51 protein-coding genes (2 of these 51 only partly in view) are annotated in these 57,174 nt (G+C 72.8%); 18 read left to right on the top strand and 33 right to left on the bottom strand.

Annotated features, from left to right (window positions below; translation table 11 throughout):
• Both DV701_RS16500 and DV701_RS16495 read right to left on the bottom strand, forming a co-directional pair.
• Positions 1-102, bottom strand: the 5' end (the start) of a protein-coding gene (locus tag DV701_RS16500; RefSeq protein ID WP_114929925.1) for a class I SAM-dependent methyltransferase. The gene continues 1,182 nt to the left of window position 1, outside the view; only the first 102 of its 1,284 coding nucleotides appear in the window; its start codon is at positions 100-102; its stop codon lies beyond the left edge, outside the window.
• Entirely contained in the window at positions 99-1,487 is a 1,389-nt protein-coding gene (locus tag DV701_RS16495; protein ID WP_114929923.1) for an FAD-binding oxidoreductase, read from the bottom strand. The genes DV701_RS16500 and DV701_RS16495 overlap by 4 nt, the downstream gene beginning before the upstream one ends.
• Before the next feature lie 438 nt (positions 1,488-1,925).
• Between DV701_RS16495 and DV701_RS16490 the strand changes: the two genes are divergently transcribed.
• The 4 genes from DV701_RS16490 to DV701_RS16475 all read left to right on the top strand — a co-directional run bounded on the left by DV701_RS16490 (position 1,926) and on the right by DV701_RS16475 (position 5,461).
• Complete coding sequence (locus DV701_RS16490; RefSeq protein WP_228255091.1) at positions 1,926-2,933, top strand: methionine ABC transporter ATP-binding protein; 1,008 nt, start codon at positions 1,926-1,928, stop codon at positions 2,931-2,933.
• On the top strand, positions 2,933-3,592 hold the full coding sequence (locus DV701_RS16485) for a methionine ABC transporter permease (protein ID WP_114929921.1): 660 nt from the start codon (positions 2,933-2,935) through the stop codon (positions 3,590-3,592). Before DV701_RS16490 ends, DV701_RS16485 begins: the two co-directional genes overlap by 1 nt.
• 69 nt (positions 3,593-3,661) lie before the next feature.
• On the top strand, positions 3,662-4,525 hold the full coding sequence (locus tag DV701_RS16480; RefSeq protein WP_202863569.1) for a MetQ/NlpA family ABC transporter substrate-binding protein: 864 nt from the start codon (positions 3,662-3,664) through the stop codon (positions 4,523-4,525).
• Between the two features lie 99 nt (positions 4,526-4,624).
• Positions 4,625-5,461: a MetQ/NlpA family ABC transporter substrate-binding protein gene (locus DV701_RS16475; RefSeq protein WP_114929919.1), complete on the top strand. Its 837-nt coding sequence runs from the start codon at positions 4,625-4,627 to the stop codon at positions 5,459-5,461.
• Between the two features lie 139 nt (positions 5,462-5,600).
• Here the strand turns inward: DV701_RS16475 and DV701_RS16470 are convergent, their stop codons facing one another.
• Positions 5,601-6,512 carry an amidohydrolase family protein gene (locus DV701_RS16470; RefSeq protein WP_114929917.1) on the bottom strand — a complete coding sequence of 304 codons (912 nt, stop codon included), beginning with the start codon at positions 6,510-6,512 and terminating at the stop codon, positions 5,601-5,603.
• A complete protein-coding gene (locus DV701_RS16465) occupies positions 6,509-7,306 on the bottom strand; it encodes a fructosamine kinase family protein (RefSeq protein ID WP_114929916.1) in 798 nt (265 codons plus the stop codon). Before DV701_RS16465 ends, DV701_RS16470 begins: the two co-directional genes overlap by 4 nt.
• Positions 7,307-7,390: 84 nt before the next feature.
• Between DV701_RS16465 and DV701_RS16460 the strand changes: the two genes are divergently transcribed.
• The 8 genes from DV701_RS16460 (at position 7,391) to DV701_RS16425 (ending at position 17,962) form a co-directional block, all read left to right on the top strand.
• Positions 7,391-7,897, top strand: coding sequence for a low molecular weight protein-tyrosine-phosphatase (locus DV701_RS16460; protein WP_114931293.1), 507 nt, complete (start codon positions 7,391-7,393; stop codon positions 7,895-7,897).
• Positions 7,898-7,949: 52 nt separating this feature from the next.
• Positions 7,950-8,273 (top strand): TraR/DksA family transcriptional regulator, encoded by a 324-nt coding sequence (locus DV701_RS16455; RefSeq protein ID WP_114929913.1) that lies wholly within the window; start codon positions 7,950-7,952, stop codon positions 8,271-8,273.
• 83 nt (positions 8,274-8,356) lie between these two features.
• Positions 8,357-10,255 carry a 2-oxoacid:acceptor oxidoreductase subunit alpha gene (locus DV701_RS16450; RefSeq protein ID WP_114929911.1) on the top strand — a complete coding sequence of 633 codons (1,899 nt, stop codon included), beginning with the start codon at positions 8,357-8,359 and terminating at the stop codon, positions 10,253-10,255.
• Positions 10,252-11,469: a 2-oxoacid:ferredoxin oxidoreductase subunit beta gene (locus DV701_RS16445; protein ID WP_114929908.1), complete on the top strand. Its 1,218-nt coding sequence runs from the start codon at positions 10,252-10,254 to the stop codon at positions 11,467-11,469. The genes DV701_RS16450 and DV701_RS16445 overlap by 4 nt, the downstream gene beginning before the upstream one ends.
• Entirely contained in the window at positions 11,466-12,395 is a 930-nt protein-coding gene (gene rarD / locus DV701_RS16440) for an EamA family transporter RarD (RefSeq protein ID WP_114929906.1), read from the top strand. Before DV701_RS16445 ends, rarD begins: the two co-directional genes overlap by 4 nt.
• A gap of 59 nt (positions 12,396-12,454) precedes the next feature.
• Positions 12,455-14,398, top strand: coding sequence for a BCCT family transporter (locus DV701_RS16435; protein ID WP_114929904.1), 1,944 nt, complete (start codon positions 12,455-12,457; stop codon positions 14,396-14,398).
• 71 nt (positions 14,399-14,469) lie between these two features.
• Positions 14,470-15,099 carry a TetR/AcrR family transcriptional regulator gene (locus DV701_RS16430; protein ID WP_114929902.1) on the top strand — a complete coding sequence of 210 codons (630 nt, stop codon included), beginning with the start codon at positions 14,470-14,472 and terminating at the stop codon, positions 15,097-15,099.
• Positions 15,100-15,181: 82 nt separating this feature from the next.
• Positions 15,182-17,962, top strand: coding sequence for an MMPL family transporter (locus DV701_RS16425; protein WP_114929900.1), 2,781 nt, complete (start codon positions 15,182-15,184; stop codon positions 17,960-17,962).
• Here DV701_RS16425 and DV701_RS16420 read toward each other — a convergent pair.
• Complete coding sequence (locus tag DV701_RS16420) at positions 17,929-18,930, bottom strand: hypothetical protein (protein WP_162803102.1); 1,002 nt, start codon at positions 18,928-18,930, stop codon at positions 17,929-17,931. The genes DV701_RS16425 and DV701_RS16420 overlap by 34 nt on opposite strands.
• 91 nt (positions 18,931-19,021) lie before the next feature.
• Between DV701_RS16420 and DV701_RS16415 the strand changes: the two genes are divergently transcribed.
• Positions 19,022-20,530, top strand: coding sequence for a sensor histidine kinase (locus DV701_RS16415; protein WP_162803101.1), 1,509 nt, complete (start codon positions 19,022-19,024; stop codon positions 20,528-20,530).
• A 6-nt stretch (positions 20,531-20,536) separates the two neighbouring features.
• On the opposite strand, the gene DV701_RS16410 is transcribed toward DV701_RS16415, so the two are convergent.
• The 20 genes from DV701_RS16410 to DV701_RS16315 form a co-directional block, all read right to left on the bottom strand.
• Entirely contained in the window at positions 20,537-21,178 is a 642-nt protein-coding gene (locus DV701_RS16410; protein WP_114929894.1) for a response regulator, read from the bottom strand.
• A gap of 21 nt (positions 21,179-21,199) precedes the next feature.
• Positions 21,200-22,264, bottom strand: coding sequence for a polyprenyl synthetase family protein (locus tag DV701_RS16405; RefSeq protein WP_407669327.1), 1,065 nt, complete (start codon positions 22,262-22,264; stop codon positions 21,200-21,202).
• Positions 22,261-23,802 carry an NADH-quinone oxidoreductase subunit NuoN gene (nuoN, locus tag DV701_RS16400; RefSeq protein ID WP_114929892.1) on the bottom strand — a complete coding sequence of 514 codons (1,542 nt, stop codon included), beginning with the start codon at positions 23,800-23,802 and terminating at the stop codon, positions 22,261-22,263. Before nuoN ends, DV701_RS16405 begins: the two co-directional genes overlap by 4 nt.
• Positions 23,802-25,331 (bottom strand): NADH-quinone oxidoreductase subunit M, encoded by a 1,530-nt coding sequence (locus DV701_RS16395; protein WP_114929890.1) that lies wholly within the window; start codon positions 25,329-25,331, stop codon positions 23,802-23,804. Before DV701_RS16395 ends, nuoN begins: the two co-directional genes overlap by 1 nt.
• On the bottom strand, positions 25,331-27,190 hold the full coding sequence (nuoL, locus tag DV701_RS16390) for an NADH-quinone oxidoreductase subunit L (RefSeq protein WP_114931289.1): 1,860 nt from the start codon (positions 27,188-27,190) through the stop codon (positions 25,331-25,333). Before nuoL ends, DV701_RS16395 begins: the two co-directional genes overlap by 1 nt.
• A 121-nt stretch (positions 27,191-27,311) precedes the next feature.
• Complete coding sequence (nuoK, locus tag DV701_RS16385) at positions 27,312-27,611, bottom strand: NADH-quinone oxidoreductase subunit NuoK (RefSeq protein ID WP_114929888.1); 300 nt, start codon at positions 27,609-27,611, stop codon at positions 27,312-27,314.
• A complete protein-coding gene (locus tag DV701_RS16380) occupies positions 27,611-28,456 on the bottom strand; it encodes an NADH-quinone oxidoreductase subunit J (protein WP_114929886.1) in 846 nt (281 codons plus the stop codon). The genes nuoK and DV701_RS16380 overlap by 1 nt, the downstream gene beginning before the upstream one ends.
• On the bottom strand, positions 28,453-29,136 hold the full coding sequence (gene nuoI, locus DV701_RS16375) for an NADH-quinone oxidoreductase subunit NuoI (protein WP_407669326.1): 684 nt from the start codon (positions 29,134-29,136) through the stop codon (positions 28,453-28,455). Before nuoI ends, DV701_RS16380 begins: the two co-directional genes overlap by 4 nt.
• Entirely contained in the window at positions 29,129-30,565 is a 1,437-nt protein-coding gene (gene nuoH, locus DV701_RS16370) for an NADH-quinone oxidoreductase subunit NuoH (RefSeq protein WP_114929884.1), read from the bottom strand. The genes nuoI and nuoH overlap by 8 nt, the downstream gene beginning before the upstream one ends.
• A complete protein-coding gene (locus DV701_RS16365; RefSeq protein WP_324616630.1) occupies positions 30,562-32,901 on the bottom strand; it encodes an NADH-quinone oxidoreductase subunit G in 2,340 nt (779 codons plus the stop codon). The genes nuoH and DV701_RS16365 overlap by 4 nt, the downstream gene beginning before the upstream one ends.
• A gap of 184 nt (positions 32,902-33,085) precedes the next feature.
• On the bottom strand, positions 33,086-34,399 hold the full coding sequence (nuoF, locus tag DV701_RS16360; protein WP_114929883.1) for an NADH-quinone oxidoreductase subunit NuoF: 1,314 nt from the start codon (positions 34,397-34,399) through the stop codon (positions 33,086-33,088).
• Positions 34,396-35,241 (bottom strand): NADH-quinone oxidoreductase subunit NuoE, encoded by an 846-nt coding sequence (gene nuoE, locus DV701_RS16355; RefSeq protein WP_114931285.1) that lies wholly within the window; start codon positions 35,239-35,241, stop codon positions 34,396-34,398. The genes nuoF and nuoE overlap by 4 nt, the downstream gene beginning before the upstream one ends.
• A 143-nt stretch (positions 35,242-35,384) precedes the next feature.
• The gene (locus tag DV701_RS16350) at positions 35,385-36,758 is read right to left on the bottom strand and encodes an NADH-quinone oxidoreductase subunit D (RefSeq protein WP_114931283.1); all 1,374 of its coding nucleotides are present in this window, start codon (positions 36,756-36,758) and stop codon (positions 35,385-35,387) included.
• A gap of 29 nt (positions 36,759-36,787) precedes the next feature.
• On the bottom strand, positions 36,788-37,609 hold the full coding sequence (locus tag DV701_RS16345) for an NADH-quinone oxidoreductase subunit C (RefSeq protein WP_114929881.1): 822 nt from the start codon (positions 37,607-37,609) through the stop codon (positions 36,788-36,790).
• The gene (locus tag DV701_RS16340) at positions 37,606-38,163 is read right to left on the bottom strand and encodes an NADH-quinone oxidoreductase subunit B (protein ID WP_114929879.1); all 558 of its coding nucleotides are present in this window, start codon (positions 38,161-38,163) and stop codon (positions 37,606-37,608) included. Before DV701_RS16340 ends, DV701_RS16345 begins: the two co-directional genes overlap by 4 nt.
• A 70-nt stretch (positions 38,164-38,233) precedes the next feature.
• The gene (locus DV701_RS16335; RefSeq protein ID WP_114929877.1) at positions 38,234-38,599 is read right to left on the bottom strand and encodes an NADH-quinone oxidoreductase subunit A; all 366 of its coding nucleotides are present in this window, start codon (positions 38,597-38,599) and stop codon (positions 38,234-38,236) included.
• A gap of 91 nt (positions 38,600-38,690) precedes the next feature.
• Positions 38,691-40,016: a geranylgeranyl reductase family protein gene (locus DV701_RS16330; protein WP_228255089.1), complete on the bottom strand. Its 1,326-nt coding sequence runs from the start codon at positions 40,014-40,016 to the stop codon at positions 38,691-38,693.
• Between the two features lie 109 nt (positions 40,017-40,125).
• Positions 40,126-40,797, bottom strand: a complete 672-nt coding sequence (locus DV701_RS16325) for an exonuclease domain-containing protein (RefSeq protein ID WP_114929873.1) — start codon at positions 40,795-40,797, stop codon at positions 40,126-40,128.
• Position 40,798: 1 nt separating this feature from the next.
• Complete coding sequence (locus tag DV701_RS16320) at positions 40,799-42,649, bottom strand: DUF294 nucleotidyltransferase-like domain-containing protein (RefSeq protein ID WP_114929871.1); 1,851 nt, start codon at positions 42,647-42,649, stop codon at positions 40,799-40,801.
• Between the two features lie 43 nt (positions 42,650-42,692).
• Positions 42,693-43,412, bottom strand: coding sequence for a demethylmenaquinone methyltransferase (locus tag DV701_RS16315; protein ID WP_114929869.1), 720 nt, complete (start codon positions 43,410-43,412; stop codon positions 42,693-42,695).
• 38 nt (positions 43,413-43,450) lie between these two features.
• Between DV701_RS16315 and DV701_RS16310 the strand changes: the two genes are divergently transcribed.
• Positions 43,451-44,791 carry an isochorismate synthase gene (locus DV701_RS16310; protein WP_114929867.1) on the top strand — a complete coding sequence of 447 codons (1,341 nt, stop codon included), beginning with the start codon at positions 43,451-43,453 and terminating at the stop codon, positions 44,789-44,791.
• A gap of 135 nt (positions 44,792-44,926) precedes the next feature.
• On the opposite strand, the gene DV701_RS16305 is transcribed toward DV701_RS16310, so the two are convergent.
• Positions 44,927-45,340: a transferase gene (locus DV701_RS16305; RefSeq protein ID WP_114929865.1), complete on the bottom strand. Its 414-nt coding sequence runs from the start codon at positions 45,338-45,340 to the stop codon at positions 44,927-44,929.
• 186 nt (positions 45,341-45,526) lie between these two features.
• A complete protein-coding gene (gene menD, locus DV701_RS16300) occupies positions 45,527-47,299 on the bottom strand; it encodes a 2-succinyl-5-enolpyruvyl-6-hydroxy-3-cyclohexene-1-carboxylic-acid synthase (protein ID WP_114929863.1) in 1,773 nt (590 codons plus the stop codon).
• 68 nt (positions 47,300-47,367) lie between these two features.
• Here menD and DV701_RS18565 point away from each other — a divergent pair, with 68 nt between their 5' ends.
• Genes DV701_RS18565 through DV701_RS16290 form a run of 3 tightly spaced genes read left to right on the top strand, consistent with a single transcriptional unit; the run spans position 47,368 to position 51,144 of the window.
• Complete coding sequence (locus DV701_RS18565) at positions 47,368-48,339, top strand: FGGY family carbohydrate kinase (protein ID WP_202863568.1); 972 nt, start codon at positions 47,368-47,370, stop codon at positions 48,337-48,339.
• A complete protein-coding gene (locus DV701_RS18560; RefSeq protein WP_202863567.1) occupies positions 48,228-48,866 on the top strand; it encodes an FGGY-family carbohydrate kinase in 639 nt (212 codons plus the stop codon). Before DV701_RS18565 ends, DV701_RS18560 begins: the two co-directional genes overlap by 112 nt.
• Positions 48,867-48,891: 25 nt before the next feature.
• Positions 48,892-51,144, top strand: coding sequence for a helicase-associated domain-containing protein (locus DV701_RS16290; RefSeq protein WP_114929861.1), 2,253 nt, complete (start codon positions 48,892-48,894; stop codon positions 51,142-51,144).
• Between the two features lie 141 nt (positions 51,145-51,285).
• Here the strand turns inward: DV701_RS16290 and DV701_RS16285 are convergent, their stop codons facing one another.
• From DV701_RS16285 to DV701_RS16260, 6 genes are read right to left on the bottom strand one after another with little or no spacing between them, the layout of a single operon-like run.
• Entirely contained in the window at positions 51,286-52,158 is an 873-nt protein-coding gene (locus DV701_RS16285; protein WP_114929859.1) for a methylenetetrahydrofolate reductase, read from the bottom strand.
• Entirely contained in the window at positions 52,155-52,814 is a 660-nt protein-coding gene (locus DV701_RS16280) for a DUF1638 domain-containing protein (protein WP_114929857.1), read from the bottom strand. Before DV701_RS16280 ends, DV701_RS16285 begins: the two co-directional genes overlap by 4 nt.
• Positions 52,780-54,663 carry an ASKHA domain-containing protein gene (locus DV701_RS16275; protein ID WP_114929855.1) on the bottom strand — a complete coding sequence of 628 codons (1,884 nt, stop codon included), beginning with the start codon at positions 54,661-54,663 and terminating at the stop codon, positions 52,780-52,782. Before DV701_RS16275 ends, DV701_RS16280 begins: the two co-directional genes overlap by 35 nt.
• Entirely contained in the window at positions 54,664-55,596 is a 933-nt protein-coding gene (locus DV701_RS16270; protein ID WP_114929853.1) for a dihydropteroate synthase, read from the bottom strand.
• Positions 55,593-56,258, bottom strand: coding sequence for a corrinoid protein (locus tag DV701_RS16265; protein ID WP_114929851.1), 666 nt, complete (start codon positions 56,256-56,258; stop codon positions 55,593-55,595). The genes DV701_RS16270 and DV701_RS16265 overlap by 4 nt, the downstream gene beginning before the upstream one ends.
• Positions 56,245-57,054: an IclR family transcriptional regulator gene (locus DV701_RS16260; RefSeq protein ID WP_114929849.1), complete on the bottom strand. Its 810-nt coding sequence runs from the start codon at positions 57,052-57,054 to the stop codon at positions 56,245-56,247. The genes DV701_RS16265 and DV701_RS16260 overlap by 14 nt, the downstream gene beginning before the upstream one ends.
• 25 nt (positions 57,055-57,079) lie before the next feature.
• Here DV701_RS16260 and DV701_RS16255 point away from each other — a divergent pair, with 25 nt between their 5' ends.
• Positions 57,080-57,174 carry the 5' end (the start) of a trimethylamine methyltransferase family protein gene (locus DV701_RS16255; protein ID WP_114929847.1) on the top strand. The gene runs 1,390 nt beyond the window's last position, so the window shows 95 of its 1,485 coding nt (coding positions 1-95); its start codon is at positions 57,080-57,082; the stop codon falls past the right edge of the window.

Below are 57,174 nucleotides of genomic sequence, written 5' to 3'. Positions count from 1 at the left end.
GCTCGTGTCACCGGCGCTCGAGCCGTCCCAGGCGACCACCCCGAGCTCGGCCGGTTCGCCGAGGACGTGGTGGATGGCCTGCGCCACCGTCCGTGCCGTCATCCTGATCGCACCGCCTTGTCGTAGAGGGTGGGCAGGCGCCTCCCCGGGTCGTACCTGCCCTTGACCACGTCGAGGTGGTCGCCGCCGTAGAGCTCGCGGAAGGTCGCCTCGTCGTAGAACGCGTCGGAGTAGAGCCCCTTGTGCCCGCCCAGCGCGGTGACCTGGTCCTCGATCGCCCGGTTGGTGTCGCCGTGGCTCCCGCCGGGGGGGATGTCGACGGCCGACCAGAAGCCGACGTTGACGTAGTCCTCGCCGGCGCGCATCGGGTAGAGCGGCCACGGCGAGCCCGCCCCGCCCCCGGCGCGCAGCCGCACCGGGCACAGCCAGACGGGCTCGATCGGGACCTCGCGGCCGAACCAGCGCAGGAAGTCCGCGGTCCGGTCCAGCGGGATCTCCACGTCCTGGATCACCCGCTCCTGGGGCGGACGCCCACGGCGCTGCTGGTAGGCCGCGTACCACCCGTGCCGTTGCTCGAAAGCCATGATCTTCCAGTAGGTCTCGCTGCGCCGAAGGCGCCGCGGCCAGAGGCGTCGCACCGCCGGCACCTGCGCGGCGAAGGCGCGGGAGCACCAGAACCAGTCGGTGTCCCAGCGCCACAGGTAGTCCTCGGCGGTGAGCACGTCGCGCCGCTTGTGCTGGATCGAGCGGTAGTAGGGCTCCATCCCCGTGTAGTCGCTGGGCCGCAGCCCCCCGGTCGCCGGCGACCAGCGTCCGAGGGTGAGGTAGGACTCCTGCGCCGAGAAGACGACGCCGTCGAGGAAGTCGACGCCTCGCCCGTCGTGCTCCTGCGTCGCCATGATCCGCCCGACCGCCGCCATGACCTCGTCGAGGTCGGTGAACCGGTGGTGCTCGAGCAGCACGTAGGGGCTGGTGCGCTCCAGCTCGATCACCAGGCCCAGCGCGTAGCCCAGCGAGCCGTAGGAGTTGGCCATCGAGGCGAAGAGGTCGGCGTGCTCGCCGTCCGGCGTGGCCGTGACGACCTCGCCGGTGCCGGTGAGGACGTCCATCTCGACGACCGACTCGTGCGGCAGTCCGTTGCGGAAGGAGGTCGACTCGATGCCCAGGCCGACCACGGCTCCCCCGATCGTGATCGTGCGCAGCTGCGGCACCACGAGCGGCATGACGCCGTGCGGGAGCAGCTCGTCGACCAGCTGCTCGTAGGTGGTCAGCCCGCCGACCCGCGCCAGCCCCGCCTCCAGGTCGACGTCGAAGACGCCCCGGCAGGCGGACAGGTCCAGCCGGGGCGCACCGGTGTCGGCGCGCCTGCGGAAGAGGTTGGAGGTCTTCTTCGCCAGCCGCACCGGCGCACCCGGCGGAAGCGCGGCGTACGACTCCCTCGCGGAGCGCACCGCGACCTCGTAGGCGGACGTGCGTGCCGGACCCATACCAGCATCATGACCGATCAGGCACCGGCTCCGCATGCGCCTGGCTCGATGTGACGTGCGTCACGCGCTCGGGACGAGTCGCCTGGACGAGCCGCGACGGCGGGCAGCGACGCCCGAAGATCGACCTGGACAGCCTGTCGTTCACCGCAGAATCAACACTACGTTGCGGCTGTTCGGCGCCGGACATGACAGATCGTTCGTCGTCTGGTTTGGTCGGCGTCCTCTTTCAGGCCTACCGTTGCCTCCACCACCACCCAGGAGAGGACCTCATGACCGGCCGACGAATGTGCACGACGCCCGGACCCGCGACGCCGACGTCGCGCGGCACGGGTCGCTGAGAGCACCCCTCGTCGCAGCCGTCCAGGTCCGCCCGAGCGTCCACCGCCCGCGGCGCGCCATCCGCTGACGCACCGCCCGCCCCCCTGCCCGGAGGAACTCGTGATCACCCTGCGCCACATCGGCAAGACCTTCCCGGCCACGCGCCGGCAGGCCGCCGTGACCGCCCTGGAGGACGTCAGCCTGACCGTGGACCGCGGCCAGGTCATGGGCGTCGTCGGGCCGTCCGGCTCCGGCAAGTCCACCCTGGCCCGCGTCGTCAACCTGCTCGAGCGCCCCACGACCGGCACGGTCACCGTCGACGGCACCGAGCTGACGGCGCTGCCCGCCCGCGAGCTCAACCGCGCGCGGCGCGGCATCGGCATGATCTTCCAGCAGTTCAACCTGCTCGACTCGCGCACCGCGCTGGCCAACGTCGAGCTCCCCCTGGAGCTGGCCGGCGTAGGCCGGTCCGAGCGCCGCGCCCGCGCGGGCGAGCTGCTCGAGCGGGTCGGCCTGGGGGACAAGCTGGGCTCGCACCCCGCGCAGCTCTCCGGCGGCCAGCGACAGCGCGTCGCGATCGCCCGTGCCCTCGCTCCCCGGCCGAGGGTCCTGCTGTGCGACGAGGCCACCTCCGCGCTCGACCCGGTCTCGACCGCGTCGGTGCTCGACCTGCTGCGCACGCTCACCGACGAGCTCGACCTCACCACCGTGCTCATCACCCACGAGATGGACGTCGTCAAGCGCGCCTGCGACCACGTCACCCTGCTGGAGTCCGGCCGGGTCGTCGACGCGGGCGCCCTCGGCGACGTCGCGGCCCGCCCGCACTCGCCGTTGGCCACCCGCCTCCTGCCGCACCCCGCGCCCCCCACCGGCGACGGGGTGGTCGAGCTCACCGTCTCCGGCGACGGCCACGACGCGGTGCTCACCGAGCTCATCCGCAGGTATGCCGTGCAGGTCGCCGTGGTCGCCGGCTCGGTCGAGACCCTCGGCGACCAGCGCTTCGGCCGGCTCCAGCTCCGCCTCGACGGCGCGCCGCGGGACGTGCGGGCCGCTCTCGACTACCTGGCCCAGTCCGGCGCCACCGGGGGCGACGGCGCCGACCGCCTGCTCGCCGGGGCGGTGGCGTGATGATCGACTGGGACCGCATCGGCCCTGCCCTGTGGCAGTCCACCGTCGAGACCTCCTACATGGTCTCGGTGTCGATGGGTCTGTCCGTGCTGCTCGGCGTGCCGCTGGGCGTGCTGCTGCTGCTCACCGCCCCGGACGGGCTGCTCCCCCGGCGCGCGGTCAGCACCGTCGTCGGCGGCATCGTCAACGCCGGCCGCTCGGTGCCCTTCATCGTGCTGCTCGTGCTCGTCGCGCCGGTCACCCGGCTCTTCACCGGCACCACGATCGGCTCGACCGCCACGATCGTGCCGCTCACCATCGCGGCCGTGCCGTTCTTCGCCCGGCTGGTCGAGGCGGCGCTGCGCGAGGTGGCCCCCGGCAAGGTCGAGGCCGCCCGCGCCATGGGCGCGAGCACCGGCCAGGTCGTCCGGTCCGTGCTGCTGCCCGAGGCCCGGCCCGGCCTGATCGCCGCCGGGACCGTCACCCTCATCGCGCTCATCTCCTACTCGGCGATGGCCGGCGCCATCGGCGGCGGCGGGCTGGGCGACTTCGCGATCCGCTACGGCTACCAACGCTTCGACACCGCGGTCACCCTGGCCTGCGTCGTCGTGCTCCTCGTCATGGTCCAGGTGCTCCAGTCGGCCGGCGACCGCCTCGCCCGCCGCCTGGCACACCGCTGACCGCCCGGCGCCCGCGCCAGCCACCGTCTCCACACCCACATCCCGAACAACCCCTTCCCAGGAGGACCCGTGTCCCGTCGTGCCCAGAACCGTCCCGCCCGCCCCCTGACCGCTCGCCTGGCGCTGCCCGCCGCCGGCCTGGTCGCCGCCCTCGTCCTCACCGCCTGCGGAGACGGTGCGGGCGCCGGGGACACCTCGGCCGCCGGCGACGGCAGGATCAAGGTCGCCGTCACGCCCGTGCCGCACGCCGACATCCTGGGCTACGTCGCCCAGGAGCTCGCTCCCTCCGCCGGGCTGGAGATCGAGATCGTCGAGTTCACCGACTACGTCCAGCCCAACGCCGCCCTCGACCAGGGCGAGGTCGACGCCAACTACTACCAGCACGGCGTCTACCTGGCCGACCAGGAGAAGGCCGCCGGCTACGACTTCACCGGCCTGGGCACGATCAGCTTCCAGCCGATGGGGCTCTACTCCGACACCGTGACCGACCTGGCCGACCTGCCGCAGGGCGCGGAGATCGCCCTGCCCAACGACCCGGTCAACGGCTCTCGCGGGCTCAAGCTGCTCGCGGCCGAGGGGGTCATCACGCTCGCCGATCCCGACGCCGCGGTGCCCACCCTGCTCGACGTCACCGACAACCCCAAGGACCTGAAGTTCACCGAGGTCGAGGCCGCCCAGCTGCCCCGCAGCCTCACGGACGTCGACGTGGCCGCGGTCCCCGGCAACTACGCGCTGGAGGCCGAGCTCAGGCCCGCCGAGGACGCGCTGGTCACCGAGGACACCAGTAACACGACCTACGCCAACCAGCTCGTCGTGCGCGCCGGCGACGAGGACGACCCCGACGTGCGCACGCTCCTGGAGCTGCTGACCTCCGAGGAGGTCCGGGCGTTCATCGACGAGACCTACCAGGGCGCGGTCGTCGCCGCGTTCTGACGGCGGCCGCACCCCGACCCGGCACACCCGGCCGGCGCGACCCACCCGCGCGGGCACACCCCATACCTCACGCAGAAGACACCGAAGGAACCACGAACGATGCGCACCGCACTCCCTCTCACCACCCTCCTGGCCGCCGGCGCGCTGGCGCTGTCCGCGTGCGGCACCGACGCGGGCGCCGGCACCGGGGAGGAGACGGCCGACCTGGCCACGCCGCTGAAGGTCGGCGTCTCCCCCGTCCCGCACGCCGAGATCCTGGCGTTCGTCGACGACGAGCTCGCCGCCGACGCCGGGATCGACCTGGAGCTGGTCGAGTTCACCGACTACGTCCAGCCCAACGCGGCGCTCGACGACGGCTCGCTGGACGCCAACTACTTCCAGCACGAGCCGTACCTGGCCGAGCAGGAGGCCGCCGCCGGCTACGACTTCACGGCCGTGACGCCGGTGCACCTGGAACCGCTCGGCATCTACTCCGAGCGGGTCGGCTCGGTGCAGCAGATCCCCCAGGGCGGGCAGGTCGCGATCCCCAACGACCCGAGCAACGGCGCCCGCGCGCTGCAGCTGCTCGCCGACCAGGGCCTGGTCACGCTGGCCGACACCGGCCAGGCGTCTCCGACCGTGCTGGACGTGAAGGACAACCCCAAGGACCTGGAGCTCGTCGAGATCGAGGCCGCCCAGCTGCCGCGCAGCCTGGCCGACGTGGACGCCGCCGTCATCAACGGCAACTACGCGATCCAGGCCGACCTGTCGCCGGCGGAGGACGCGCTGGCGGCGGAGTCGCCCGAGGGCAACCCCTACGCCAACCTGCTCGTCGTCCGCACCGGCGAGCAGGACGACCCGCGCGTGGTCAGGCTCGCCGAGCTGCTCGCCTCGGACGAGGTGGCGCAGTTCATCGAGCAGACCTACGACGGTGCTGTGATCCCGGCCGCCGGCTGACGGTGCGGGCCTGCGGCACGTTGACCTGGACCGTCCTGGGGGCATGATGCCCAGGGCTGGCTGGACCTGGCTAGACCGTGGCTAGACCATGGCTAGACCATGCCTTGGTCGGCCACGCCTGCGTCGCCACGACGACCCGTCAGAGGCGAGCGTCCTGCGGCAGCCCGAGCAGCCGCCGCCCGTTGTGCCACAGCACGTCGCGCAGCCACTCCTGCCCCAGGCCCCACCGGTCGAGAGCCTGGAGCTGGTGGGCGTACGGATAGGGGATGTTCGGGAAGTCCGAGCCGAGCACGACCTTGGGCCGCAGCTCGGCGAGCCGCCCGAGGAAGTGCCGGGGCACGGGGGCCACCCGCTCCATGTAGTCCGTCCCCACCATCGTCGTGTCCAGGTGCACCCGTTCGTAGGCCTCGGCCAGGTCGGCGAACGCGTCGTAGTCCGGCATCCCCAGGTGCGCGACGACCAGCGTCAGCCCGGGGTGGTCGGCCAGCAGCCGCGCGACGCCCTCCGGCCCGGTGAAGCGTCCCTGCCTCGGCCCGTGCCCGGCGTGCATCACCACCGGCACGCCGGCCTGCGCGAGCAGCTCCCACGCCGGCCCCAGCCGGTCGTCGTCGGGCGCCATGTCGCTCACGGTGAGGTGCACCTTGACCAGCTCGAGCCCGTCCTCGACCGCCTCGCGCACGTAGTCGGTCACGCCCTCCTCGGGATAGAGCGTGGCGCAGCGCAGCACCTGCGGGTGGGCGTCGGCGAACTCCCGGCACCACTGGTTGAGGCCCGCCGCCATCCCCGGCCGGTGCGCGTAGGTCAGCGCCGGCACGTCCCGCACCCCCAGCCGTGCGAGCGTCTCGAGCCGCTCCGGCACGCCGGTGCGGTAGTGGATCGGCCAGGCCAGCCCGTAGTGCCGCTCACCCTGGTCGAAGTAGGCCCAGATCTTCTCCATCAGCCGGTCGGGGTGGAAGTGGACGTGCACGTCCGCCAGGCCGGGGATCCCCAACCGCTGCAGGTATGCCGTCACCTCGCCGTCCGTACGCGGCGCACCGAGGTCCGCGGTCACCGCGTCGCCTCGCGGAGCGCCTCGCCGGCCTGCACCCCGTAGCCCCCGCCGAACAGGATCGCGTGGACCAGCAGCGGCACCGTCTGGTAGACCGCGACCCGCTCCCGCCAGCCGTCGGCCAACGGGTGGACCTCCGCGTAGGCGGCGAAGACACGGCCGCTGAACCCGCCGAAGAGCTGCATCATCGCCAGGTCGACCTCGCGGTGGCCGAGGTGCGCGCACGGGTCGACCATCCAGTTGCGGCCACGGGTGTCGACCATCCGGTTGCCTCCCCACAGGTCGCCGTGGACCAGGGTCGGCGGCTCGGCGGGGCCCAGCCGATCCGGGGTGATCTGCTCGGCGAGCGCCGCGGTCGCCCGGTCCAGCTGGCCCTCGTCGACGGCCCGGCGGGCCAGCGGCACCACCCGCCGCTCCACCCAGGACTCCTGCCAGGTGGCCGTGGGCGTCAGGTCGACCGGACAGGCGCCGAGGTAGCCGGTGGCCTCGCCGTCGACGGAGCCGTAGGGGGCGCCCCGGCTCTCCTGCGCTGTCGAGCGGTGCAGCTCGGCGAGCTCCTGGCCGAACCTCTCCTCCGTCTGCGCGGTGCGGCCGTGGCCGGTCTCGACCCACGCGAGGGTCAGGTGGTCCGCGGCGACGTCGAGCACCTCGGGCACCCGCGCCCCCGCCGCCGCGAGCGCCCGCAGGCCGACCGCCTCGCGCTCGAAGAACAGCGGCGGCGCCCCGGCCAACGTCTTGGTGAAGACGTCCCGACCGTCGGCGTCCGTCGTGCGGGCTGTGGTGCCTGTCCCGGGCATGCCGCCCATCCTCTCAGCGTCCGGCGCGCGAGGGGCGGACGGGCAGGTTCGACGGGCCGCCGTCGTGCTGACAGACTCGTGAGCATGCACATCATGACCGTCTGCCTGGGCAACATCTGCCGCTCCCCCGCCGCCGAGGCGGTCCTCACCCGCAAGCTGGACGAGGCCGGCCTCGACGGCGTGACGGTGTCCTCGGCGGGCACGTCCGACTACAACATCGGGTCGGCTCCGCACCAGCTGTCGGTCGAGGAGGGCGAGGGGCGGGGCTACTCCTTCGGCTCGGTAGCCACCCAGTTCGCCGCCGAGGACTTCGACGAGGCAGACCTGATCCTGGTGATGGACGGCTCCAACGAGGACGACGTCCTGGCGCTGGCGCGCACGCCGCAGGACCGCGCCAAGGTCGTCCGGCTCGGCGCGTTCGCCGGCGACACGACCCAGGGTGTGCTCGACGTCCCGGACCCGTGGGGGCTCCCCCGCGAGGCCTACGTGCGGATGTACGACCAGGTCGAGGACGCCGTCGGCGGTCTGGTCCGCGCGATCCAGGACGGGTCGGTGAAGGACGTCGTCGCCGCCCAGCACGCCCGGCGGTGAGGACCTGGCCGCCCGCCTGGCCACCTCCCCGGCCACCTGGCATGCTGGCCCGATGGACGAGCAGGTGAGAGCGACCCTGCTGGCCAAGGAGGCCGAGCTGGTCGCGCAGATGGAGCAGCTCAGCGAGCCGGCCCAGGACCAGGGCAGCATCTCCTTCGGCAAGCGGGTCGGCGACGGCACCGCGATGGCCGTGGACCGGCTCACCGCGGTCAGCGCGCACGAGAACCTGCGCGGCACCCTGGGCCAGGTGCGGCACGCCCTCGACCGGCTCGACGCGGGCGGCTACGGCGTGTGCGAGGTCTGCGGGGAGAGCATCCCGGAGGGACGTCTGGAGGCGCGGCCGTGGGCCACCCGGTGCCTGCGGCACACCGCCTAGCCCGAGTGAGGGCAGCCTCACCGGAAATATCTCCCACCCTGGTTAGGGAAACCAAAGTTCGGGGGCGTACGCTGGTGAGTGATATGTCCAGCACCACTCCCCTGACCCAGCTCGACCGCGTCGTCATCCGCTTCGCGGGCGACTCCGGCGACGGCATGCAGCTCACCGGCGACCGCTTCACGTCCGACACCGCGGCGCTGGGCAACGACCTGTCGACGCTGCCGAACTTCCCCGCCGAGATCCGGGCACCGCAGGGCACGCTCCCGGGCGTCTCGAGCTTCCAGCTCCACTTCGCCGACCACGCGATCGCCACCCCCGGCGACGCCCCCGACGTCCTCGTCGCGATGAACCCGGCCGCGCTGCGGGCCAACCTGGGCGACCTTCCCCGCGGCGCCACGGTCATCGCGGACAAGGACGAGTTCTCCCGGCGCAACCTCGCCAAGGTCGGCTACGAGGCCAGCCCGCTGGACGACGGCTCGCTGGTCGACGCCGGCTACCACGTGCACGCCCTGCCGCTGACCAGCATGACCGTCGAGGCGCTGGCCGACCTCGACCTGACCCGCAAGGACAAGCAGCGCGCCAAGAACATGCTCGCCCTGGGGCTGCTGTCCTGGCTCTACTCGCGGGACATCGCCGGCACCGAGGCCTTCCTCAACGCCAAGTTCTCCTCCGCCCCGCAGATCCTGCGCGCCAACCTGATCGCGCTGCGCGCCGGGCACGCCTACGGCGAGACGACCGAGGACTTCGCGGTCCGCTACGAGGTCGCACCGGCACCGACGCCGCCTGGCACCTACCGCACCGTCACCGGGAACCAGGCGATGGCCCTGGGCCTGGTGACCGCCGCCCGCCGCTCGGGCCTCCCGCTCATCCTCGGCTCCTACCCGATCACGCCCGCCTCCGACGTGCTGCACCAGCTGGCGGCGCTCAAGGACCACGGCGTGACGACCCTGCAGGCCGAGGACGAGATCGCCGCGGTCGGGATGGCCCTGGGCGCCTCCTTCGGCGGCGCCCTGGGCGTGACCACGACCTCCGGACCCGGACTGGCGCTGAAGAGCGAGACGATCGGCCTGGCGGTCTCCACCGAGCTGCCGCTCCTGGTCATCGACATCCAGCGGGGCGGCCCCTCGACCGGGCTGCCGACCAAGACCGAGCAGGCGGACCTGCTGCAGGCGATGTACGGCCGCAACGGCGAGTCGCCGGTCGCCGTCCTCGCCTCCTCCACCCCCGGCGACTGCTTCTCCACGGTCCTGGAGGCGGTGCGCATCGCCACCACCTACCGCACGCCGGTGATCCTGCTCTCCGACGGCTACCTGGGCAACGGCTCCGAGCCGTGGGCGGTCCCGGCCGTGGCCGACCTGCCCGACCTCACCGTCGAGCACGCGGACCGGCCCAACGCCACCGACGAGCAGGGCGAGCCGGTCTTCCACCCGTTCCTGCGCGACGAGCAGACCCTCGCCCGCCCGTGGGCCGTCCCCGGCACGCCCGGGCTGGAGCACCGCATCGGCGGCATCGAGAAGGCTGACGTCACCGGCAACATCTCCTACGACCCGGCCAACCACGACACGATGGTGCGCCTGCGCCAGGCGAAGATCGACCGGATCGCGGACTCCATACCTGCCCTGCGGGTGGACGACCCGACCGGGCGCGCCAAGGTCCTCGTCCTGGGCTGGGGCTCGACCTACGGCCCGATCTCTGCGGCCGTGCGCCTGGTCCGCAGCACCGGCGCCGACGTCGCCCAGGCCCACCTGCGCCACCTCAACCCCTTCCCCGCCGACCTCGGCGAGGTCCTGCACCGCTACGAGCGCGTGGTGCTGCCCGAGATGAACCTCGGCCAGCTCGCGCTCCTGCTGCGCGGCCGCTACCTGGCCGACGTGCGCAGCCACACCGCGGTCCGCGGCCTGCCGTTCCCCGCCGCCGAGCTCGCGCAGGTGATCCACGCCCACCTGCTCGAGGTCGAGCAGACCACGGAGGCCACTGCATGAGCACCCCCCTCGGTATGCCGTCACCCGCGGGCTCCGCACCCGCGCCCCGCACCGGCACCGCCGGCGTCCCCAGCCTGCCCGAGGGCAGCACCCTGACGAAGAAGGACTTCACCTCCGACCAGGAGGTCCGCTGGTGCCCGGGCTGCGGCGACTACGCGATCCTCGCCGCGGTCCAGGGGCTGCTGCCCGAGCTCGGGCTGCGACGGGAGAACATCGTCTTCGTCTCCGGCATCGGCTGCTCCAGCCGGTTCCCCTACTACCTGGACACCTACGGGATGCACTCCATCCACGGGCGCGCCCCGGCGATCGCCACCGGCCTGGCCACCGCCCGCGAGGACCTCTCGGTCTGGGTCATCACCGGCGACGGCGACGCGCTGTCGATCGGCGGCAACCACCTGATCCACGCGATGAGGCGCAACGTCAACCTGACGATCCTGCTGTTCAACAACAAGATCTACGGGCTGACCAAGGGCCAGTACTCCCCCACCTCCGAGATCGGCGCCGTGACCAAGTCCACGCCGGCCGGGTCGGTGGACGGACCGTTCAACCCCGTCTCCCTGGCGATCGGCGCCGAGGCCTCGTTCGTGGCCCGCACGATCGACTCCGACCGCGCCCACCTGACCGGGGTGCTGCGCGCCGCCGCCGCGCACCGCGGCACCGCGCTGGTCGAGATCTACCAGAACTGCCCGATCTTCAACGACGGCGCCTTCCAGCTGCTCAAGGACAAGGACGAGGCCAGGGCGCGCATCGCGCACCTGCGCGCCGACGAGCCGGTCCGCGTCGGCGAGGACCACGTCGTGGTCCGCGACCACCAGGGCCGCATGGTCGTCGTGCCCGAGGCCGAGGCTGACCCGACCCGCGTGGTCGTCCACGACCCGGCGCAGACCGACCCCTCGACCGCCTTCGCGCTGTCCCGCCTGGACGACCCGACGATGCAGCACGTGCCGATGGGCATCTTCCGGCAGGTGCAGCGCCCCGTCTACGACGACCTCGTGCGCGACCAGGTCCGCGCGGCCGTGGCCGCGGGGGGCACCCAGGACCGGGACCCGGACGAGGTCCTCGCCGACCTGCTGCGCGGGCGCGACAGCTGGACCGTGGACGGCACCCGCCCCGGGGCGGTCGAGCAGTCGCTCGGGGGCGAGACCACCGACGGGCCCACCGCCGCGGCCGGCGACGCGCTCCAGCACGAGGGTGAACGGGCCCTGGTGGAGTGACGCCCGAGGAACGGGCGCGGCAGGGCACCGTCTACGGCTTCCTCGCCTACCTGCTCTGGGGAGCCTTCCCCCTCTACTTCGCCGTGCTGCGCCCGGCCGGACCGTGGGAGATCGTCGCCCACCGCATCATCTGGACGCTCGTCCTCTGCGGGCTGATCCTGCTCCTGCGCCGCGACGTGAAGTGGCTGCTGGACCTGGCCAGGCACCCGCGCCGGCTGGCCGGCGTCGCGGTGGCCGGCGTGCTCATCGCCCTCAACTGGGGCATCTACACGTATGCCGTGCTCAGCGGGCACGTGACCGAGGCCGCCCTGGGCTACTTCCTCAACCCGCTCGTCACGGTCGCGCTCGGCGTGGTCATCCTGCACGAACGGCTCCGGCGCACCCAGTGGGTCGCCGTGGGCATCGGCGCCGCCGCGGCGGTCTACCTCACCGTCGACTACGGCCGCCCACCGGTGATCTCGCTGGTGCTGGCCTTCAGCTTCGCCAGCTACAGCCTGCTGAAGAACCGCCTCGGTGTCTCGATGTCCGCGCTGCGCTCGCTCGCCGGCGAGTCCCTGACGATCCTGCCCGTCGCGGTCGTCATCCTGCTGTGGCTGGGGCAGCGCGGCGAGACGACGTTCCTGCGCGACGGCCCGGGCCACACCCTGCTGCTGCTCTCCACCGGCGTGGCCACCGCGGTGCCTCTCCTGCTCTTCGCCGCGGCCGCCTCCAGGGTGCCGCTGTCGACGATCGGCCTGCTGCAGTTCCTCACGCCCGTGCTCCAGTTGCTCACCGCCGTGCTGCTGCTCGGGGAGACGGTCCCCACCACCCGCTGGGTCGGGTTCGGGCTGGTCTGGGTGGCGCTCGTGGTGCTCACCACAGACATGGTGAACCACGTCCGGAGCGCGCGCAGGACCCGGCGGGACCTGCTCGACCCCAGCGCATAGGCCCACCTCGCTAGACTGCCCGTCGGAATGCCTGCGGACGGACGACGAACGGAGCAGCCATGACACCGGACGACGACGCCGGGGCCGACCACCCCGACGGGACCGAACAAACCCCCGCGGCCGAGGTGCCGTCGGGCACGGCGCCGGACATCCCCACCGAGGAGGTGCTGGCCGGGCTCCTGGCCGAGCAGGCCGGCAGGACGGTGCACCTCCCCCCGTCCGTCCACATCCACGACGAGGATCCCGACGAGGTGATCCTGCGCAAGCTGGCCAGCCACGGGGTGCACCTGAACAGGGGGATGATCGCCCCGCGGGTGTTCTGGCCCTCGCTCGTCGTCGTCCTCGGCGTCGTCGTCTTCGCCGTGGTCGCCCCCGAGCTCACGAGCCGCACCTTCGGTGGGATGAACAGCTGGATCGTCAACGATCTCGGCTGGTACTACATGCTCGTCGTCAGCGGGCTCGTGTTCGTGGCGATCGGCATCGCGGTCTCCCGCTACGGCAGGATCCCGCTGGGCCGTCCAGGCGACGAGCCCGAGTTCGGGGTCCTGTCCTGGTTCGCGATGCTGTTCGCCGCCGGCATGGGCATCGGCCTGGTGTTCTACTCCGTCGGCGAACCCCTCACCTACGCCTTCACCGACCCCAAGCCCGGGTGGATCGGCGACCAGTCGGAGATGGCCGGCAACGCGATGGCCCAGACCTTCCTGCACTGGGGGCTGCACCCGTGGGCCATCTACGCCGTCGTCGGGCTGGCCCTGTCCTACGCGATCCACCGCCGCGGCCGGCCCGTCTCGATCCGGTGGGCGCTCGAGCCGCTCTTCGGCGACCGGGTCAAGGGCTGGGTCGGGGACGTGATCGACGTGCTCGCCGTGGTCGGGACGCTCTTCGGGATCGCCACCTCGCTGGGGCTGGGCGTCCAGCAGATCTCCACCGGGATGGCAGCCATCGGGATCGTGGACGAGACGGACAACGTCCTGCTCGTCATCCTCATCGTCGTGATCACCCTCCTCGCCACGGTGTCCGTGGTCAGCGGTGTCGGGGCCGGTATCAAGTGGCTCTCCAACGGCAACCTGACCCTCGCCGGGATCCTGCTGATCAGCGTGGCGATCCTGGGTCCGACGGTCTTCCTCTTCGAGAACCTCATCCAGGCCCTGGGGATCTACCTGGGGGACTTCTTCCAGATGTCCTTCGACGTCGGTGCCTACCAGCGCAGCGAGGAGGCGTCGAGCTGGTTCGCCGGATGGACGATCTTCTACTGGGGCTGGTGGATCTCGTGGTCGCCGTTCGTCGGGGTGTTCATCGCCCGGATCTCCCGTGGCCGTACCATCCGCCAGTTCATCGCCGGGGTGCTGCTCGTCCCGACGATCGTCGGTTTCCTGTGGTTCTCCGTGCTCGGCGGCACGGGCCTGTTCCAGCAGATGTACCAGGACATGGACCTCGTGGGCAGCAACCTGGACGCGGACGGGAACCTCGTCGTCGAGGGCCTGATCTTCGCCATGCTGGAGAACCTGCCGCTCGGCGGGATCTTCTCCTTCGTCGCGATCCTGCTGGTGGCGATCTTCTTCATCACCTCCTCCGACTCCGGCTCCCTCGTGGTGGACATGCTCGCCTCGGGCGGGCACCCGGACCCACCGACGTGGTCACGGGTGCTCTTCGCCGCGCTCGAGGGGCTGGTGGCCGCGGTGCTCCTCCTCGCCGGTGGGCTCACGGCGCTCCAGGCCGGGGCGCTGGCGACCGCACTGCCGTTCTCCGTCGTCCTCATCCTCATGGTGTGGGCGACCATCAGGGCGTTGCGGAACGACGTGAGGGTGGCCGAGCAGGAGGAGTTCCGAGCGCGGCTGGCACGCGTCACCGAGGAGGTGGCGAGGTCGTCGACGGTCGGCGACCTGGTCGACGACCGGATCGACTACCGGTTGTCCCGCACCCGCAACCTGCTCTCCCGTGGTGAGCGCCAGGCGCAACGCCGCCGCTTCAGCGCCTTCCGGGGGCGGGACGAGGCTCCGTAGGGCTCGGCACGGCACTTCCAATGCATGCCGTGCAATTTTGCACGGCGTGCATGTTGTCCTACTCTTGAGGAATGTCCGCAGTCCCGCAGCCCGGTCGTCGTGAGCTGAACAAGACCCGCACCCGCGAAGCCGTGACCGAGGCCCTGCTCTCCCTGCTCGTCGAGAATCCCCCGGACGACGTCACCGTCGAGCAGGTCGCCGAGCGTGCCGGCATCTCGCGGCGCACCTTCTTCAACTACTACGCCGGGCTGGCCGCCGTGATCGGCGAGGTGCTGCGCAGCTACACCGACCGGCTGGCGGAGGCCCTGCCGGCCGACGCGCTCCGGCGTCAACCGGTGGCCGCCCTGCGGCGCCTGCTGCGCACCGCCGGGCTGGACCTGGGCTTCCTGACCTGGCTGGCGGCCCTCAACTGCCACGGCCCGGCCAAGGAGCAGGCCGTCCTGCTGGAGCGGGCGGTCTGGACCGATCTGGGCGGATGGTTCCGCGACGAGATCTCCGCGCGCCTGTCCGCGCAGGTCGACCCGCTCTACGTCGCCACCCTGGCCGACGCCGTCATGAGCGCCTTCTCGGCGGCCACCGAGCCGTGGTTGGCCCAGCTCGACGGCCGGGTCGAGGTGACCGAGGCCGACGCGGACGCGTTCCTCGAGCACGTGGACCGGGCGCTGGGCTATCTCGAGACCGGCTGGACCTCGACAGCCTGACCACCGCACGCGAGCGCCACCGGGGTTCGCCCCACCGGCGCTCACCCCATACCCCACCTCCCACCCACCCCGAAGGAACCACGTGGCTACCCTCCTGCACCGACTCGGACGCTGGTGCGCCGACCGCCGGCTCATCGTCGTCGCCGTCTGGGCGGCGCTGCTCGCCCTCACCGTCAGCGGCACCGTCCTGCTGGCCAAGCCGCTGACCAACGAGTTCTCCATCCCCGGAAGCCGCTTCGAGCAGGTGCTCACCACGCTGCAGGAGGAGATCCCCGAGGCGGCGGGCACCACCGGAACGGTGGTCCTCACCAGCGACACACCCTTCACCGACGCGCAGAAGGACGCCGTCGCCGAGGCGGTCCGGGAGTGGGAGTCGATCGAGGGCGTCACGGCGGTGGACCCGTTCGAGGCCCAGGACCAGCTCGACGGGACCGCCGAGGAGCTGGCGGGGGCCCGCACCGAGCTGGAGCAGGGTCGGGGGGAGCTCGAGACCGCCGAGGAGCAGCTGGGCGCGGCGGAGCAGAAGGTCGAGGACGGCCGGGCCCAGCTCGAGGAGGGTCGCAGCCAGCTCGAGACGGGCGAGGCGCAGGTCGCCGAGCAGACCCAGCAGCTGGAGGCCGGACAGGCCGCGCTCGACCAGCAGCTCGCCCAGCTCGAGGCGGGGGTCGCCGCCGGGCAGGTACCGCCGGCGGCCGAGCAGCAGGCCCGCGCCGAGATCGCCGCGGGACAGGCCCAGCTGGACGCCGGTCGCGAGCAGCTGGCCGCGGCCCGGGCCCAGCTGGACGCGGCCCGCGAGCAGGTCGCCCAGGGCGAGCAGGAGCTCAAGGACGGCCAGGCCCAGGTCGAGGAGGGTCGCACCCAGCTCGAGTCCGGCCGCACCCAGCTGGAGGACGGCGAGGCGGCGCTCGCCGCCGGCGAGCGGATGGCCGACCTCACGCAGGGCACGCGCCTGGTCAACGAGGGCAGCACCGTGGCCATGTCGCAGGTCAGCGTGATCGATGCCGAGGGATTCATCCCGCCGCAGACGCGCGAGCAGATCCTCGCCGTCGACGCGGGGCTCGAGGCGGCCGGGGTCCACGCCGACTTCAGCAAGGAGATCACCGACGACCTGTCCAGCATCATGGGCCCGGGCGAGGTGCTCGGTCTGGTCGTCGCCGGGCTGGTCCTGGTCCTCATGCTCGGCGCGCTGCTGGCCGCCGGTCTGCCGCTGCTCATGGCGCTGGTCGGGGTCGGCGTCGGACTGACAGGGGCGCTCGCCCTCACGCAGTGGGTCTCGATGAACTCCGTCACCCCCGCGCTGGCGCTCATGCTCGGGCTGGCGGTCGGCATCGACTACTCCCTCTTCCTCATCAATCGGCACCGCCAGCAGCTGCTCCGGGGCATGGGGGTGCGCGAGTCGATCGCGCTGGCCGTCGGCACGTCCGGCAACGCCGTCACCTTCGCCGGCCTGACGGTGATCATCGCGCTCTCGGCGCTGGTCATCACCAGGATCCCCTTCCTCGGCGTCATGGGCCTGGTCGCCGCAGGGACCGTCCTGGTGTCGGTGCTCGTCGCGCTGACCCTCACCCCCGCGCTGCTCTCGCTCATGGGCCTGCGCGTGCTGCCCCGCAAGGCCCGCCGCGCCCTGGACTCCGCCGGCACCTACTCGACGACCGGCGAGCACGCGCAGCCGGACCACCTGCGCGGCTGGGCCGCGTGGGTCCAGCGCCGACCCTGGCTGACCCTCGCCGGCGTGCTGGTGATCGTCGCGGGCCTCGCCTGGCCCGCTGCGCAGCTGCGCCTCGGCCTTCCCGACGGCTCCGCCGAGCCGGCCGGGTCGACGGCCTACCAGGCCTACGACACCGTGCGCGAGGAGTTCGGCGCAGGCGCCAACGGTCCGATCATCGTGGTCGCGCAGCTCGAGCAGCCGGTCGACGAGGGCGAGACCGCGCTGATGAACACGCAGGCCGACATCGGCGAGGAGCTCGACGCCGTCGACGGGGTGGTGCGGGTCCTGCCCGCCGGGGTGAGCGAGGACCGCTCGACGCTGGCCTTCCAGGTCGTGCCCGAGGGCGGGCCGGCCGAGGAGTCCACCGAGCAGCTCGTGGACCGGCTGACGGGTGCGATCACCGAGATCGGCGCCCATCAGGACGCGACGATGGGCCTGACCGGCCAGACGGTGGCCAACATCGACATCTCCCAGCAGCTGGCCGACGCGCTCCCGCTCTACCTGTCGGTCGTCGTGGGCCTGTCCCTGATCCTGCTGCTGCTGGTCTTCCGCTCGGTCCTGGTCCCGCTGCTGGCCACCGGCGGCTTCCTGCTCAGCGTGGCCGCCGCCTTCGGCGCTGTCGTCGCGGTCTACCAGCTGGGGCACCTGTCGCCGGTCTTCGACGTGCACGAACCCGGCCCGGTGCTCAGCTTCCTGCCGATCCTGCTCATCGGCATCCTCTTCGGGCTGGCCATGGACTACCAGCTCTTCCTCGTCTCGGCGATGCGCGAGTCGCACGTGCACGGCGAGCCGGCCCGCCGTGCCGTGGTCACCGGCTTCAACCACAGCGCCCGGGTCGTCACCGCCGCCGCGATCATCATGATCTCGGTCTTCGGCGGGTTCGTCTGGGCGCACCTGACGATGATCCGGCCCATCGGTCTGGGGCTGGCCGTCGGCGTCCTGGTCGACGCCTTCCTGGTGCGGATGACCCTCACCCCCGCAGTGATGTCGCTGCTCGGCGAGCGGGCCTGGTGGCTCCCGCGCTGGCTCGACCGGATCCTGCCGGACGTGGACGTCGAGGGCGCCAAGCTCGAGCGGCAGCTCGCCCCGGCCAGCCCCGAGCCGCCCACCGGCGACGCGGCTCAGGACGAGCGGGAGCTCTCCCCGAGTCGCTGACCGGCGGCCCGCAGCAGCGTCCGGGCGCCGGCCCGCGCCGCAGCCTCACCCTCGGTGACCTGCAGCGCGAGCCGGCGCCCGTCGCGCTTCCACACCACGATCCCCGGGCCCCCGTCGACGATGTATGCCGTGCGCTCGGGCAGCGCGCGCAGACCGATGCCGCCCCACCTCATCGGGTCCAGGTCGAGCACCTCGACCCCCACCACGTCCTCGGCGGCCACGCTGGCCACCCGCACCGGCAGGACCCGGGAACGGACCTCCAGGCCGGCCTCGTCCACCCGCAGCCGGACGCGCGACCAGGCCAGCGCCAGGAGCGCCGCACCACCGCCCACGAGGAGCACGACCACCACCATGACCAGGCTCTCCCCGCTCGCGGCCACGGCGACGGCGGTGACGAGGAACACCGCCACCAGCCCCCAGCCGATGACCCTCATGGTCCCGGACGAGACCTCGGTCGTCCAGGGCTCGACGGGCCGGACCGCGCTGCCCCGCAGCGGCTGGGTCCTGGCCCGCTCCGGGATGCGCTCGCGCAGCTCGGCGGGCGGGGGCACCCGGCGACCGTGCACGACATACCCCACGAGCCCGGCGACCAGCGCGCCGACGACCGCCAGCAGCGCCCAGAGCTGACCGACCTCCTCCGGCCCGCTGACACCGGTGCGCCAGACCGTCACCACGTAGACCAGCAGCGCTCCCCAGCCGACCGCTGCGGCCGCCGTGATCGCCCACCGGGACCACGCCTGCGGGACGACCCGCTGCAGCACCGCCAGGGCCGCCGCGGCGAGCGCGCACAGGACGACGACGGTCATGACCCCGACCAGGAGGCCGGCACCCGCCGTCCACCCGTCGGGCCGGCTGCCCGCCCAGTGGGTCGGGACCCGCTCCGGGGGCCGCAGGACCGGCACGACCAGCAGGAGCACCGCCAGCGGCAGGATGGTGAAGAGACCGGCGAGGACTCGGCGCGCGTTCATCGGGACCTTTCGAGGGCGGACCGGACCAGGGTATGCGGTGCAGGCGCGCCGGGGTCGCGTCCGGTCCGCTCCGCTAGCGTTGGCCCCGACCATGGACATCACCCAGCCTCCCCCACCAGGCGCCGAGACCGTCGCCCTCCTGCGCGCGGTCGACCAGCTCGGCGACAGCGACGACGCCGGCGAGCTCATCCGCCGGGGGCTGCGGCTCGCCCGCACGCTCACCGGGGCGCGCGCCGGGGTGCTCGCGATCGACGACGAGGGCCGCCCCGGACGGGTCGCCCAGGTCCTCACCGACGGGGTCGGGCACGACGACCCCGTCGTCGCCGCGCTCCTGGAGCATCCCGGCGACCCCGGGCCCGAGGTCGTCCTGCACGGACCCATCCGCGTCGGCGACAGCGACTTCGGCACGCTCCTGCTCACCGGGTGGCAGGACCCGCCGGGCGCGCTGGAGAACGCCGTCGTCCAGGGCCTGGCCGCAGCGCTGGGCCCGCGCATCGAGACCCTGCGCCAGCGCCGGGTCAGCGAGCTGCACGAGCAGGTGACCAGGACGGTCTGGGAGCTCAACCGCACGCTCGTGGACGAGGTGGACCTCGACGCGACACTGCCGCTGTTCACCGCGAGGGTGCGCGATCTCACCTCCGCCGAGGTGGTCGCCCTCGTCGGCGCCCGCAGCGACGGCCCGCAACGGGTGCTGGCCGCCTCGGGAGAGGATACCGCGCCCGCGCTGGCCGAGCTGGCTCCCGACCTGGCCGAGGTGCTGCGGTTCGGGACGGCGATGCACTGGTCCGCGACCCCCACCGAGACCAACCTCAGCAGCGACCGGCGCGTCGCCACGAGCCTGGTGCCGCTGGACACCCGTGCGGGGGACCCCGTCGTCCTGGTCGTGCACCGCTGGAAGCCGTCGCGCGGCGTGGCCGAGCGCCAGGTGCGCGACGTCGTCAGCGCCCTGGCACTGCACGCCTCGGTCGTCCTGGACCGCGAGCACGCCGAGCGCGAGCACGACCTGCTGACCGTCCTGCAGGACCGCGACCGGATCGCCCGCGACCTGCACGACCTGGTCATCCAGCGGCTCTTCGCGATCGGCCTCACCCTGCAGGGCGCCAGTCGCCGCGCGATCAAGCCCGAGGTCAGCGAGCGCCTCGAGGGCGCCGTGGCCGAGCTGGACCAGACGATCCGGGACATCCGCGCCACGATCTTCGAGCTGCGCCACCGGGCGGGGCAGGGCAGCTTCCGCGCGGACCTGCGCCAGCTCATCGACTCCTACGCCCCCACCCTGGGTTTCGCTCCCGTGGTCCAGCTCACCGGACCGATCGACTCGGTGACCGGGGAGGAGGTGCAGGCCCAGGTGCTCATGGTGGTGCGCGAGGCGCTGTCCAACGTCGCCCGGCACGCCCACGCCAGCTCGGCCACCGTGGAGGTCGAGGCCACCCCCGACCGCTTCACCGTGGTCGTCCGCGACGACGGCGTCGGTCTGGGCGAGGGAGCCGTCGAGAGCGGTCTGGGCAACGTGCGGGCCCGGGCGGCCGAGCACGAGGGCGAGGTCGAGCTGTCCTCGGGGCGCCCGCACGGCACGGTGCTGCGCTGGTCGGTGCCGGTCTAGGGGCGCCTACTTGTCGAAGAGCTTGGCGCCCAGGACCGCGGCCTGGGTCCGGCGCTCCAGCCCGAGCTTGGACAGCACGCTGGTGACGTAGTTCTTCACCGTCTTCTCCGCCAGGAACAGCGTCCCGGCGATCTGCCGGTTGGTCATGCCCTCGGCGATGAGCTCCAGGATCCGGCGCTCCTGGTCGGTGAGCAGCGCCAGCTTGTCGCCCTGGGGGTCGCCGTGGCGCAGCCGGTCCATGACCTTCGTCACCAGGGAGGGGTCGATCAGGGAGCGTCCCCCGGCGATGCTGCGGATCCCCTCGACCAGGTCGGTGCCGGCGATCTGCTTGAGCACGTAGCCGTCCGCGCCCGCCATGATCGCGGCGAACAGCGCCTCGTCGTCGTCGTAGCTGGTCAGGATGAGCGCCCGGATCTGCGGGTTGGCGGCGCGCACGTCCCGGCACACCTCGATCCCGGTGCCGTCGGGCAGGCGCCCGTCGAGGACGGCGACGTCGGGCGCGAGGTCGAGGATCTCCCGCGTCGCACGCTGGGCGCTGCCGGACTCTCCGACGACCTCGAGGTCGTCCTCGACCGAGAGCAGGTCGCGCAGCCCGCGCCGGACGAGCTCGTGGTCGTCCAGCAGGTAGACCCTGACCCTCTCGTTCATACCCATCACCCCAGGATCCCGCTAGCTGGAGCGCTCCGCCACCCCGTCGACGAGCGCGCGCAGCGCGTCGACGGCCGGCCCGGGCTCCAGGCCGTCGAGCAGGACCCGCGCCTCGTCGGCCACGCGGGCCACGTGCGCGCGCGCCTGGTCCATCGACCGGTGCGCCCGGAGCAGCTCCAGGGCCTCGGCCAGCTCGGCGGGGTCCTCGACCGGACCGCGCACGAGCTCCTGGAGCCGGGCGTCGGCGGGGTCGGTCGACAGGCGGGCGTAGAGCACCGGCAGCGTCGCCTTGCCCTCGCGCAGGTCGGTCCCGGGGGTCTTGCCGGAGGTGTCCGACGCGACGTCGAGGAGGTCGTCGGCGAGCTGGAAGACCACGCCGAGCTTCTCGCCGTAGCTCGTCAGCACGCGCACCGTCACCTCGTCGCACCCGCCGAACATCGCCCCGTAGCGGGCCGCGGTCGCGATGAGCGCCCCGGTCTTGTCGGCGAGGATCTGCAGGTATGCGGTCACCACGGCGGGGTCCCCGGCGTGGCCGGCCAGGGGGTTGGCGTCTGCCGGGCCACCTGCTCCGGCCGCCTCGTCCAGGCCCTGCCGGTCGTCGCGGATCTGGCCGGCGCACAGCCGCACGAAGGTCTCGGCCTGGATCTTGACCGCCTCGGCGCCGAGCCCGGCGACCACCAAGGACGCCGTGCCGAAGAGCAGGTCGCCCACCAGGATGGCCGTGGAGTTGCCGTAGCGAGCGTTGGCGCTGGCGACCCCTCTGCGCAGGTCCGCCTCGTCCATGACGTCGTCGTGGTAGAGCGAGGCGAGGTGCGTCAGCTCGACGCCCACGGCCGCGTCCACGACGCGGTCGTCCCAGCCGTCACCGACCTCGCTGGCCAGCAGGGTGAGCAGCGGTCGGAACCGCTTGCCGCCGGCCGCGGCCAGGTGGCCGGAGGCCTCGGCGACGAACGGGTCGTCGTGGTCGACGACCTCCGCGAGCCGGTCGGCGACGGCGGCCATCCCCTGCGCCACGCGGGCCTCCAGCGCCTCGTCGACGCCGGGGACGTCGCCGAGCCGGACGGCGGGGCTGGCGGGTGCGGTCACCGCAGGAAGGCGGCGGTGCTCTGCGCCAGGTCGAGCATCGGGGAGGGCAGGACGCCCAGTGCCAGGGTGACCACCACGCCCGCCACGATGGCGAAGACGGTGAGCATCGACGGGGTGGCCACCACCGTGTCGCCGGACTCGTCACCGCCGCGCCACATGAGCACGACGAGCTTGAAGTAGATGTAGGCGGTCACCGCGCTCGCGAGCACGCCGACGACGGCCAGCCACGCCCAGCCCTGGCTGATCGCAGCCGCGAAGACGGCGAACTTGCCGGTGAAGCCGGAGGTCAGCGGGATGCCGGTGAAGGCGAGCATGAGGAAGGTGAAGGCCGCCGCGGTCCACGGCGCCCGCTTGCCCAGCCCGGCCCACTGGCCGATCTGGGAGGCCTCCGTGCCCGAGGAGCGGACCAGCCCGACGATCGCGAAGGCCGGGATCGTCATGAACGCGTAGGCCGTCAGGTAGAACATCGTGCTGGAGATGCCGGCCTGGTCCAGGGCGATCAGGCCCACGAGCACGAAGCCGGCGTGCGCGATCGAGGAGTAGGCCAGGATCCGCTTGACGTCGGTCTGCACGATCGAGAGCATCGCGCCGACGACCATGGTCAGGGTCGCCACGGCCGCCAGGATCGGCTGCCAGTCGGCCCGCACGCCCTCGACGGCCACGTAGAAGACCCGCAGCATCGCGCCGAAGGCCGCGATCTTGGTGGCCGCCGCCATGAAACCGGTGACGGGGGTGGGCGCACCCTGGTAGACGTCCGGGGTCCAGGCGTGGAAGGGCACGGCGCCGACCTTGAACAGCAGCCCGACGGCCAGCAGCAGGATCCCGGGGATGAGCAGCCCGTCCATGCCCACGTTGGCGGTGACCGCGGCCGCGATGTCGCCGAAGCGCATCGAGCCGGCGTAGCCGTAGATCAGCACCGAGCCGAAGAGGAAGAACGCCGAGGAGAAGGACCCCAGCAGGAAGTACTTCAGCGAGGCCTCCTGGGAGAGCAGCCGGCGACGGCGCGCCAGCCCGGCCAGGATGTAGAGCGGCAGCGAGAGCACCTCGAGGGCGATGAACAGCAGCAGCAGGTCGTTGGCGCTGACGAACAGCATCATGCCCGCGACCGACAGCAGCGACAGCGGGAAGACCTCGGTGCTGCTGGCACCGTGCCGCTCCGCGTAGGCCTCCTCCGCCGAGCCGGGCGTGGACGCGCCCGCCTGGGTGAAGGTGTCGGCCTGCTGGCCGCCCAGGCGTTCGGCCATGACGAGCAGGGCGAGCAGCGAGATCAGCAGCAGCAGCCCCTGCAGGAGGAGTGCGGGACCGTCGATGGCGATGGTGTCCGCGGCCGTCAGCCCATGGCTGCGGGGACCGAGCACGACGAGCGCGACGAAGGCCAGCACCAGGGTGGCGACGGCCACCGGAAGCTGCACGGCATACCGGGCGCCCCGGGAGGCGAAGCCCTCGACGAGGACCCCGACCAGACCGCCCACCAGGACGATGATCAGCGGCAGCAGACCCGTGTAGTTGATGGCGGGTGCGACGAACTGCTCCGTCATCAGCGGCCACTCCCCTCAGCGTTGGCGGTGTCGACGGCCGGGACCGAGTCCTGGATCCCCACCTGCTGCAGCGACTGCTGCACGGCGGGTTCCAGGACGTCCAGGACCGGCTTGGGGAAGAACCCCAGGGCAAGGAAGGCGACGATGATCGGCGCCACGACCAGCTTCTCGCGGCCGGTCATGTCGGGGACCTCGGCGAGCACCGGCCGTGGACCGGTGGCGATGCGCTGGTACATCAGCAGCATGTACAGCGCGGAGAGGACCACTCCGAAGGCGCCGACGACGCCCAGCCACGGGTAGTTCTCGAAGACGCCGAGCACGACCATGAACTCGCTGATGAAGGAGTTCAGGCCCGGCAGCGCCAGACCGGACATCGCGGAGAAGAGGAGCACGCCGGCGATGACCGGGGTGACCCGCTGCCAGCCGCCGTAGTCGCGGATGTCCCGCGAGCCGTGGCGCACGATGAGCATCCCGGCGACGAGGAACAGCCCGGCGGTGGTGAAGCCGTGGTTGATCATGTAGAGCGTCGCGCCGGCGCCGCCGACCGTGGTGAAGACGAAGATGCCCAGCACGATGAAGCCGAAGTGGCTCACCGAGGTGTAGGCGATCAGGCGCAGCATGTCGTTCTGCCCGATCGCCAGCAGCGCGCCGGCCACCATCGAGACCAGGGCCAGGAAGAGCACGACCGGGGTCGCCCACTGGCTGGCCTCGGGGAAGAGGGTCAGGCAGAAGCGGATCATCCCGTAGGTGCCGACCTTGTCCAGCACGCCGATCAGCAGCACCGACGTCGCCGGGCGGGCCTGCTCGGCGGCCAGCGGCAGCCAGGTGTGCACCGGCCACATCGGCGCCTTGATCGCGAAGGCGATGAAGAAGCCGAGGAAGAGCCAGCGTCCGGCCGCGACGGACAGGTCCAGGCCCTCGAGGTTGGACAGCAGGAAGCCGTCCGTGCCGCGCGGCCCGGCGAGGTAGACGCCGATGACCGCGACGAGCATGATCAGCCCGCCGGCGAGGGAGTAGAGCAGGAAGGTGGTGGCCGCCCGACCCCGTCGCGTCCCGCCGAACATCGCGATCAGGAAGTAGACCGGCAGCAGCATCGCCTCGAAGAAGACGTAGAAGAGGAAGACGTCGATCGCGGCGAAGACGCCGATCATGGTGGCCAGCAGCGCGAGCATCATCGCGAAGTAGGTGTGCTGGCGGCGGCCGTCGGCGGGCACGTCCTCCCAGGCGGCGAGGATGCACACCGGCACCAGGATGAGACCGAGCAGGATCATCGTCAGCGAGATGCCGTCCACCCCGACGGCGTAGGAGACGCCGAACTGCGGGATCCACGGGTAGATCTCGGTGAGCTGGAACTGCTCCTGCGAGCCGGCGCTGAACTGGGTCAGGGCGCCGACGCCCACGGCCAGCGAGGCCAGCGAGAAGCCGAGCGCGACCGGCCGCACGGCGGAGCTCGCCCTCGGCAGCAGGGCCACGACCAGCGCGCCGACCAGCGGCAGCACCAGGAGGGTGGTCAACCAGGGAAAGTTCATCACTGCATCACCCACACGGCACCGAGGATGGCGACGACGCCCACGAGCATCGTCAGGGCATAGGACCGCACGAACCCGTTCTGGGCCCGGCGTACAACACCGGCGACGCCGGTCAGTGCCGAGGTCGCGCCACCGGTGGTGGCGCCCTCGACGACGTGCTCGTCAGCCTCCACGGAGGTCGCCACGAGGGCGGCTCCGGGAGCCCGCAGGAGGATCTCGTTGACGTCGTCCTGGAACAGGTCACGGCGGGCGGCGCGGGTCGCGAAGCTGCCGTAGGGCGCGACGACCGGCACCTCCTCGCGGCCGTACTGCCACCAGGCCAGGCCGACGCCGGCGAGCATGAGCACGAAGATGACGACCTGGATGGCCATCACCGGGATGACCGGCTCGTGCTGCACCTCGGCGCCGAAGACCGGCTCCAGCCAGGCGGAGAGGATCCCGGTCGGCCACAGCACCAGGCCCAGGGCGACCGAGCCGAGCGCCAGGATCCACATCGGCACCGTCATGACCAGCGGTGACTCGTGCGGGTCGATGTCGTCCTCCCAGCGGGCCTTGCCGTGGAAGGTCATGAAGAAGACCCGGCTCATGTAGTAGGCGGTGATGCCGGCGGTGATCAACGCGGCCAGGCCGAAGACCCACGGGCGCCAGCCCTCGCCGACGAACGCGGCCTCGATGATGAGGTCCTTGCTCCACCAGCCGGACATGAAGGGCACGCCGATGATCGCGATCCAGCCGGCCGCGAAGGTCAGCCAGGTCTGGATCATCTCCCGCGACAGCGCCCCGTAGCGGCGCATGTCTACCCGGTCCTTCATGCCGTGCATGACCGACCCGGAGCCGAGGAAGAGCCCGGCCTTGAAGAAGCCGTGGGTGACCAGGTGGAAGATCGCGAAGGTGTAGCCGATCGGGCCCAGCCCGACCGCCAGCATCATGTAGCCGATCTGGGAGATCGTCGATGCGGCCAGGGCCTTCTTGATGTCGTCCTTGGCGCAGCCGACGATCGCGCCCCACACCAGGGTGATGGTCCCGACGATCGCGACGACCAGCTGGGCGTCGGGCGTCTCGTTGAAGATGAACTGCGATCGGGCCACGAGGTAGATGCCCGCGGTGACCATCGTGGCGGCGTGGATCAGCGCCGACACCGGCGTCGGTCCGGCCATCGCGTCGCCCAGCCAGCTCTGCAGCGGGAACTGCGCGGACTTGGCGCAGGCGCCGACCAGCAGGAGCAGCCCGAGAAGGGTGAGCGTCATCGGCTCCGCCCCGGCCGCCGAGGTGTGGACGGTCTGGTAGTCGAGGGCGCCGAAGGTGGCGAACATCAGCGCCATCGCGGTCACCATGCCGAAGTCGCCGACCCGGTTGACGATGAACGCCTTGTTGGCCGCGCTCGCGTAGGCGGGGTTGTGGTTCCAGAAGCCGATGAGCAGGTAGGAGGCCAGGCCCACGCCCTCCCAGCCGACGAAGAGCAGCATGTAGGAGTCGGCCAGCACCAGCAGCAGCATGGCCGCCACGAAGAGGTTGAGGTAGCCGAAGAAGCGCCGCTTGTCGGGGTCGTGCTCCATGTAGCCCAGGGAGTAGACGTGGATGAGCGACCCGACGAAGGTGATGAGCATGACGAAGGTCATCGACAGCGGGTCCATCAGCAGCCCCGCCGAGACCTCGAGGTTGCCCGCGGCCACCCAGTCCCACAGCGGCAGCTGCAGCGCTCGGTCCTCGCCCGCGTAGCCGCGCAGCTGGAGGATGACCAGCACGCCGACGACGAAGGAGGCCCAGGACAGCAGGGTCGCGGCCAGCGGCCCCCACCCGTCGGTGCGCCGCCCGCCGAAGAGCAGCACGGCGGCGCCGAGCAGCGGCAGGGCGATCATCAGCCAGCCCACCTGGGCCACGCCGCCGTCCACCGAGGAGTATGCGGTCGCCGCGCCGGTGGCCGCGGGCGCGGCGCCGACGAGGTGCGTCAGTTCGAGCACAGACACTTCAGCTCGCTCCTTACAGCTTCAACAGGTTGGCGTCGTCGACGGAGGCCGACCTGCGCGCGCGGAAGATGGACATGATGATCGCCAGGCCGACCACGACCTCGGAGGCGGCCACCACCATGACGAACAGGGCGTAGACCTGCCCGTCCAGCGAGCCGTGCATCCGGGAGAAGGTCACCAACGCCAGGTTGCAGGCGTTGAGCATGAGCTCGATGCCCATGAACACGATGATCGTGTTGCGTCGCACCAGCACCGTGAGCGCGCCGATCGTGAAGAGCACGACCGACAGGTAGATGTAGGCCTGCAGACCCATCAGCGCTCGACCTCCTCGGTCTGGGCGAGGTCGGTGGTGGTCGTCGCCGGGGTGTCGACCACCTCGGGCTCGGCACCGGCCAGCTCCTCGCGGGGGTCCTGCAGCCGGTAGGCGGTCGGCGTGCCGACCTGGCCGCGGGCGACCAGCACGCGCGGCACCGACTCCTCGACCGGGCTGCCGTCGGGCGCCAGCGCCGGGGTGTCCGCCGCGTTGTGCCGCGCGTAGACACCCGGGTTGGGCTTGCCGGACAGCCACTGGCCGGAGCGGATCCGCTCCTGGGACCACTCGCGCTGGCTGCGGCGGGGCTGGAGCCGCTCGCGGTGGGCCAGCACCATGGCGCCCATGACGGCGATGACGAGCAGGGCGGCGAGGATCTCGAAGGGCAGCACCTGGCGCTCGAAGATCTCGCGGGCCAGGGCGGTGACGGTCCCCTCCGCCTGCGCCTGCGCCAGCCCGACCCCGGCCGGCCAGCTGACGCGCGTCAGGCCGTAGACGGCCGCGGCCGCGAAGCCGGCCCCGAACAGGTAGGCCCAGAAACGGTGCCCCCTGAGGGTCTCGACCCCGGAGTCGGAGGCGTCCACGCCGATCGTCATGACCACGAAGAGGAAGAGCATCATGACGGCGCCGGAGTAGACGAAGATCTGGATGATGCCGACGAACTCTGCGTCCTGGGTGATGAAGACGACGCCGAGCCCGACCATCGTCAGAGCCATCGACATCGCGGCGTGCACGGCCTTGCGGGCGAAGATCAGACCCAGCGAGCCGGCCACGGTCACGATGGCCATCAGCCAGAACATGAAGAGCTCGCCGCCGCTGATGAGCTCAGCTGCGGGGGCGGGGTTCATGCGGTGCCCTCCTCGGTGGTCCGTGCGTCGCGCTGCGCGACGAAGTCCTTCTGCTCCTGGGTCGGTCCGGTGACCTGACCCCGGTAGTAGTCGCGCTCCGACATGCCCTCGGCCATCGGGAAGGGCGGCGCGACCATGTCCGGGCCGAGCGGGGCCAGCAGCTGGTGCCGCTCGTAGATGAGCGGCGCCCGGGAGCTGTCGGTCAGCTCGAACTCGTTGGTCATCGTCAGCGCCCGCGTCGGGCAGGCCTCGATGCACATGCCGCAGAAGATGCAGCGCAGGTAGTTGATCTGGTAGACGCGGCCGTAGCGCTCGCCGGGGCTGTAGCGCGCACCCGGGATGTTGTCGGCCGCCTCGACGTAGATCGCGTCGGCGGGGCAGGCCCAGGCGCACAGCTCGCAGCCGATGCACCGCTCCAGCCCGTCGGGGTAGCGGTTGAGCTGGTGCCGGCCGTGGAAGCGCGCGGCGGTGCCCCGCTTGACCTCGGGGTACTCGGTGGTGGCCACCTTGCGGAACATGGTGGCGAAGGTCACCCCGAAGCCGGCCACGGGCGCGAACATCTGCTCGACGATCCCGGGCTCCTTCTTGCCACCGCGCGGGTCGGTCCTCGGCTCGCCCGTCGACGGGGCGGCCGCGGCCTCGCGGCGGCTCGGGGTGGTCGGGTCGGTCTGGTCAGCCACGGCGCTCCTCCGGTGTGGTCTGGTCGGTCGGTGTCGGGCCGTCCCCGCCGGGGCGGGCCGGGACCGGCTCGGCGGCCTCGATCCCGGTGCGCGGCTCGATGAGCCTCTGCCCGGGCAGCGGCGGCACCGGGAACCCGTGCGCGAAGGGGTCGACCTCCGGCGGCACCTCCCGGTCTGCCTCCCGCGCGGCCAGGCTGCGCTGCGCGGCCCGGTCCCACAGGAAGATGCCCACGAGCACGAAGATGCCGATGATGACGAGCGTCACCACGACGCTCCAGCGTCCCTCGCCGAAGTAGCCCTCCTGCGCGGCCCGGATCATCATCACCGCGACGACCCAGGCCAGCGACAGCGGGATGAGGATCTTCCAGCCCAGCGCCATGAACTGGTCGTAGCGCACGCGCGGCAGCGAGCCGCGCAGCCACACGAAGAACCAGATGAACAGCCACATCTTGCCGGTGAACCAGAGCAGGCCCCACCAGCCCTGGTCGAAGAACCCGTCGAAGAGGGTGTTCAGCGGCCACGGCGCGTGCCAGCCGCCGAGGAAGAGGGTGGTGGCCAGGGCCGAGACGGTGAACATGTTGATGTACTCGCCGAGGAAGAACATCGCGAACTTCATCGAGGAGTACTCGGTGTGGAAGCCGCCCCCGAGCTCGCCCTCGCCCTCGGCCAGGTCGAACGGCAGGCGGTTGGTCTCGCCCACCATCGTGATCACGTAGACCACGAAGCTGAAGAAGAGGGGAATGACGTACCAGGACGGGATCCCCAGGAACCAGGTCTGCGACTGCGCCTCGACGATCTGGCTGGTCGACATCGAACCGGCGAAGAGGAAGACGGCCACGAGCGAGAGGCCCATCGCGATCTCGTAGGAGATGACCTGGGCCGTCGAGCGCAGACCACCCAGCAGCGGGTAGGTCGAGCCCGAGGACCACCCGGCCAGCACGAAGCCGTAGGCGCCGACGCCGGCGACCGCCAGGACGATCAGGACCGCGACCGGGGTGTCGGTCAGCTGCAGCGGGGTGATGTGGCCGAACATGTTGACCGCGCCGCCCAGCGGGATGATCGCGAAGGAGACGAACGCCATCGAGGCCACGATGAGCGGCGCCGCGAAGTACATCAGCAGGTCGGCGTTCTTGGGCCGGATGTCCTCCTTGAGGAACAGCTTGATGCCGTCGGCCAACGTCTGCAGGATGCCCAGGGGGCCGAACCGGTTGGGTCCGGGTCGCTGCTGCATCCGGCCGATGACGCGACGCTCGAACCAGATGACGACGACCATCGAGAGCATCACGTAGACGAACAGGAAGAGCGCCTTGACCAGCGACAGCCACACCGGGGTGTCGCTGAAGTCGGCGACCGGCGCGTCGACGGTCAGCAGCAGCGGGCCGGTCGGCAGCGCGGCGACCAGGTCGGGGTATGCCGTGAGCAGGCTCATGCTTCACCTCGCGTGATCGTGACGACGGCTCCGGCGTCGACGCCGAGGGTGGCGCGGACCGCCGACCCGACGGAGTTGGTCGGCACCCAGACGACGCCGTCGTGCATGGCGGTGACCACCACGGGCAGCACGATCTCGCCGCGGTCGGTGGACACCCGCACGAGCTCGTCGTCGGCGACGCCGAGCGAGCTGGCCGTGGCCGCGGAGAGCCGGGCGACCGCCCGGTGCGCGGTGCCGGCCAGGAAGGGCTCGCCGTCCTGCATCGACCCGGCGTCCAGCAGATGGTGCCAGGTGGCCAGCACGGCCTGGCCCTCGCCGGGGGTGGCCGGGCCGCCAGCGGCCACGGTGGGGGCCGCGGGGCGGGCGGCGGCGGTGCCCAGCTCGGTGATCTCGCGCCGGACGTCGTGCACGCTCTCGGTGCCCAGCCCCACGCCCATGGCCGCCGCGAGGCGGTGCAGCACGACGTGGTCGGCGTCGGCGGCGGAGGCCAGCGCCTGCTCGAACGGCCTCAGGCGGCCCTCCCAGTCGGCGTAGGCACCCGCCTTCTCCGCGTGCGGGGCGACCGGCAGGATCACGTCGGCGTACTCGTGCACGTCCGTCTCGCGCAGCTCGAGCGAGACCACGAACGCCCTGGACAGCGCCGCGCGCGCCAGCTGCGGGTCGGGCAGGTCGTCGATCTCGACGCCGCCGACCACCAGTGCCGTCAGCTCGCCGCGCGCGGCGGCCTGCAGCATCGCGGTGGTGTCCCGACCGGCCGCGGCCGGCAGGTCGCCGCCCCCGGTCCAGCGGGCGGCGACCTCGCGCCGGGCGGCCTCGTCGCTGACCAGCCGGCCGCCGGGCAGGAGGGTGGGCAGGGTGCCGACCTCGACCGCGCCGCGCTCACCGGCACGCCGCGGCACCCAGGCCAGGGCGGCGCCGGACAGGTCGGCGAGGGCCGCGGCGGCGGACAGCGCGCCGGGGACCGTGGCCAGCCGCTCGCCGACGAGGATCACCGAGCCCTCGCCCAGCGCGTCGGCGGCGGAGTGGTACTCGTTGACGCCCGAGAGCGGCTCCGCGGGGCCGTCGGCGGGCTCGGCGGCGGCGCTGCGACGACGCTCGCCGAGCGCCTGCAGCACCTCGGCCTCGGTGCCCGGTGCGGACGCCAGCAGCGTGCCGCCCATCTTGGTGAGCCCGCGGGTGGCGAACGGCGCCACGGCATACACCTGGGTCTTGTTCTTGCGCATCGCCTTGCGCAGCCGCAGGAAGACGATCGGGCTTTCCTCCTCCGGCTCCAGGCCGACGAGGAGGACCGAGGACGCCCGCTCGAGCGTCTCGTAGCTGACGTCGCGCATCCCGACCACGCTCGAGGCCAGGAAGTCGGCCTCCTCGGCGCTGTGCGGACGGGCCCGGTGGTCGATGTCGTTGGTGCCGAGCGCGACGCGCGCCAGCTTGGCGTAGGCGTAGCCGTCCTCGACCGTCACCCGGCCGCCGGTGAGCACGCCGACACCGCCGGAGGCGACCGCGGCGCCCAGCCCGCGGGCGGCCTGCTCGTAGGCGCGCCGCCAGGGCACGACCGCGTAGTCGCCGTCGGCCTCGCGCACGACGGGGTCGCGCAGCCGGTCCGGCTGGGTGGCGTAGGTGAACGCCCAGCGCCCCTTGTCGCAGTTCCACTCCTCGTTGACCTGCGGCTCGCCCAGGGCCATCCGGCGCAGCACGGTGCCGCGGCGGTGGTCGGTGCGGATCCCGCAGCCGGAGGCGCAGTGCTCGCAGACGCTCGGGGTCGAGACCAGGTCGAAGGGACGGGAGCGGAAGCGGTAGGCCGAACCGGTGAGGGCGCCGACCGGGCAGATCTGCACGGTGTTGCCCGAGAAGTAGCTCTCGAAGGGCTTCTCCTCGTAGATCGCGACCTGCTGGAGGGCGCCGCGCTCGGCCATCACGATGAACGCGTCGCCGGCGATCTCGTCGGAGAAGCGGGTGCAGCGCGTGCACAGGATGCACCGCTCGCGGTCCAGCAGGATCTGGCTGGAGATGTTGATCGGCTTGGGGTAGGTGCGCTTGACGTCGTCGAAGCGGGAGGTCGGACGGCCGTTGGACATCGCCTGGTTCTGCAGCGGGCACTCCCCGCCCTTGTCGCAGACGGGGCAGTCCAGCGGGTGGTTGACCAGGAGGAACTCCATCTGGCCGTGCTGGGCCTTGTCGGCCACCGGGCTGGTGTGCTGGCTCTTGACGACCATCCCCGGGGTGGCAACCGTCGCGCACGACGGCTGCGGCTTGGGCATCGGGCGCACGTTGCCCTCGCGGTCGGGGGTGGCGACCTCGACGAGGCACTGCCGGCACGAGGCGATCGGGTCGAGCAGCGGGTGGTCGCAGAAGCGCGGGATCTGGATGCCGATCTGCTCGGCGGCCCGGTGCCCTCGGGGACGCTGACCTCGACGTCGTCGATCGTCAGCGTGATCTTCTTCACGTCCGGCTCGTCCGGGATCTCGGCGTTGCCGCCGTCGGTCACGGCGTTGCCGCCGGCTGCGGGAGAGGTGTTGACAGTCATGCGGGCAGCGTCTCCTTCGCGAACAGCGTCGAGCGCTCGGGCGGGAACAGCTCGTGGCACGGGGTGTGCATGCCGGCCTCGAACTCCTCGCGGAAGTATTTGATGGCCGAGACGATCGGGCTCGTCGCGCCGTCGCCGAGGGCGCAGAACGCGCGGCCCAGGATGTTGTCGCAGATGTCGTCGAGCTTCTCGATGTCGCCCGGCAGTCCGCGGCCCTCCTCCAGGCGCACCATGATCTGCTTGAGCCAGTAGGTGCCCTCGCGGCAGGGCGTGCACTTGCCGCAGGACTCCAGCGCGTAGAAGTCGGTCCACCGCGAGACCGCGCGGACCACCGAGGTGGTCTCGTCGAAGATCTGCAGCGCGCGGGTGCCCAGCATCGAGCCGGCGCTGGCCACCGACTCGAAGTCGAGCGGGACGTCCAGGTGCTCGTCGGTCAGCAGCGGAGTCGAGGACCCGCCGGGGGTCCAGAACTTCAGCTGGTGACCGTTGCGCATCCCGCCGGCCATGTCGAGCAGCTCGCGCAGGGTGATGCCCAGCGGCGCCTCGTACTGCCCGGGACGGGTGACGTGGCCGGAGAGGCTGAAGATACCGAAGCCGGTCGACTTCTCCGTGCCCATGTCGGAGAACCAGTCCGCGCCGTGCAGGACGATAGGCGGCACCGAGGCGATGCTCTCCACGTTGTTGACCACCGTGGGCCGGGCGTAGAGGCCGGCCACCGCCGGGAACGGCGGCTTGAGGCGGGGCTGGCCGCGGCGACCCTCCAGCGAGTCCAGCAGCGCGGTCTCCTCGCCGCAGATGTAGGCGCCGGCGCCCGCGTGCACGGTGATGTCCAGGTCGAAGCCGGAGCCGAGGATGTCCTTGCCCAGGTAGCCGGCCGCGTAGGCCTCCTCGACCGCGCGCATGAGGCGCCGGTAGACGTGGACGACCTCCCCGCGCAGGTAGATGAACGCGTGGTTGCAGCCGATCGCGTAGCTGGTGATGATCATGCCCTCGACGAGGAAATGGGGCGCGGCCAGCAGCAGCGGGATGTCCTTGCAGGTGCCCGGCTCGGACTCGTCGGCGTTGACGACGAGATAGCGAGGACCGCCGTCCGGGGGTGGCAGGAAGCCCCACTTCATACCCGTCGGGAACCCGGCGCCACCACGGCCCCGGAGCCCGGAGTCCTTGGTCGCCTGCACGAGGTCCTCGGGGGCCATCGCCAGCGCCGAACGCAGCGCCTTGTAGCCCTCGTTGTCCTCGTAGGTCTGCAGGGTCCAGGACTGAGGGTCGTCCCAGAACTTCGTCAGGATCGGGGTCAGCTGCGTGCTCACTGGCCGTCCTCCTTGGTCTCGGGCAGCTCGTCGGCCTCGTTGGCGACGTTGGTCGAGTCGTGGCGGCCGCGCTCCAGGCCCTCCCCGGCCTGGTCGGCGGCGCTCGGGGAGGTGCTCCCCCGCTGCTGGTCGTCCCCGTCGCCCGGGGCGGTCCAGCCCTTCTCCCGGGCCAGCTTGGTGCCCTCCACGGAGGCGGGACCGGCGCCTACGCCCTCGTCGGCCAGGCCGTCGGGGAAGCCGGCGAGCACCCGGGACACGTGCTTGAAGGAGCGCACGCTGGAGGGGCCGCGGGTGGAGGCGACCTCCTCGCCGGACCGCAGGCGGTCGACGAGCTCCTTGCCGGACTCGGGGGTCTGGTTGTCGAAGAACTCCCAGTTGACCATCATCACGGGTGCGAAGTCGCAGGCGGCGTTGCACTCCAGCCGCTCGAGGGTGATCTTGCCGTCCTCGGTGGTCTCGTCGTGGCCGATGCCCAGGTGCTCGCTCAGCTCCTCGAAGATCTGGTCGCCGCCCATGATCGCGCACAGCGTGTTGGTGCAGACGCCCACGTTGTAGACGCCGTTGGGGTGGCGCTTGTACTGGGTGTAGAACGTCGCCACGCCGCTGACCTCGGCGGTGGTCAGGTCGAGCAGGTCGGCGCAGAAGTGCACGCCGCGGCCGGTGACGTAGCCGTCGACCGACTGGATCAGGTGCAGCAGCGGCAGCAGGGCCGAGCGCTTCTCCGGGTAGCGGGCGACGACCTGCGCGGCGTCGGCGTTCAGCTGGGCCAGCACGTCCTCGGGGTAGGGCTCCTCGGAGGCGTGCAGCGCGGTGAGGTAGCGGATCGGCGGCTCGGCGAACATCGCGTCGGCCCGGCGGGCGCGCTCCCGCTCGTGCCGGACCACGGTGGTGTCCTCGGGCCGTGCGTCCGGAGTGATGTCGTCTGGTCGCTCACCCACGCTCGCTCCGATCCTCGCTTCGCTCCGGTCCTCACTCCCTGGTGAGCTCATCGGTCCACGCCTCCCATCACGGGGTCGATCGAGGCGACGGCGACGATGACGTCGGCGACGAGGCCGCCCTCGGCCAGGACCGAGGCCGCCTGCAGGTTGTGGAAGCTGGGGTCGCGGAAGTGCGCCCGGTAGGGCCGGGTGCCGCCGTCGGAGACCACGTGGCAGGCGAGCTCGCCCTTGGGCGACTCGATCGCGGCGTAGGCCTGGCCCGGCGGGACCCGGAACCCCTCGGTGACGATCTTGAAGTGGTGGATCAGCCCCTCCATGGACTCCGCCATGATCTCGCGGATGTGGTCCAGGGAGTTGCCCTGGCCGTCGGCGCCCACGGACAGCTGGGCCGGCCAGGCGACCTTGCGGTCGGCGACCATGACCGGCTCGCCCTGGCTGGCGCGCAGCCGCTCGATCGCCTGCTCGGCGATCCGCAGCGACTGCCACATCTCGTCGAAACGGATGACGACGCGGCCGTAGCAGTCGGCGTCCTGGCGGGTGACCACGTCGAACTCGTAGTTCTCGTAGCCGCAGTAGGGGTCGGACTTGCGCAGGTCGTGCGGCAGGCCGGTCGAGCGCAGGATCGGGCCGGTGATGCCCAGCGCCATGCAGCCGGCCAGGGAGAGGTAGCCGACGTCGACGGTGCGCGCCTTGAAGACGGGGTTCTCCAGGAGCAGCAGCTCCATCTCGTGGATGCCCCGGCGCAGGCCGGGCAGCTCGGACTCCAGCAGGTCGAGGTGCTCGGGCAGCACGTCCTGGATCACCCCGCCGGGCCGGACGTAGGCGTGGTTCATCCGCAGCCCGGTGACCGCCTCGAAGAAGCGCAGGATGCGCTCGCGCTCGCGGAAGCCGATCGTCATGATGGTCGTGGCGCCCAGCTCCATGCCGCCGGTCGCCAGGGCGATCAGGTGCGAGCCGATCCGGTTGAGCTCCATCATCAGCACCCGGATGTCGCTGGCGCGCTGCGGGACCTGGTCGGTGATGCCGAGCAGCTTCTCGATGCCCAGGCAGTAGGCCGTCTCGTTGAAGATCGGGGTCAGGTAGTCCATCCGGGTGCAGAACGTGGTCCCGATGGTCCAGGTCCGGAACTCCATGTTCTTCTCGATGCCGGTGTGCAGGAAGCCGATGCCTGCGCGTGTCTCGCGCACGGTCTCCCCGTCCAGCTCCAGCACGAGACGGAGGACGCCGTGCGTCGAGGGGTGCTGCGGGCCCATGTTGACCACGATGCGCTCGGCGCCGAGCGCGGCGACCTCGGTCGCCAGCTCGTCCCAGTCGCCGCCCTGGACGGTGAAGACGCCTTCGCCGTCGACGGAGTCGGCGCTCTCGCCCTGGCCGTAGAGGTCGGAGCTCTCCTCGACGTGCTCGGCGCCCTCGTCGGCCATGGTGCCGGTGAAGGTCGGGTCGCTGCTGGTCACTTGTAGCTCCTCCGCTGGTCGGGGGCGGGGATGGTGGCGCCCTTGTACTCCACCGGGATGCCGCCGAGCGGGTAGTCCTTGCGCTGCGGGTGGCCGGGCCAGTCGTCCGGCATCAGGATGCGGGTCAGCCCGGGGTGGCCCTCGAAGACGATGCCGAACATGTCGTAGGTCTCGCGCTCGTGCCAGTCCAGACCCGGGTAGATGTCCACCGTGGAGGGGATGCGCGGGTCCTCGTCGGGGCAGGTCACCTCGAAGCGCACCCGCCGGCTGCCGTTGGTGATGGACAGGAAGTGGTAGACCGCGTGCAGCTCGGCGCCGGTCTCCTGGGGCCAGTGCACGCCGGAGACGCCGCTGGCCACCTCGAAGCGCAGGCGGGCGTCGTCCCGCAGCGGGCGCAGCAGCGAGCGCAGCTGCTCGCGGCGCACGACGAGCGTCAGCTCGCCGCGGTCGACGACCACCCGCTCGACGCCGGCCTCGAAGGCCTCGGGGGCAGCGTCCTGGAGGGCGTCGACGACCTCGTCGAAGTAGCTGCCGTAAGGCCGCTCGGCGGCCCCGGGGTAGAGGACGGGCACCTGCAGCCCGCCGTAGCCGGAGGTGTCGTTGCCCAGCGAGGAGCCGAACATGCCGGTGCGGTGGGCGACCTCGACCGGCTCACCAGGGGCGTCGAGCTGCGCCGGGACCGATCCTGCGCCCTCCTCCTGGGCGTGGGTGGTGCCGACCTCCTGCTCCACGGTCCGCGACGGCTGGCTCGCCTCGTCACGCGTGGTCTCCTGCTCCGGCGGCTTCTTGTCCGGCGTCTGCGGTCCGGTGCTGGTCATCGGGGGAGCAAACCCTTCATCTCGTGGGTCGGCACGGCCTGCAGCGCCGCCGCCTCGGCCGCGCGGGCGGCATGTTCGCGGTCGACGCCGAACTTGAACTCCCGGATCTGGCGCTGCAGCTCCATGATCGAGTTGAGCAGCATCTCCGGTCGCGGCGGACAGCCCGGCAGGTAGATGTCGACCGGGACGACGTGGTCGACGCCCTGGACGATCGCGTAGTTGTTGAACATGCCGCCGGAGCTGGCGCAGACACCCATCGCGATGACCCACTTGGGGTTGGGCATCTGGTCGTAGACCTGGCGCAGCACGGGCGCCATCTTCTGCGACACCCGGCCGGCCACGATCATCAGGTCGGCCTGGCGCGGAGTCGCGGCGAACCGCTCCATGCCGAAGCGCGCGATGTCGTAGTCCGGCGTGCCGACGGCCATCATCTCGATCGCGCAGCAGGCCAGGCCGAACGTCGCCGGCCACACGGAGTACTGGCGCATCTGACCGGCCAGCCCCTCGACGGTCGTCAGCATGACGCCGCCGGGAATCTTGTCCTCAAGACCCATGGGTCTCACACCTTTCTGTCGCCGGACCGGCAGGCTCCGGGGAGCACCGCCACCACGTCATACCCGGTCCTCAGTCCCACTCCAGACCGCCCCGGCTCCACTCGTAGACGAACGGCACCGAGACGACCACCAAGAAGAGCAGCATCGCCAGCACCGAGAACAGCCCGACCTGGTCGAAGGCGACCGCGAACGGGTAGAGGAAGAGCACCTCGACGTCGAAGACGATGAAGAGCATCGCCGTCAGGTAGAACTTGATCGGCACGCGACCGCCCTCGTGCGCCTGGGGGGTGGGCTGGATACCGCACTCGTAGGCCTCGGACTTGGCGCGGTTGTACTGCTGGCGACCCAGCTGCCCACCGCCGAAGACGGACCCGAACGCGAACAGGACGCCGAAGGCCAGGAAGAAGAGAACCGGCAGATACGGGTGGTAGTCCATCAGAGCCTGGACTCCTTTCGGGTGGTGCTCGGCGCCGTGCACGCGCGGTCGGGGGTCGGACGCGTGCCCAGCCTAGTCGGCCAAGGTGCTTTCATGCCGCAGGCGTCATCCTCGTCAGCGCGTTGATGACCCGGTCGTCCAGACGACCGCCGCGCTCCTGGGGCAGGTTGGCCATGATCTTCAGCAGCAGGCGCATCAGGGCCTTGCGCGGCAGCCCGTACTTGACGGCGAGCCGCATGACCTCCGGCTTGCCGATGAGGGTGGCGAAGTGCCGACCCAGCGTGTAGTAGCCGCCGAGCGAGTCCTTCATCACAGCAGGGTAGGACCGCAGGACCGCCTCGCGCTCTCCGGGCGTGGGGCGCGCGAGCGCGGAGGCGACGATCTCGGCCGAGCGTCGGCCCGCCTCCATCGCCTCGGCGATGCCCTCGCCGTTGAACGGGTTGACCATCCCACCGGCGTCGCCGACGAGGAGCAGTCCGCGCTCGTAGAGGGGCTGGCGGTTGAAGCACATCGGCAGCGCGGCCCCGCGCACCGGCCCGAGCTGGGTCTCCTCGCCCATCCCCCACTCCTCCGGCATCCCCGCCACCCAGCGGCGCAGGACGTCGCGGTAGTCGAAGGTGCCGAACGCCTCGGAGGTGTCCAGGATGCCGAGCCCGACGTTGGCCGTGCCGTCACCGAGCGGGAACATCCACCCGTAGCCGGGCATGAGCACGTCCTCGCCCTGGTCGCCCTTGGTCCACAGCTCCAGGTGGGACTCGATGTACTCGTCGTCGTGCCGCGGCGTGCGGTAGTAGGTGCGGACCGCCACGCCCATCGGCCGGTCGTCACGCTTGGGGCGGTCCATCGACAGCGACAACCGGCTGGAGTTGCCGTCGGCCGCGACGACCACCGGCGCACGGAACTCACGCTTCTCCCCGGTGGCGCGGCCGTCGGGACCCATGACCTTGGCGGTGACCCCGCAGATGTGGCCGCGGTCGTCGAGCACCGGGGCCTGGACGTTCATGCCCTCGTGCAGCCGGGCACCGCGGGAGGCGGCGTGCCGGGCGAGGGTCTGGTCGAGGTCCATCCGGGTGCGGACCAGGCCGTAGGCCGGGTAGGTCTCGCTGCCCGGCCAGTCCAGCTCCATCCGCACGCCGCCGCCCAGGATGCGCAGGCCCTTGGTGCGGTGCCAGCCGTCCTCCTCGCGGATGGACACGCCGAGGGAGATCAGCTCGCGCACCGCGCGGGGGGTGAGCCCGTCGCCGCAGACCTTGTCGCGGGGGAAGGACGCCTTCTCCAGGAGGAGGACCTCCAACCCGTGACCGGCCAGGTAGGCGGCAGTGGCGGAGCCTCCCGGCCCCGCTCCGACGACGATGACGTCGGCGGTCTCGACCTGTCCATCCACGGTGTCTGCGCCCTCGCTTGTGCCAACCTTCACGAACTCGAGCCAGTCTAGGACTCACCCTCCGCACCGCACGCTCAGGTGAGCCTTCGTCGAATTAGGACATACCGGCTTGTCCATGCTCGGGGCCGTCGGCCGCTGCGGGTCAGCGCCGCAGGACGTCGGCCAGCACCAGCGGCCGCCGCGCACGGGCCTCCAGCGCGGCGCACTGGGCCAGGAAGAGCTCGGCGCAGGCGAGGGCGTCGGTGAGCGCGGAGTGCGCCCGGTAGCGCGGCAGCCGGTGGCGGGCCCGGCAGGCGTCAAGACGCAGGGCGCCGTCGCGCACGTGCTCCCCCGAGCCCAGGAGGCGGCGCTCCAGCTCCACCGTGTCGATCACCTGCAGCTTCACGGTGCCGCCGTGGACCCGCCGGCAGGCGGCCGCCAGGAACGCGGTCTCCAGGCCGGCGTGGTGGGCGAGCAGCACCAGGCGACGCGGCCCGGTGAGGGTATGGAGGAGCTCGGGGAGCACCTGCTCCACCGGGGGCGCGGCGGCCAGGGCGTCGTCGGTCAGCCCGTGGACGGCGGCGGACTCCCCCACGTCGCCGTGCGGCCGGACCCGCCGGTGCGCGGCCCCGTCGAGCCTGACCTCCGCTCCTGCGACGGGCGCCCAGCCGACGGAGAGGATCTCGTGCCGGCGCGCGTCCAGCCCGGTGGTCTCCAGGTCGACCGCGAGGAGCTCGACCTCGGCCAGGGGCGTGCCGACGGGCCAGGTGGGCACGGCGGCCAGGTCGGCCAGGGGGCCCGGCGGCGGCCGCCGGAGCAGGTCGCGAAGCGCCACGTCAGGGCACCGGGGGCAGTCGGGTGGACAGACCGTGCTGGGCGGTACGGACGATCTGGAAGGCGTCGCGCAGGTGCCGTCGGTCCAGGCTGCCCAGCCGTGCGGGGTCGATGTGGTTGTCGGGGCGAAGGCCGCGGCGGACCTGCTCGGCCTGGTGGCGCAGCCGCAGGTAGGACATGAGCTCGAAGGCGTCGTGGAGGTCCCGCGCCGACTCCTCGGAGATCTGGCCAGGGCCCTGCGCTGCGGCCAGCCGCTCGGTGGTGCCCAGCGCCAGCGACCCGGCACGCAGCGCGTGCACCCGCGCCAGCTGCACGACCGCGGCGATCCCGAGCTTGATGTCGAAGGTGTCGTGGTGCTCCCCGGCGTCCTCGAGGACGAAGCTGCGGAAGAACCCGATCGGCGGACGCATGCGGGCGGCGTGGCCGGCCATGTAGGCCAGCAGCAGGTCCGAGCGCGAGCCGAGCGCGACCGCCTCGGCGCGCAGCCCGTCGACCAGTGCGGTGTCCCCGTGGACGGCGCGCATGTCGTAGAAGATCGACGCGTTCAGGACCGCGTCCGGCTCGGGCTCGGTGGCCCACCGCCGGAAGTGGGCGCGCCAGCGCCCCACGGTGAGCCGCCAGCGCGGGTTGGTGGCCATCACCTCGCCGGGGCAGCGTTCCCAGCCGACCGCCTGCAGCCCGGAGACGACGCGCTCGGCGAGCTCGCCCCACCACGGGTGTTCGAGGTCGGCGCCGTCGGCGAGCACGAGGGCGTTGTCCTGGTCCCCGCCCAGGGTCTGCTCCTCCCGGGCGGCCGACCCGAGCGCCACCCAGACGTAGGGAGCCGGCGGCGGCCCCAGCTCGGCCTCCGCCAGCTGGAGCAGGCGCACGGTGACGGCGTCGGCCAGCGCCCCGACCACCCGTCCGATGTCCACGGCGGTGGCGTCCTCGGTGACCAGCTGGTCGACGACCCGTCCGATCCGGGAGGCCAGCCGGACGACGCCTGGCACGTCGGACTGGCGGGCCAGGTCGGTGACCAGGTAGACGGGGCTCGAGCGCTCCAGCCGGACCAGGTCGGTGATCGTGACCAGACCGGCGACCCGGCCCTGGGGGTCGAGCACCGGCAGGTGGTGGATGTTGCGGCCGGTCATCTCGAGCATGACCTCCAGCGCGAGCGCCTCCGAGCGCACGGTGACCGGGTCCGGGGTCATCACCTCGCGGACCGGACGGTCGGACGGGACGCCGACGGCCAGCACCCGCCGGCGCAGGTCGCGGTCGGTGAGGATGCCGACCAGCCGGTCCCCCTCCATGACGAGCAGCGAGGAGGTGCCACCGTCGGCCATCGCCCGGGCCGCCTCGGCGATCGTGGTCCCGGGCGGGGCGCACACGGGCGGCTCCCGGAGCAGGTCGCGCACCGAGGTGCGGAAGACGGCGGAGCCCCGCTCGGACTGCTGCAGCTCGCCCAGCGCCCGGCGGATGCGGTCGCGGTGGGTCGCCCCGAAGTGCTCGGCGACGACCGGGTGCTCGGCCACCAGCCTCTCGACCTCGGCCTGCGGGACGGTGAGGAGGAGGGCGTCCTCACGGGCCGTCACGTCATACCTCGCGGGTGCCCGCTCCAGGATCGCCGACATGCCGAACGAGCCGCCCTCCCCCACCCGGTCGACGAGCTGGCCGGCGTCGGTGATGTCGACCGCGCCGGAGCGCACGACGTAGAGGCGGTCGCTGCTCATCCCGGCGCGCATGACGCTGCTGCCGCGACGGGCGTAGCGCATGGTGCAGCGGGCGGGCAGCGCGTCGAGCACCTCGGGCGGCAGCGCGTCGAAGGGCGGGTGGGCAGCCAGGAAGTCCCGGACCTCCGCGAGCTCGACGTCCATGTCGGGCCTCCCTCCTGCACCGCCGGGGCACCCGGCGGGACGCTCAGCTCAGCGGACCGGGCCTACCGGGCGCGGTCGCGTGGTGGATGGTGGCGATGCCGCCGGTGAGGTTGCGCCACCTGACCTGCTCCCAGCCGCCGGACCGGATGCGCTGGGCCAGCTCGCGCTGTCCCGGCCATGCCCGGATGGACTCGGTCAGGTAGACGTAGGAGTCGGGGTTGGAGCTGACCCTCCGGGCCACCGCGGGCAGGGCGCGCAGGACGACCCGGTCGTAGAGGCTCGCCATCCCGGGCACGACCGGACGCGAGAACTCGCAGATCACCAGGCGCCCACCGGGACGGACGACCCGGCGGAACTCGCCGAGCGCCGCGTCCACGTCGACGACGTTGCGCAGACCGAAGCTGATGGTGACCACGTCGAAGGATCCGTCGGCGAAGGGAAGCGCCGTGGCGTCCGCGGCGGTGAACGGCAGGTCCGGGCGACGCCGGTAGCCCTCCCGCAGCATCCCCAGGGAGAAGTCGGCCGGCACCACGTCGACGCCGCGGTCGGCGTAGGGCTCGCTCGAGGTGCCGGTGCCCGCCGCGATGTCGAGCACGCGCTCCCCCGGCGAGGCGTCGACGGCCCGGACGACGGCGCGCCGCCACAGGTGGTCGATCCCCCCGGTCAGCACCATGTTGGTCAGGTCGTAGCGCCGCGCGACGTCGTCGAACATCTCGGCGACCTCGCGCGGCTTCTTCTCCAGGCTGGCGCGCGACGGGCTCATGGCGTCCATCCTCCCATCCCGGCATACAGTTGGTCCCCGTGCCGTCCCTTGATCCTGCCGCCGGCGCCGAGCTGCCCGGCCGCATACGCGTGCGTTCCGAGGCCGTCGACGTCACCGGCGACCTGCTCGCCCGGATCCCTGACGAGGTCGACCCCCGCGACGTCGTGACCTGGTTGCGGGAGGGCGACGGGATGGTCGGCTGGGGCCGCGCCGCCCTGGTGCGCACCCACGGACCCGACCGCTTCGCGCAGGCCGAGGCCTGGTGGGACCGGTTGCGGACGGTCGCCGAGGTCGAGGACGGCGTGCGGGTGGCCGGCAGCGGGCTGGTCGCCTTCGGGTCCTTCGCCTTCGCGCCGGGCTCGGCGGACCGCTCGGTCCTGACCGTCCCGCGGGTGCTCATCGGCCGCCGCGACGGGATGGCGTGGGTGACCCGCGTCGTCGTCGACGACGAGCCGTGGCCCAGCGACCACCCGGCGCAGATGCTGGCCCGCACCAACCCCCGCCTCGGGGAGCTCGACCCGCTCGTCGAGACCGAGGGCACCGTCCCCGCGGCCCGGTGGCCGGAGGTCGTCGGCCGGGCGGTCGGGCGGATCGAGGCCGGCGAGGTGGACAAGGTCGTCCTCGCCCGCGACGTCCGGGTGCGCCACCGCGAGGGGCACGCGGTGCGGGTCGCTCCCGTCCTCGAGCGTCTCGAGCGCCGGTATGCCGCGACCTGGACCTTCGCGGTCGACGGACTCCTCGGCGCCACCCCCGAGATGCTCGTCCGCCTCCAGGACGGGCGGGTGCGCTCGCGGGTGCTGGCCGGCACGATCCGGCGCGGCGCGCACCCCCAGCACGCCGCCCCGCAGGTGAGCCATGAGCACCCCGTCGACCCGCGGCTGCGCCTGGTGAGCAGCGAGAAGGACCTGGAGGAGCACGCCTACGCGGTGCGGTCGGTGGCCGAGGCGCTGGCCCCGCACTGCACCGAGCTGCAGGTGCCGGCCACGCCCTACGTCCTGGAGCTGCCGGACGTCTACCACCTGGCTACCGACCTGACCGGCCGGCGCGCGGACGGCGCCACGTCCCTGAGCCTGGCGGCAGCCCTGCACCCCTCCGCCGCGGTGTGCGGCACGCCGACCGAGAAGGCGGCGGCGGTCATCACCGAGCTGGAGGGGATGGACCGTGGCCGCTACAGCGGCCCGGTGGGCTGGCTCGACGGCGACGGCGACGGGGACTGGTGCATCGCGCTGCGCTGCGGCGAGCTCGCCCCCGACCGCGGGTCGATGCGCATCTTCGCCGGCGGCGGCATCGTGGCCGCCTCCGACCCCGACGCCGAGCTGGCCGAGACCGAGGTCAAGCTCACCGCGATGCGGCACGCGCTCGGCCTCCTCGAAAGCTGACCAGGACCAGGTGGCCTCGGCGCGGTGACGCGAGCCCGATCGACCGAACCGGGCCACTCGCCCCGCTAGCGGCGGTCCCGCCCACGGGCGGGCGACCGAACCGGGTCACTCGCCCGGTCCGGGTGCGCCCGTCCGTCAGGCTGCTTCGGTGCCCTCCGGGCGACCGCCGCCGACGACGGCACCCTCCGGGACCACGACGTCCGGGTCGATCCGGACACCGTCGTGGACCCGGGCGCCGGCGCCGATCTTGGCGCGGGCCCCGACCTGCACGCCGCGGCCGAGCACCGCCCGGCAGCCGACGTGCGCCACGCTGCCGACGGTGCAGCCGACCATCACCGTGGCCCCGCGGTCGACCCAGGCACCACCGCGGATCCGGGCACCCGCCTCGACGTGCGCGCCGGGGTCCACGTAGGCGGACCGGTCGACGTAGGCCGTGGGGTCGACGCTGGCGGTCTCCTCGACCAGTCCGTCGCCGAGGGGGTGGCGGAAGTACCGCAGCAGAGCTCCGGTGTCCTCTTCGATCTCCACGTACCGCTTGCGCCTCTGCATGACGTCCCACCTTCTTCCTTCGCTCGTGGAGCGTCGCCGACGGCCACGCTCATGACAGGGAACGTCCGTGCGCTCGGCAGGATTCCGGCGCACGGACCAGATGCCTTCCCAGTCTGGCGGCGCGCGCTGTGATGCGCATGGGTCCTGTCTGTGAGTTTGCTGACACTTGCGGCCGGCCCACCCCGGTCAGGCCAGCAGGTCGCGCACCCGACGGTGCCCGGAACGGTCCACCGGCACCTCGATCACCCGGATGCCGGCGACCGGCGCGGCGAGCAGGTCAGCCAGCTCCCGCAGCGACGACGCCCGGGAGTGGTCCACACCGTGCGCCGTGCACAGGGCGGCCAGGTCGGTGCCGTGCGGCGTGCCGAAGACCCGCTCGGTAGCCGCCGCCGCGGCAGGTGTCGCAGACCGGGCCGGGTCGCCGTACTCGAGGGTGGAGAAGATGCCTCCCCCGTCGTCGTTGACGACCACCACGGTCAGGTCGGGTCGCGGCTCGGTGGGCCCGATGAGCAACCCGTTCGTGTCGTGCAGGAAGGTGAGGTCGCCGAGGAGCGCGACGACACGGTGCTGCGCGCGACCGCCGCCCTGCACGGCCAGCGCTGCGCCGACGGCGGTGGACACGGTGCCGTCGATGCCGGCCAGTCCGCGCGAGGAGACCACCCGGCAGGTGGGGGCCGCCGCCGGGTCGAGGTCCAGCACCACGGCCAGGTCGCGCGGGGCGTTGGATGAGCCGAGCACCAGCAGGTCGTGCCGGCCCAGCGCGGCGGCCACGGTGGCGGCCACCCCCGGCCCGGTCGGACCGCTGCCTGCCGCGTCGGCGTCGCCCGTCGGGTCCGCGCCGTCGAGCCCCACGGCGGCGCGCACCGCCGGACCGAGCGCGCGGCCGGCCCCGGTCCACGAGCCGACCCAGTCGCTCGAGCCGGCGTCCGGCTCCGGCACATCCCTGAGCACCTCCAGCGGATGGACCCGGTGCACGACGTGGGCCGGGTCGGTCCACTGCGGCGTCCCCGACACGTGCTCGACCACCATGTCGGGCCGTCGCATCAGGGCGCCCAGCTCGCGGAAGAGCGTGAGCCGGCCCACCACCACGACGCGTTCGGGCACGAGTCCGGCCAGCTCCCCCCGCGCCACGCGGCCGGCCAGCAGCACACCGTGCGGCACGACGGTCTCCCCCGCCGGCAGGACCCCGAACGGCTCGGCGAGCACCGGCCAGCCCGCGCCGGCCGCCCAGGCCAGCGTCCGGCGGGTCAGCGCCGGGTCGGGCAGGTCGCCCAGCAGCACGGCGGTGCGCGCCCCCGGCTCCACGCCGGCGCCCACCACCGGTGCGTGCCCCGGCCGGCGCACGGTCTGCGTCCAGGGCCCACCGCCGTCGCGACCGGCGGGTGCCGCCCCCGTGCCGTCGACCTCGGGAGCCAGCGGGTCGCGGAAGGAGACGTTGAGGTGGACCGGCCCGCCCCACGACCACGGGAAGCCGGACGCGGCGGCCAGCGCGCGGCATACCGTGGAGCGCCAGTAGGCGTTGGCGGACCCGGTGACGGTCTCCGGCGCCGGCAGGTCGGCCTCCCACCGCACCGCCCCGGCGAAGACGCCGGGCTGCGTGGTCGTCTGGTTGGCGCCGGTCCCACGCAGCTCGGCGGGCCGGTCGGCGGAGAGCACCACGAGGGGCGTGCCGCTGTGGTGCGCCTCGAGCACGGCCGGGTGGAGGTTGGCCACCGCCGTCCCCGACGTCGTGACCACGGGCACCGCCGCACCGGAGGTGCGCGCCATCCCGAGGGCGAGGAACCCGGCGGAGCGCTCGTCGATCCGCACGTGCAGCCGGAGCCGCCCGCCCCGGTCGGCGGCCTCGAGCGCGTAGGCCAGCGGCGCCGAGCGCGACCCGGGGCAGAGCACGGCCTCGCGCACGCCGCCGCGCACGAGCTCGTCGACGAGGACCTCGGCCAGGGCGGTGGAGGGGTGCACGCGCCCGATCCTCGCACGGGCCCGCGCCCGGGCGGTGACCCGTGGACGACCCGTAGAGTGGTGCCCCTATGGCCGCCGACTTCGACATCGAGCTGCAGGACGCCGTGGACCCCCTCGTCCTGGCGCTCGACGTGGGTTCCACCGCCAGCAGGGGCGCGCTCTACGACGCGCTCGGGCGGCCGGTCGGCCGCCGGGCCAAGGTGGCGCACTCGTTCACCACCGCCACGGACGGCACCTCCGAGATCGACCCCGACCAGGTCGTCGAGGAGATCACCACGATCGTGGACCGGCTCACCGAGACCCTCGGCGAGCGCACGGTCGCGGGGGTGGCGATGGACACCTTCGCCTCCTCGATGGTCGTCGTGGGCGCCGACGGCGCACCGCTCACGCCGTGCTTCACCTATGCCGACAGCCGGTGCCGCAAGCAGATCGCCGCGCTGCGCGAGGAGCTGGACGACGAGGCGCTGCAGCAGCGCACCGGCACGCGGGTGCATGTCAGCTACTGGCCGGCGCGGCTGCGCTGGCTGGCCGACCAGCGGCCGGAGGTGGTCGCCGGCGCGGCCCACTACCTCTCCCTCGGCGACTACGTGCTGCACCGGCTGACCGGCACGCTGGGCACGGGCACGTCCACGGCGTCGTGGACCGGGATGGTCGACCGGCACACCGCCACCTGGTACCCCGAGCTGGTCGAGATCTGCGGCATCACCCCCGACCAGCTCCCCCGATCCACCACCTCGACGACCCGCTGGAGATGGAGGCGGGGCGGGCGGCCGAGATCGCCGCGCGCTGGCCGGCTCTCGAGGGGGCCAGCTGGTTCGCCCCCATCACCGACGGGCTGGCTGCCAACGTCGGCCTGGGTGCCTACGACGAGACCGCGATCGGCGCCTCCTGCGCGACCTCCGGGGCGTTGCGGGTCCTGGTCCGGGAGATGCCCGAGGAGCTGCCGCCCGGGCTGTGGTGCTACCGCGTCTCCCACGACCGGTCGCTGCTCGGCGGCGCGCTCAACGACGTCGGGCGGGCGCTGGCCTGGGCCGACGTGACGCTGGCGGTGGACCAGGTCGAGCCGGAGGTGCTCTCCGCGGCGCTGCTGGCCGAGCCGCACGAGACGACGCCGCTGGTCCTGCCCTTCTTCACCGGCGAGCGCAGCACCGGGTGGGCCTCCGGCGCACGCGCCGTCATCACCGGGGTGAGCCTGGCCTCGGCGCCGGTCGAGGTCTACCGCGGCGTGGTGGAGGGGATCGCGCTGGCCTACGCCCGGATCGTCAGCCAGCTGCGCGAGGCCGCCCCGCAGCCGGAACGGCTCTTCGCCGGCGGCAGCGTCACCACCGACCACCCCGAGCTGCTGCAGGTGATGGCCGACGCGATGCGCACGCCGGTGACGCCGGTGCGGATCAAGCGCACCACGCTGCACGGCACCGCGCTGCTCGCGCTGGAGACCCTGGCGCCGGACGTGCGCCGGGCCCGTCCCGAGCGCGGCAAGGCCCTCACCCCCGACTACAACCGGCGGCCCTACTACACGGAGCGTTTCCAGCGGTTCGAGCGCGTCTACGAGGCGCTCTACGGGTGACGGGAGCACGGCTGGGGGCCGCGACGTGAGGTCGCTGGCCGACGACCTGAGGGCGCGCGAGGACGACGAGCTCGCGGCGCTGCTGCAGGCCCGTCCCGACCTGGCCCGCCCGGCACCTTCCGACCTCACCGCACTCGCCGCCCGGGCCACGACGCGCAGCAGCATCCGACGCGCCCTGGAGTCGCTGGACCTGGCCCACCTGCAGGCGCTGGAGGCGGTGGTCGTCGCCGCACCGGCGGAGGTGGAGGAGGTGGCGAGGCTGCTCGGCACCACCGGCGACCGCGCCGAGGAGCTCGTCGAGCGGCTCGTGGCCCTCGCGCTGTGCTGGCGGGCCCCGGAGGGCGTGCGTCCCGCCCGCCCCGTGGCCGAGCTCGTCGGCGACCCGGCCGGGCTCGCGCCCGACGACGGTGACGACGGCCCGGTGGGCGACGCGCTGGAGGAGGCCCTGGCCGGGCTCGGCGCGGACCGCCGCAGGGTGCTGGACGCGCTGACCTGGGGGCCACCCGTGGGCGAGCTCGGCCTGCCGGCGACCAGCGGGACCGGGGCGGCGGGCGGCGTGGCGCACGCCGGCGCGGAGCTGGTCCGGGACGGGCTGCTCACCCGCGTCGACGACACCCATGTCCAGCTCCCCCGACGCGTGGCGTTGGCGCTGCGCGGTGGCCACCTGCACCGGCACCCGGCCTCCGAACCGCCTGAGGTGGAGCACGCCGTCCTCGACCCTGCCGCCGTGGACGCGGCCGCCGGCGGACGGGCCGCGGACCTCGTCGCCCTCGTCAACGAGGTGCTCGACCGCTGGGGCGCCCGACCGCCCCGGATCCTGCGCACCGGTGGGCTCGCCGTCCGCGACCTGGACCGTCTCGCGGCCCACCTCGAGGCCGGGACCGAGCAGACCGCCTGGCTGCTGGAGACCGCGCTGGCCGCCGGGCTGGTCGCCGCCGACGACGGGAGCCGCGGCGAGGACGCGGCCTGGGTGCCCACGACCCTCGCCGACGACTGGCTGGCCGCGAGCGCCGGCGAGCGCTGGGCCCGGCTCGCCCATGCGTGGTGGACGACGCCGGCCGCACCGAGCCTGGTCGGGACGCACGAGGGCGGGCGGGTCAACGCCCTGTCCACGAGTACGTCATACCCCCTCGCGCGGGTGCGCCGACAGGACGCGCTGCGGGTGCTGGCCACGCTCCCCGCGGGCGCCGCCCCGACCCAGGACGGCCTGGAGGCGCTGCTGCGCTGGCGCCACCCGCTGCGCACCTCCCGGGCCACCGCGGAGCACGGCACCGGCCTCGACGTGGCGCTGCGCGAGGCGGAGTGGGCGGCGGTGACCGGGCGGGGCGCGCTGTCCTCCCCCGGTCGTCTCCTCGTGGGGGCGAGCGGCGACGGGGTGGACGCCGAGGAGGCGGCCGCGGACCTGATGGACCCGCTCGTGCCGCCGGCCGTCGACCAGGTGCTGCTGCAGGCCGACCTCACCGCGGTCGCGCCCGGACGCCTGGACGGCCACCTCCGTGCGCTCATGCACCTGGTCAGCGACGTGGAATCGCGCGGCGGGGCGACCGTGCACCGGTTCAGCGAGACGAGCGTGCGACGCGCCCTCGACCTGGGCTGGACCGCCGACCGCGTCCTCACCGAGCTGGCCGCGGCCTCCCGCACCCCGGTGCCGCAGCCGCTGGACTACCTCGTGCGCGACGTCGCCCGCCGGCACGGGCGCGCCCGGGTCGGCTCGTGCGCGGCCTACCTGCGCTCCGACGACGCGGCGCTGCTGGACCGGATGGAGCTGGACCGCGGCCTGGGCCTGCTCCAGCTGCGCCGGATCGCCCCGACGGTCCTCGTCTCCGCGGTGCCGGCGGCCACCGTCATGGACGTGCTGCGCGAGGAGCAGTACGGCCCGGTCGCCGACGGTCCCGACGGTGCGCTCGCGCTGGCGTCGCCCTCGGCGCGGCGCACGACGGCCCGGCCCCCCTCCCCGCTGCGGGTCAGCACCGTCGATGCGAGGGTCGCCCGCCAGGTCGTCGCGCTGCTGCGCCGCGGGGACGGCGCCCGGGACGCCGACGTCGGCGGGTCCGGCTGGTACAGCGACCCGGTCGTGGTCTCGGCCGTCCTGCGCGAGGCCGCTGCTTCGGGCGGCCCGGTGTGGATCGGCTACGCCGACGACGTCGGCGGCATCACCACCCAGCTGGTGCGTCCGGAGTCGGTGGAGGCCGGACGGGTGCGCGCCACGGTCGGCGACAGCGACGCGGTCCGCAGCTTCCTGCTCCACCGGGTGACGCGGGTCCGCCCGGCCGAGTAGGTGCCGGCCCGGGGCACCCCTCAGCGTGGAGCCTCCTGCTGCGAGTGCCCCGCTTCCGTCGGCCGAGCGCGAAGACCATCGACGGAAGCGGGGCACTCGCCCGCTGCGGGGCTGGTCCGTGCGGAACGGCGGTGGCCGCGCTCAGCCCCGCGCTGCCGACCGGCCGTGCGCCCCCCGGGCCTCGTGGCTGAGCGCCGCGCGGCGCCACGCCTCGACGACCCCGACCTGGTTGAACGTGTAGACGTGCAGGCCGGCCACGCCCATCGCGGGGTCGGCCGCCAGACCAGCCACGCTGGTCACGAACCGGTCGGTGCTGAAGCCGCTGCCCACCACACGGGTCATCACCTTGCGCTGCTTGCGCAGGAACCGCAGGGAGTCACCCACGCCGATCTTGGTGCCCATCGCCAGCAGCTTGGTGCGCTCGACCGGCCCCGGCACGCCCGCGAGCAGCGGCAGGTTCACGCCGCGACGCCGGATCCGGTGCACCCACGCGGCGAGGATCTCGGGGTCGAAGGTCATGTTGGACACGACGTGGGTGGCGTGCAGCCTCTTGTCCCACATCGCCTGGACGACCACGTCGTCCTCGATGAACGGGTGCGCCTCGGGGTAGCCGGTGATGCTCACCTCAGGGAACGGGTCGCCCATGTCGCGCAGGTCGTGCAGCAGGTCGAGGGCCTGGACGTAGTCACCGACGGGCACCTGGGCGTCGCCGGCGGGCACGAACACCCGCCGCACACCGAGCTCGCGCAGCTGCTCGACGATGTCCACCAGCTCGGCACGGCCGCTGACCATCCGCGCCGCCAGGTGCGGCACCACGTCGTAGCCAGCCGTGGCGAGGCTCGCGCTCAGGTCCAGCGTCGCGCCCAGCCTCTTGCCCGGCGAGGCGGTCACCGAGACGGTCACCGAGGTGGGCACGTGCTCGAGGACCTGGTCGTGGATGCTGGCCGTCGGGAGCACCTCGTAGCGGGCGCCCTCCAGCAGCCGCCTGACGGCCAGGTCGACGGCGCCGCTCATGACGCCACCCCCGACGCGGCCGGTTCGGCCAGCAGGTCGACCAGGGCTCGCTCCAGCCCGACGTGTCCGACCGGGACGACCTCCAGCGGCAGGCCGAGGTGTCCGGCGGCCCGCTCGGCGAGGGCGGTGAGCTCCTCGGACCGGTCCTGCGCCAGCCACACGACGCGCGAGTAGTGGGCGAAGTAGTCCTCGCGCAGCTCCGGGTGCCGGTCCAGGCCCAGCTCGCGCAGCACGGTCCGGTCGAAGGACCGCACGAGGAAGTCGGTCAGCACGTAGGTGCCCGGCTGCTCCTCCATCATCTGGCGCATCCGTTCCCGGCCGGCGTAGAGGTCGTAGCAGTGCAGGCCGGGCAGCCGCCGCAGCCCACGCCGCGCGCACAGCTCGTCCAGGGCACCGTAGGTGCCGCAGTCGGCGTAGCCGATGACGACCCGCTCGTAGCGGCCCTCGAGCTCGTCCACCAGCCGCTCCACCGCCCCGGCGATCTCCTGGGGCCGGTTGTGCAGCAGAGGCGGCAGCGGGTGCACGTCCACCGGCAGGGGCGGGGTATGCCGTGCGCTCACCTCCGCGGCCGGCTGCGCCAGCGCGCCGCACGCCACGAGCGCGACCCGCCCGGGGGCCGGCTCAGACCGGGAAGGGAAGCCGCTCGACGAAGGCATCGTTGAAGTCGGGACGGTCGGAGAGCTCGACATAGCGCACCTCCTCCAGCAGCGCATCGGCCCCGGCCCGCTCGCGCGAGCTGAGCAGCACCATCTTGGCGCCCTCCCCGGCCACGTTGCCCGCCGAGACGACCCGGAGCACCGGCAGCTTGGGCACCAGCCCGATCCGCACCGCGGAGGAGGCGGACAGATAGCTGCCGAAGGAGCCGGCGAGCAGGACCTGCTGCACGTCGCCCTCGGCCAGGCCGAGCTCCTCGAGCAGGAGGGACCAGCCGGTCGAGATCGCGGCCTTGGCGAACTGCAGCTCGCGCACGTCGCGCTGGGACAGGTAGACGCCGTCCTCGGGGCGGGCGTCCGGGGCGGGCCGGTGGAGCACGAAGACCCGCTCCAGCCCGACCGTGGAGAGCCGGTCGGCCAGCGCGGGCGCGATCTCGGCGGCGGCCTCCTCGGTCACGAACCGGCCGCTGGCGTCCATCAGGCGCACCCGGACCAGCTCGGCGACGGCGTCGACCAGGCCGGAGCCGCACAGGCCGCGAGGCTCGACGTCGCCGATGACCTCCAGCGCGACCGCGTCCTCCGCCTGCCCGTCCGGCGTGAGCCGGACCACCTCGACGGCTCCCTCGGCGGCGCGCATGCCGCAGCGGATCGACCCGCCCTCGAAGGCGGGCCCGGCGGGCGCCGCGGTCGCGACGATGCGCTCCCCGTCGGCGAGGGCGATCTCGCAGTTGGTGCCGACGTCGATGAAGAGCCGGACGCGGCTGTCCCGGTCCATGCCCGAGGCCAGCATCCCGGCCACGACGTCGCCGCCGACGTAGGCACCGAGCGCGGGGAAGAGGGTGGCGCGGGCGCCGGGGTGCAGCGTCAGGCCGAGCTCGGCCGCGGGCACCGGGGGCCAGCCGGCGGTGGACATGACGAAGGGGGCGACGCCCAGCGGCTCGGGGTCCACCCCGAGGACCAGCGCCGTCATCGTGGCGTTGCCCGCCAGCGCCACCTGGTAGACCTCCTCGGGCGCGACGCCGCCCTCGAGGCAGACCTCCTGCGCCAGGTCGCGCAGCGTGGCGTGGGCGAGCTCGCGCAGCCGGCCGGCCGCCTCGGGGTCCATCATCGTGGCGCTGATCCGGCTGATGACGTCACCGCCGTAGGGCTGCTGCTGGTTGAGCACCGAGGACACGGCGACCGGGGTGCCGGTGCCCAGGTCGAGCAGCGTCGCCACGACCGTGGTCGTGCCGAGGTCGTAGGCGATGGCGAAGCGCCGGCCGGTGGTGTCGCCGGCCTCCACGTCGATGAGCGTCTCGTCGACCACCACGGCCGTGACCTTGTAGTCCGCCTCCCGGAGCACGGTCGGCAGCCGTCGCAGCACGTGCAGGTCGGGGGTGGGCTCCAGGTCGTCGATGGCGTCGAGCACGCGCACCAGGTCGGTGCGCTGGTCGGCCAGGGTCGGCTCGGTGAGCTCGAGGTAGCGCTTCTGCACGCCGGGTCGCAGGATGACCTGGCGCCCGACGCCGACCGTGGCGGCCTTGGGCCGGGTGACCAGCGGCGGCACCGTGATCTCCAGGTCGGTGACGGTGCGCACCAGGCACGCCAGCCGCCAGCCGCCGGCGAGCTCCTCGGGCGTGAAGGCCCGCTCGTCGGAGGGGGTGACCGGCGAGGTGCCCGCGGTGAGCTGCACCTTGCACTTGCGGCAGGTGCCGTGACCGCCGCAGGTGGAGTCGATCGCGATGCCGTTCCAGCTCGCCGCGTCGAAGACGCTGACGTCCGGGGGCACCCGGAACTCACGCCCGGCGGGCGAGAACAGCAGCGAGACGCGGGCGGGTCCCGTCTGCTCCAGCTCCTCCTCCGCGGCGCTCATCTAGCCGACCGCGTCCTGGACGGCGCGCACCTGGTCGGCGGCGGCCTGCTCGGCCGCCTGCTCGGCGGCCCGCCGCGCGCGGTGGGCGGAGATCCACCGCATACCCCACTCGTCGTGGCCCAGCAGCACGTCGGCCGCCCGGACCGCGTCCACCACCTGCCGGGTGCGCGAGTCCATGATCGCGCTGGTCAGCCCGGCGGTCATCGCCATCGGGAGCCAGGTCGCGCCGATCGTGGGCCGGCCCGGCATCCCGAAGGAGACGTTGGAGGCGCCGCAGGTGGTGTTCAGGCCCCAGCGGTCCCGGACCACGGACAGGGTCTCCAGCGCGCTGCGCCCCACGCTGCCGTCCGCGCCGATCGGCATCGCCAGCGGATCGATGACGATGTCCTCCAGGGGTATGCCGTACTCCTCCGTCGCCACCCGCACGATCTTGGCGACCAGCTCGATCCGCTTGCCGGCCTCCATCGGGATCTCGTCGGCGTCGTTGGGCAGCGCGATCACCGCCGCGTCGTACTTCTTGACCAGCGGCAGGATCTGCTCGAGGCGCTCGTCCTCGGCGGTCACCGAGTTGACCAGCGCCCGCCCCTGGTAGGCGGCCAGCCCGGCCTCGAGGGCCTCGACGACCGAGGAGTCGATGCACAGCGGCAGGTCGGTCAGCGACTGGACGAGCAGGACCGCCTTCTCCAGCAGCTCGGCCTCGTCGGTGAGCGGCACGCCCATGTTGACGTCGAGGACGTCGGCGCCGCCGGCGACCTGGGCGGCCACGTCCTTCTCGATCGCGGACAGGTCGCCCGCGCGCAGCTGCTCCTGGAACACCTTGCGCCCGGTGGGGTTGATCCGCTCGCCGATGACGCAGAAGGGCTGGTCGGCGCCGAGCACCACCTCGCGGGTGGCCGAGCGCAGGACCGTGCGCCGGGGCTCGACCGGGCTCATGCGGGCACCGGAGCCCTCTTGGCCCGCATGAGCGCCTTGGCCTTCTTGACCGCGGCCGAGGCGTCGGCGGCGTAGCCGTCGGCACCGACCACGTCGGCGTACTCCTGGGTCACGGGGGCGCCGCCGACCATGACCAGGACGTCGCCGCGCATCCCGGACTTCTCCAGGGCGTTCATGTTGGCCTTGAACATCGGCATGGTGGTGGTGAGGAAGGCGGAGAACCCGACGATGTCGGGCTGGTGCTTCTCGATGGCCGCCAGGAAGGTCTCCGGCGCCACCTGCACGCCGAGGTCGATCACCTCGAACCCGGCGCCCTCGAGCATGATGTTGACCAGGTTCTTTCCGATGTCGTGCACGTCACCCTTCACGGTGCCCATGACGAACTTGCCCACGGTCTCCACGCCGGTGTCGGCCAGCAGCGGCCGGAGCACCTCCATCGAGCCGGCCATCGCCTTGCCGGCGATGAGCATCTCGGGGACGAAGAAGTCGCCCCGCTCGAAGCGGGCCCCGACCTCCTCGAGCGCGGGGATGAGGGCGTCGAAGAGCAGCGTGCCGGGCTGCATCCCGGCGCTCAGGCCCTGGTCGGTCAGGTCGAGGACGGCGGGGCCGTTCCCGACGAGGGTGTTGTCGTACAGACCCTGGAGGATCTCATCCGGCGTCATGTCGGACCTTTCTCGCGGAGGTGCTGAGTCGTGCCGAGAGGTCGGCGGCGTGCGCCGCCACCACTGCTCCGACGGCAGGTATGCGGTGCGCCAGCCGGGTGCTGGGACCGGACAGCCCCAGACCGGCGACGACCCTGCCGTCGACGTAGACGGGGGCGGCGATCCCGGTGAGCCCGACCTCGAGCTCGTCGACGGTGCTCGCCCAGCCCCGGGTGCGGATCTCGCGGAAGCCGGCCGCCAGCTCTTCCCAGCTGCCCACGGTGCGCGGGGTGAGCTGCTCCAGCGCGCCCGCCGGTCGGTCGATCACGCCGTGGGCGTAGAGCATCTTGCCCAGCGACGAGGTGTGCGCGGGCAGGTCGACTCCGACCCAGTCCCGGCTGCCCAGCAGGTAGATCGAGTCGACCTGGGCGATCTGGACCACCGTGTCGCCCAGGCCCACGCCGAGGTTGATCGTCTCGCCGGTCTCCTCGCTCAGCGCCGCCATGACCGGGGCCGCGAGGCGCACCAGGCGTCCCCGCACGTCCCACTGCGCGGCGTACTGCTCGAAGAGCGCCCCCGGCGCCCAGCCGCCCTCCTCCTCGCGCCGCAGCAGGTGATTGCGCTCCAGCGCCGAGAGCAACCGGGAGGTGGTCGAGCGGGCGTAGCCGGTCTCGGCCGTCAGCTCGGTGGCGGTGGGCGTCCCCGCATGCTGGACGACGCGCGAGAGCAGGTCGGCCGCCCGGTCGATCGCCTGGGTCCCGCTGCTCGCCATCTGGTCACCGCCGTTCGGTCGGGAGGCTTCCCTCCGAAACCACATTGTGGGAGTGTGTTCCCACGATGTGATGCTAAGCCCCGTCGCGTCGGCTCGTCAACGTCTGGAGGTCGCCATGTTCGTCAACCACATGCCCCGCTACGAGATCCTCTCCGCCGAGGCCAT

Source organism: Ornithinimicrobium avium, assembly GCF_003351765.1.
Lineage (GTDB): Bacteria > Actinomycetota > Actinomycetes > Actinomycetales > Dermatophilaceae > Ornithinicoccus > Ornithinicoccus avius.
Note: the sequence above shows the minus strand (reverse complement) of the source record. Positions and strands in the feature narration are given on the sequence as shown.

Coding starts and splice junctions, on each gene's coding strand:
- DV701_RS16495 (WP_114929923.1), bottom strand. CDS start 1,487: ATGGGTCCGGCACGCACGTCCGCCTACGAGGTCGCGGTGCGCTCCGCG.
- DV701_RS16485 (WP_114929921.1), top strand. CDS start 2,933: ATGATCGACTGGGACCGCATCGGCCCTGCCCTGTGGCAGTCCACCGTC.
- DV701_RS16475 (WP_114929919.1), top strand. CDS start 4,625: ATGCGCACCGCACTCCCTCTCACCACCCTCCTGGCCGCCGGCGCGCTG.
- DV701_RS16465 (WP_114929916.1), bottom strand. CDS start 7,306: ATGCCCGGGACAGGCACCACAGCCCGCACGACGGACGCCGACGGTCGG.
- DV701_RS16460 (WP_114931293.1), top strand. CDS start 7,391: ATGCACATCATGACCGTCTGCCTGGGCAACATCTGCCGCTCCCCCGCC.
- DV701_RS16455 (WP_114929913.1), top strand. CDS start 7,950: ATGGACGAGCAGGTGAGAGCGACCCTGCTGGCCAAGGAGGCCGAGCTG.
- DV701_RS16450 (WP_114929911.1), top strand. CDS start 8,357: ATGTCCAGCACCACTCCCCTGACCCAGCTCGACCGCGTCGTCATCCGC.
- DV701_RS16445 (WP_114929908.1), top strand. CDS start 10,252: ATGAGCACCCCCCTCGGTATGCCGTCACCCGCGGGCTCCGCACCCGCG.
- DV701_RS16435 (WP_114929904.1), top strand. CDS start 12,455: ATGACACCGGACGACGACGCCGGGGCCGACCACCCCGACGGGACCGAA.
- DV701_RS16430 (WP_114929902.1), top strand. CDS start 14,470: ATGTCCGCAGTCCCGCAGCCCGGTCGTCGTGAGCTGAACAAGACCCGC.
- DV701_RS16420 (WP_162803102.1), bottom strand. CDS start 18,930: ATGAACGCGCGCCGAGTCCTCGCCGGTCTCTTCACCATCCTGCCGCTG.
- DV701_RS16415 (WP_162803101.1), top strand. CDS start 19,022: ATGGACATCACCCAGCCTCCCCCACCAGGCGCCGAGACCGTCGCCCTC.
- DV701_RS16410 (WP_114929894.1), bottom strand. CDS start 21,178: ATGAACGAGAGGGTCAGGGTCTACCTGCTGGACGACCACGAGCTCGTC.
- nuoN (WP_114929892.1), bottom strand. CDS start 23,802: ATGACGGAGCAGTTCGTCGCACCCGCCATCAACTACACGGGTCTGCTG.
- DV701_RS16395 (WP_114929890.1), bottom strand. CDS start 25,331: ATGAACTTTCCCTGGTTGACCACCCTCCTGGTGCTGCCGCTGGTCGGC.
- nuoL (WP_114931289.1), bottom strand. CDS start 27,190: ATGATCGCCCTGCCGCTGCTCGGCGCCGCCGTGCTGCTCTTCGGCGGG.
- nuoK (WP_114929888.1), bottom strand. CDS start 27,611: ATGGGTCTGCAGGCCTACATCTACCTGTCGGTCGTGCTCTTCACGATC.
- DV701_RS16380 (WP_114929886.1), bottom strand. CDS start 28,456: ATGAACCCCGCCCCCGCAGCTGAGCTCATCAGCGGCGGCGAGCTCTTC.
- nuoH (WP_114929884.1), bottom strand. CDS start 30,565: ATGAGCCTGCTCACGGCATACCCCGACCTGGTCGCCGCGCTGCCGACC.
- nuoE (WP_114931285.1), bottom strand. CDS start 35,241: ATGTTCGCCGAGCCGCCGATCCGCTACCTCACCGCGCTGCACGCCTCC.
- DV701_RS16350 (WP_114931283.1), bottom strand. CDS start 36,758: ATGGCCGACGAGGGCGCCGAGCACGTCGAGGAGAGCTCCGACCTCTAC.
- DV701_RS16345 (WP_114929881.1), bottom strand. CDS start 37,609: ATGACCAGCACCGGACCGCAGACGCCGGACAAGAAGCCGCCGGAGCAG.
- DV701_RS16340 (WP_114929879.1), bottom strand. CDS start 38,163: ATGGGTCTTGAGGACAAGATTCCCGGCGGCGTCATGCTGACGACCGTC.
- DV701_RS16335 (WP_114929877.1), bottom strand. CDS start 38,599: ATGGACTACCACCCGTATCTGCCGGTTCTCTTCTTCCTGGCCTTCGGC.
- DV701_RS16320 (WP_114929871.1), bottom strand. CDS start 42,649: ATGGACGTCGAGCTCGCGGAGGTCCGGGACTTCCTGGCTGCCCACCCG.
- DV701_RS16315 (WP_114929869.1), bottom strand. CDS start 43,412: ATGAGCCCGTCGCGCGCCAGCCTGGAGAAGAAGCCGCGCGAGGTCGCC.
- DV701_RS16305 (WP_114929865.1), bottom strand. CDS start 45,340: ATGCAGAGGCGCAAGCGGTACGTGGAGATCGAAGAGGACACCGGAGCT.
- DV701_RS18565 (WP_202863568.1), top strand. CDS start 47,368: ATGGCCGCCGACTTCGACATCGAGCTGCAGGACGCCGTGGACCCCCTC.
- DV701_RS18560 (WP_202863567.1), top strand. CDS start 48,228: ATGCCCGAGGAGCTGCCGCCCGGGCTGTGGTGCTACCGCGTCTCCCAC.
- DV701_RS16285 (WP_114929859.1), bottom strand. CDS start 52,158: ATGAGCGGCGCCGTCGACCTGGCCGTCAGGCGGCTGCTGGAGGGCGCC.
- DV701_RS16280 (WP_114929857.1), bottom strand. CDS start 52,814: ATGCCTTCGTCGAGCGGCTTCCCTTCCCGGTCTGAGCCGGCCCCCGGG.
- DV701_RS16275 (WP_114929855.1), bottom strand. CDS start 54,663: ATGAGCGCCGCGGAGGAGGAGCTGGAGCAGACGGGACCCGCCCGCGTC.
- DV701_RS16270 (WP_114929853.1), bottom strand. CDS start 55,596: ATGAGCCCGGTCGAGCCCCGGCGCACGGTCCTGCGCTCGGCCACCCGC.
- DV701_RS16265 (WP_114929851.1), bottom strand. CDS start 56,258: ATGACGCCGGATGAGATCCTCCAGGGTCTGTACGACAACACCCTCGTC.
- DV701_RS16260 (WP_114929849.1), bottom strand. CDS start 57,054: ATGTGGTTTCGGAGGGAAGCCTCCCGACCGAACGGCGGTGACCAGATG.